The sequence below is a fragment of the Acinetobacter sp. YH16038 genome, assembly GCF_013417275.1.
Lineage (GTDB): Bacteria > Pseudomonadota > Gammaproteobacteria > Pseudomonadales > Moraxellaceae > Acinetobacter.
The window spans coordinates 1-57671 of record NZ_VPEG01000015.1; the positions used below are offsets into that span (position 1 = coordinate 1).

General features: G+C 44.4%; 46 protein-coding genes and 1 tRNA gene. 25 read left to right on the forward strand and 22 right to left on the reverse strand.

Annotated elements, in window-relative coordinates; genetic code table 11:
• From tuf to rplL, 8 genes are all read left to right on the forward strand, one after another.
• Positions 1-884, forward strand: an 884-nt coding sequence (gene tuf, locus FTV34_RS08060) for an elongation factor Tu (protein ID WP_180069893.1), incomplete at its 5' end; no start/stop codon positions are given.
• A gap of 46 nt (positions 885-930) precedes the next feature.
• Positions 931-1006, forward strand: a tRNA-Trp gene (locus FTV34_RS08065).
• 76 nt (positions 1007-1082) lie between these two features.
• Positions 1083-1523, forward strand: coding sequence for a preprotein translocase subunit SecE (gene secE / locus FTV34_RS08070; protein WP_179991968.1), 441 nt, complete (start codon positions 1083-1085; stop codon positions 1521-1523).
• Positions 1524-1530: 7 nt separating this feature from the next.
• Complete coding sequence (gene nusG, locus FTV34_RS08075) at positions 1531-2064, forward strand: transcription termination/antitermination protein NusG (protein ID WP_005232530.1); 534 nt, start codon at positions 1531-1533, stop codon at positions 2062-2064.
• A 117-nt stretch (positions 2065-2181) separates the two neighbouring features.
• A complete protein-coding gene (rplK, locus tag FTV34_RS08080) occupies positions 2182-2610 on the forward strand; it encodes a 50S ribosomal protein L11 (RefSeq protein WP_004781668.1) in 429 nt (142 codons plus the stop codon).
• Between the two features lie 3 nt (positions 2611-2613).
• Positions 2614-3309 carry a 50S ribosomal protein L1 gene (gene rplA / locus FTV34_RS08085; protein ID WP_180031088.1) on the forward strand — a complete coding sequence of 232 codons (696 nt, stop codon included), beginning with the start codon at positions 2614-2616 and terminating at the stop codon, positions 3307-3309.
• A gap of 306 nt (positions 3310-3615) precedes the next feature.
• Positions 3616-4122, forward strand: a complete 507-nt coding sequence (gene rplJ / locus FTV34_RS08090) for a 50S ribosomal protein L10 (RefSeq protein ID WP_004781671.1) — start codon at positions 3616-3618, stop codon at positions 4120-4122.
• 48 nt (positions 4123-4170) lie between these two features.
• On the forward strand, positions 4171-4539 hold the full coding sequence (gene rplL / locus FTV34_RS08095) for a 50S ribosomal protein L7/L12 (RefSeq protein WP_159123444.1): 369 nt from the start codon (positions 4171-4173) through the stop codon (positions 4537-4539).
• A 63-nt stretch (positions 4540-4602) separates the two neighbouring features.
• Here rplL and FTV34_RS08100 read toward each other — a convergent pair whose 3' ends face one another.
• The gene (locus FTV34_RS08100) at positions 4603-4854 is read right to left on the reverse strand and encodes a hypothetical protein (RefSeq protein WP_034170979.1); all 252 of its coding nucleotides are present in this window, start codon (positions 4852-4854) and stop codon (positions 4603-4605) included.
• Here FTV34_RS08100 and rpoB point away from each other — a divergent pair.
• The 3 genes from rpoB to FTV34_RS08115 all read left to right on the forward strand — a co-directional run bounded on the left by rpoB (position 4848) and on the right by FTV34_RS08115 (position 13919).
• The gene (rpoB, locus tag FTV34_RS08105) at positions 4848-8936 is read left to right on the forward strand and encodes a DNA-directed RNA polymerase subunit beta (RefSeq protein WP_180025227.1); all 4089 of its coding nucleotides are present in this window, start codon (positions 4848-4850) and stop codon (positions 8934-8936) included. The genes FTV34_RS08100 and rpoB overlap by 7 nt on opposite strands.
• Positions 8937-9093: 157 nt before the next feature.
• Positions 9094-13293 (forward strand): DNA-directed RNA polymerase subunit beta', encoded by a 4200-nt coding sequence (rpoC, locus tag FTV34_RS08110; RefSeq protein ID WP_004781676.1) that lies wholly within the window; start codon positions 9094-9096, stop codon positions 13291-13293.
• A 260-nt stretch (positions 13294-13553) separates the two neighbouring features.
• Complete coding sequence (locus FTV34_RS08115; protein WP_034170980.1) at positions 13554-13919, forward strand: DNA transfer protein p32; 366 nt, start codon at positions 13554-13556, stop codon at positions 13917-13919.
• A gap of 68 nt (positions 13920-13987) precedes the next feature.
• Here the strand turns inward: FTV34_RS08115 and FTV34_RS08120 are convergent, their stop codons facing one another.
• Positions 13988-14482 (reverse strand): DUF4442 domain-containing protein, encoded by a 495-nt coding sequence (locus FTV34_RS08120; RefSeq protein ID WP_180025228.1) that lies wholly within the window; start codon positions 14480-14482, stop codon positions 13988-13990.
• Between the two features lie 117 nt (positions 14483-14599).
• On the opposite strand from FTV34_RS08120, the gene FTV34_RS08125 reads away from it, so the two are divergent.
• The 6 genes from FTV34_RS08125 (at position 14600) to FTV34_RS08150 (ending at position 20983) form a co-directional block, all read left to right on the forward strand.
• A complete protein-coding gene (locus FTV34_RS08125) occupies positions 14600-15481 on the forward strand; it encodes an alpha/beta fold hydrolase (protein ID WP_180069894.1) in 882 nt (293 codons plus the stop codon).
• Positions 15482-15579: 98 nt separating this feature from the next.
• Positions 15580-16947: a Na+/H+ antiporter family protein gene (locus FTV34_RS08130; RefSeq protein ID WP_159123440.1), complete on the forward strand. Its 1368-nt coding sequence runs from the start codon at positions 15580-15582 to the stop codon at positions 16945-16947.
• 335 nt (positions 16948-17282) lie between these two features.
• Positions 17283-17918, forward strand: a complete 636-nt coding sequence (locus tag FTV34_RS08135; RefSeq protein ID WP_034706934.1) for an OmpW family protein — start codon at positions 17283-17285, stop codon at positions 17916-17918.
• Positions 17919-18093: 175 nt separating this feature from the next.
• Positions 18094-18438 (forward strand): lysozyme inhibitor LprI family protein, encoded by a 345-nt coding sequence (locus tag FTV34_RS08140; RefSeq protein ID WP_166134767.1) that lies wholly within the window; start codon positions 18094-18096, stop codon positions 18436-18438.
• A 154-nt stretch (positions 18439-18592) separates the two neighbouring features.
• Positions 18593-20512, forward strand: a complete 1920-nt coding sequence (gene htpG, locus FTV34_RS08145; protein ID WP_180025230.1) for a molecular chaperone HtpG — start codon at positions 18593-18595, stop codon at positions 20510-20512.
• A gap of 198 nt (positions 20513-20710) precedes the next feature.
• Positions 20711-20983 carry a hypothetical protein gene (locus FTV34_RS08150; protein WP_159123438.1) on the forward strand — a complete coding sequence of 91 codons (273 nt, stop codon included), beginning with the start codon at positions 20711-20713 and terminating at the stop codon, positions 20981-20983.
• Between the two features lie 70 nt (positions 20984-21053).
• Here FTV34_RS08150 and FTV34_RS08155 read toward each other — a convergent pair whose 3' ends face one another.
• The 4 genes from FTV34_RS08155 to FTV34_RS08170 form a co-directional block, all read right to left on the reverse strand.
• Positions 21054-22271 (reverse strand): hypothetical protein, encoded by a 1218-nt coding sequence (locus FTV34_RS08155; RefSeq protein WP_180069895.1) that lies wholly within the window; start codon positions 22269-22271, stop codon positions 21054-21056.
• Between the two features lie 94 nt (positions 22272-22365).
• Positions 22366-23778 (reverse strand): hypothetical protein, encoded by a 1413-nt coding sequence (locus tag FTV34_RS08160; RefSeq protein WP_180025232.1) that lies wholly within the window; start codon positions 23776-23778, stop codon positions 22366-22368.
• 9 nt (positions 23779-23787) lie between these two features.
• A complete protein-coding gene (locus tag FTV34_RS08165) occupies positions 23788-23967 on the reverse strand; it encodes a hypothetical protein (RefSeq protein WP_004781696.1) in 180 nt (59 codons plus the stop codon).
• A gap of 256 nt (positions 23968-24223) precedes the next feature.
• Positions 24224-24391 (reverse strand): hypothetical protein, encoded by a 168-nt coding sequence (locus FTV34_RS08170; protein ID WP_166134776.1) that lies wholly within the window; start codon positions 24389-24391, stop codon positions 24224-24226.
• A 417-nt stretch (positions 24392-24808) separates the two neighbouring features.
• Between FTV34_RS08170 and FTV34_RS08175 the strand changes: the two genes are divergently transcribed.
• Positions 24809-25009, forward strand: a complete 201-nt coding sequence (locus FTV34_RS08175; RefSeq protein WP_179991974.1) for a dodecin family protein — start codon at positions 24809-24811, stop codon at positions 25007-25009.
• Positions 25010-25065: 56 nt separating this feature from the next.
• On the opposite strand, the gene FTV34_RS08180 is transcribed toward FTV34_RS08175, so the two are convergent.
• The 4 genes from FTV34_RS08180 to ompR all read right to left on the reverse strand — a co-directional run bounded on the left by FTV34_RS08180 (position 25066) and on the right by ompR (position 30228).
• Entirely contained in the window at positions 25066-25761 is a 696-nt protein-coding gene (locus FTV34_RS08180; protein WP_159123435.1) for a DsbA family oxidoreductase, read from the reverse strand.
• A gap of 208 nt (positions 25762-25969) precedes the next feature.
• Positions 25970-27487: an acetyl-CoA hydrolase/transferase family protein gene (locus FTV34_RS08185; protein ID WP_159123434.1), complete on the reverse strand. Its 1518-nt coding sequence runs from the start codon at positions 27485-27487 to the stop codon at positions 25970-25972.
• Positions 27488-27692: 205 nt separating this feature from the next.
• Complete coding sequence (locus FTV34_RS08190) at positions 27693-29153, reverse strand: ATP-binding protein (RefSeq protein WP_180011859.1); 1461 nt, start codon at positions 29151-29153, stop codon at positions 27693-27695.
• A gap of 310 nt (positions 29154-29463) precedes the next feature.
• Entirely contained in the window at positions 29464-30228 is a 765-nt protein-coding gene (gene ompR, locus FTV34_RS08195; RefSeq protein WP_004781707.1) for a two-component system response regulator OmpR, read from the reverse strand.
• A gap of 336 nt (positions 30229-30564) precedes the next feature.
• Here ompR and FTV34_RS08200 point away from each other — a divergent pair, with 336 nt between their 5' ends.
• Positions 30565-32916 carry a Tex family protein gene (locus FTV34_RS08200; protein WP_180069896.1) on the forward strand — a complete coding sequence of 784 codons (2352 nt, stop codon included), beginning with the start codon at positions 30565-30567 and terminating at the stop codon, positions 32914-32916.
• 53 nt (positions 32917-32969) lie between these two features.
• On the opposite strand, the gene FTV34_RS08205 is transcribed toward FTV34_RS08200, so the two are convergent.
• The 6 genes from FTV34_RS08205 to FTV34_RS08230 form a co-directional block, all read right to left on the reverse strand.
• Positions 32970-33287, reverse strand: a complete 318-nt coding sequence (locus FTV34_RS08205; RefSeq protein ID WP_159123431.1) for a hypothetical protein — start codon at positions 33285-33287, stop codon at positions 32970-32972.
• Positions 33288-33348: 61 nt separating this feature from the next.
• Positions 33349-34425, reverse strand: coding sequence for a patatin-like phospholipase family protein (locus FTV34_RS08210; RefSeq protein WP_180002535.1), 1077 nt, complete (start codon positions 34423-34425; stop codon positions 33349-33351).
• 158 nt (positions 34426-34583) lie between these two features.
• Complete coding sequence (locus tag FTV34_RS08215) at positions 34584-36203, reverse strand: AarF/ABC1/UbiB kinase family protein (RefSeq protein ID WP_159123429.1); 1620 nt, start codon at positions 36201-36203, stop codon at positions 34584-34586.
• Between the two features lie 12 nt (positions 36204-36215).
• The gene (locus FTV34_RS08220) at positions 36216-36929 is read right to left on the reverse strand and encodes an SCP2 domain-containing protein (RefSeq protein WP_180069897.1); all 714 of its coding nucleotides are present in this window, start codon (positions 36927-36929) and stop codon (positions 36216-36218) included.
• A 14-nt stretch (positions 36930-36943) separates the two neighbouring features.
• Positions 36944-37888, reverse strand: a complete 945-nt coding sequence (ubiE, locus tag FTV34_RS08225; protein WP_005232491.1) for a bifunctional demethylmenaquinone methyltransferase/2-methoxy-6-polyprenyl-1,4-benzoquinol methylase UbiE — start codon at positions 37886-37888, stop codon at positions 36944-36946.
• Between the two features lie 260 nt (positions 37889-38148).
• Entirely contained in the window at positions 38149-38853 is a 705-nt protein-coding gene (locus FTV34_RS08230) for a hypothetical protein (protein ID WP_180069898.1), read from the reverse strand.
• A gap of 206 nt (positions 38854-39059) precedes the next feature.
• On the opposite strand from FTV34_RS08230, the gene FTV34_RS08235 reads away from it, so the two are divergent.
• Positions 39060-40481 (forward strand): phosphate--AMP phosphotransferase, encoded by a 1422-nt coding sequence (locus FTV34_RS08235; protein WP_180025237.1) that lies wholly within the window; start codon positions 39060-39062, stop codon positions 40479-40481.
• Between the two features lie 48 nt (positions 40482-40529).
• Here the strand turns inward: FTV34_RS08235 and FTV34_RS08240 are convergent, their stop codons facing one another.
• Positions 40530-41033, reverse strand: coding sequence for a hypothetical protein (locus FTV34_RS08240; protein WP_159123426.1), 504 nt, complete (start codon positions 41031-41033; stop codon positions 40530-40532).
• A gap of 178 nt (positions 41034-41211) precedes the next feature.
• Between FTV34_RS08240 and FTV34_RS08245 the strand changes: the two genes are divergently transcribed.
• The 5 genes from FTV34_RS08245 to pnp all read left to right on the forward strand — a co-directional run bounded on the left by FTV34_RS08245 (position 41212) and on the right by pnp (position 54387).
• Complete coding sequence (locus FTV34_RS08245) at positions 41212-44925, forward strand: exodeoxyribonuclease V subunit gamma (protein WP_180025238.1); 3714 nt, start codon at positions 41212-41214, stop codon at positions 44923-44925.
• Positions 44922-49043 (forward strand): UvrD-helicase domain-containing protein, encoded by a 4122-nt coding sequence (locus FTV34_RS08250; RefSeq protein ID WP_180025246.1) that lies wholly within the window; start codon positions 44922-44924, stop codon positions 49041-49043. Before FTV34_RS08245 ends, FTV34_RS08250 begins: the two co-directional genes overlap by 4 nt.
• Positions 49044-49114: 71 nt before the next feature.
• Positions 49115-50887 carry an exodeoxyribonuclease V subunit alpha gene (gene recD, locus FTV34_RS08255; protein ID WP_368856407.1) on the forward strand — a complete coding sequence of 591 codons (1773 nt, stop codon included), beginning with the start codon at positions 49115-49117 and terminating at the stop codon, positions 50885-50887.
• Between the two features lie 893 nt (positions 50888-51780).
• Positions 51781-52050 (forward strand): 30S ribosomal protein S15, encoded by a 270-nt coding sequence (gene rpsO, locus FTV34_RS08260; protein ID WP_004637724.1) that lies wholly within the window; start codon positions 51781-51783, stop codon positions 52048-52050.
• Between the two features lie 249 nt (positions 52051-52299).
• On the forward strand, positions 52300-54387 hold the full coding sequence (gene pnp, locus FTV34_RS08265; protein WP_171505581.1) for a polyribonucleotide nucleotidyltransferase: 2088 nt from the start codon (positions 52300-52302) through the stop codon (positions 54385-54387).
• A 161-nt stretch (positions 54388-54548) separates the two neighbouring features.
• On the opposite strand, the gene FTV34_RS08270 is transcribed toward pnp, so the two are convergent.
• From FTV34_RS08270 to FTV34_RS08290, 5 genes are all read right to left on the reverse strand, one after another.
• The gene (locus FTV34_RS08270) at positions 54549-54812 is read right to left on the reverse strand and encodes a YdcH family protein (RefSeq protein WP_180025239.1); all 264 of its coding nucleotides are present in this window, start codon (positions 54810-54812) and stop codon (positions 54549-54551) included.
• A gap of 93 nt (positions 54813-54905) precedes the next feature.
• Positions 54906-55235 carry a chaperone modulator CbpM gene (locus FTV34_RS08275; protein WP_180025240.1) on the reverse strand — a complete coding sequence of 110 codons (330 nt, stop codon included), beginning with the start codon at positions 55233-55235 and terminating at the stop codon, positions 54906-54908.
• A 520-nt stretch (positions 55236-55755) separates the two neighbouring features.
• Positions 55756-56217: a DUF2147 domain-containing protein gene (locus FTV34_RS08280; protein WP_179991984.1), complete on the reverse strand. Its 462-nt coding sequence runs from the start codon at positions 56215-56217 to the stop codon at positions 55756-55758.
• Between the two features lie 187 nt (positions 56218-56404).
• A complete protein-coding gene (locus FTV34_RS08285) occupies positions 56405-56866 on the reverse strand; it encodes a DUF2147 domain-containing protein (protein ID WP_180025242.1) in 462 nt (153 codons plus the stop codon).
• Positions 56867-57143: 277 nt separating this feature from the next.
• A complete protein-coding gene (locus FTV34_RS08290; RefSeq protein WP_180025243.1) occupies positions 57144-57593 on the reverse strand; it encodes a DUF2147 domain-containing protein in 450 nt (149 codons plus the stop codon).
• Positions 57594-57671 lie beyond the last annotated feature (78 nt).

Consider the following 57671-nt stretch of genomic DNA (forward strand, 5'->3'; position numbering starts at 1 on the left):
TCCTTGTATGTGCTGCGACTGACGGTCCAATGCCACAAACTCGTGAACACATCCTGCTTTCTCGTCAGGTAGGTGTACCTTACATCGTTGTATTCTTGAACAAATGCGACCTTGTAGACGACGAAGAACTTCTTGAATTAGTAGAAATGGAAGTTCGTGAACTTCTTTCTACTTACGACTTCCCAGGTGATGACACTCCTGTAATCCGTGGTTCAGCACTTGCTGCACTTAACGGTGAGGCTGGTCAATACGGTGAAGATGCTGTTGTAGCTCTTGTTGAAGCGCTTGACTCTTACATCCCAGAACCAGAACGTGCAATCGACCAAGCATTCCTGATGCCAATCGAAGATGTATTCTCAATTTCTGGTCGTGGTACAGTTGTAACTGGCCGTGTTGAAACTGGTGTCATCAAAGTTGGTGAAGAAGTTGAAATTGTGGGTATCAAAGATACAGTTAAAACTACTGTAACTGGCGTTGAAATGTTCCGTAAACTTCTTGACGAAGGCCGTGCTGGTGAGAACTGTGGTATCTTGCTTCGTGGTACTAAACGTGAAGACGTACAACGTGGTCAAGTACTTGCTAAACCAGGTTCTATCAAACCGCACACTAAATTCGATGCAGAAGTATACGTACTTTCTAAAGACGAAGGTGGTCGTCACACTCCATTCCTTAACGGTTACCGTCCACAGTTCTACTTCCGTACAACTGACGTAACTGGCGCGATTTCTTTGAAAGAAGGCGTTGAAATGGTTATGCCTGGTGACAACGTAGAAATGTCAGTAGAACTAATTCACCCAATCGCAATGGACCCAGGTCTACGTTTTGCGATCCGTGAGGGTGGTCGTACAGTTGGTGCTGGTGTAGTTGCTAAAGTAACTGCATAATCATAGAATAGAAAATAAGCTGGAGTTTCGGCTCCAGTTTATCTACAGGCCAGTAGTTCAATTGGTAGAGCGTCGGTCTCCAAAACCGAATGTTGGGGGTTCGAGTCCCTCCTGGCCTGCCAAGTTTTTTTCAAAAGACGCTTGATGTCGGCAAAACTGGTCATATAATAAGTCGCGAAACCTACGACGAGTACAAAAATGTCGAATGATAAATCACGCGACGCATTAAGCGAAGCGGCAATTCCTCAAAGAAATAATCCTGCTGTAGATGTAAGTTCTGGTTCTCCATTAGACATTGTTCTATGGGTTATCGCCTTGATTTTATTGGTCGGTGCTATGATGGTAAACCAATATTTACCTGCATACTGGGCGCCTGCGAATGATATTTGGGTGCGCGTTGGGGTAATTTTGGCTTGTATCGTTGTGGCATTCGGTTTATTATACGCCACCCATCAAGGCAAAGGCTTTGTTCGTCTTCTTAAGGATGCACGAATCGAGTTACGTCGAGTGACCTGGCCTACCAAACAAGAGACTGTGACCACATCTTGGCAAGTCCTTGCTGTTGTAGTAATTGCAGCCATTGTTCTATGGTGCTTTGACTATGTTTTAGGCTGGTTAATGAAGTTTATTATCGGGTAAGAGAGCTATGAAACGTTGGTACATTATTCATGCCTATTCAGGTTATGAAAAACAAGTGATGCGTTCGCTTAATGATCGAATCCAGCGTAGCGCTGTTGCCGATAGCTTTGGTGAAGTCCTTGTTCCTACCGAAGAAGTGGTAGAAATGAAGGATGGCAAGAAGCGTAAATCAGAGCGTAAGTTCTTTCCTGGCTATGTATTAGTCGAAATGGAAATGAACGATGACACTTGGCACATCGTGAAAGAGTGTCCAAAAGTGCTTGGTTTTATTGGTGGTACGGCTGAAAAACCGGCTCCAATTACGCAAAAAGAAGCTGATGCAATCCTTGCACGTGTACGCAATACTGGTGAAGCACCGCGTCCTAAGACCATGTTTGAACCAGGCGAAGAATTACTCGTAATTGACGGTCCATTTACTGACTTTAAAGGTGTGGTGGAAGAAGTGCTTTACGACAAGTCACGCTTAACGCTGACGATTAACGTATTTAACCGACCAACTCAGGTTGAACTGGAATTTCGCCAAGTCGAAAAAACAGTTTAATTTGTTCGGGTTGAAAACGCCTGATTTGCGTGCAAATCAGGCATTGTTGTTGTAACGGTATCGTTACTTGAAATCATTGGGGAGCCTAACGGCGTTTGCACCCAGAGGTAATTTGAAATGGCTAAGAAGATTGACGGCTATATCAAGCTGCAAGTTCCAGCTGGTAAAGCGAATCCATCTCCACCGATTGGTCCTGCACTAGGTCAACGTGGTGTTAACATCATGGCATTCTGTAAAGAATTCAATGCTGCTACACAAAAAGTTGAAGCTGGTCTACCAATTCCAGTCGTGATCACTGTGTACAACGACAAGTCGTTCACATTCATCATGAAAACTCCACCTGCTGCTGTTCTTCTTAAGAAAGCTGCTGGTATCCAAAAGGGTTCTTCTGTACCTAACAAAACTAAAGTTGGTAAGTTGACTCGTGCTCAATTGGAAGAAATCGCGACTACTAAAGAACCAGACTTAACTGGTGCTGATTTAGACGCGCGTGTACGTACCATCGCTGGTTCTGCACGTTCTATGGGCTTGGAAGTGGAGCTATAAGACATGGCAAAGTTAACTAAACGTCAAAAAGCCATTGCTGCTGCTGTAGAAGCACAGAAAGTTTACACTTTAGAAGAAGCTGTAGAAATTCTTACTAGCCTTCCAGCTGCGAAATTCAAAGAATCTTTGGACATCGCTGTAAACCTGGGTGTTGACCCTCGTAAATCTGATCAGGTTGTTCGTGGCGCGACTACTCTTCCTGCAGGTACTGGTAAAACTGTACGCGTAGCTGTATTTGCTCAAGGCGCTGCTGCTGAAGCTGCGAAAGAAGCTGGTGCAGACGTTGTTGGTTTCGACGATCTTGCTGAAAGCATCCAAGGCGGAAACCTTGACTTCGACGTAGTGATTGCTGCTCCTGATGCAATGCGCGTTGTTGGTAAACTGGGTACGATTCTTGGTCCACGTGGCTTAATGCCAAACCCTAAAGTTGGTACTGTAACTCCTGACGTTGCGACTGCAGTTAAAAATGCAAAAGCTGGTCAAGCGCGTTACCGTGTAGACAAAGCAGGTATTATCCACGCTGCGATCGGTCAAGTAGGTTTCTCTGCTGAAGCTGTTCGTCAAAACGTTGAAGCTCTTGTAGCTGACCTCAAGAAAGCAAAACCTGCTACTTCTAAAGGTGTTTACATTCAAAAGATCACTCTAAGCTCTACTATGGGTCCTGGTCTGATCGTTGATGTAGCAAACGTTTCTAAATAAGTTATAAACTTATACAGAATTTTAAAGCCCTGAGTAAGTTTTAAAGCACTGCTTTAAAACTTACGCAAGAAGAAACCGGTTTCGGACTACTTGCGAACTTAGGCAGACTTTGAATTGATAAATGTAAATTTATCAGCGTCAAAGACCTCAGGCGAGGGGAGTTTTATGCTTTCCTCTTAATACTCCAGCCTGCGTAGACGCGGTGGTGTGATTTGTTCATCCTCCGCGTGTGATTTCAGAGATGAATTCACGAATTGGGAGTGTGCTTGTGATCAGGCACATAAATCACCGTTAGGAGGTTTTACAATGGCTCTTCTTATTGAAGGCAAAAAACAGATCGTAGCTGAAGTAAGTGAAATTGCTTCTACTGCATTTGCCGCTGTTGTTGCTGACTACCAAGGTTTAACAGTTGAGCAATTAACTGCTCTTCGTGTTGAAGCTCGTAAACTAGGTGTTAAAACACGTATCGTGCGTAACACTCTGGCTAAACGCGCTCTTCAAGATACTCAATTCAATATCTTGAACGACAGCCTTGTTGGCCCAACAATCTTAGCTTTCTCGACTTCTGAAGACGACATGGGTGCAGCTGCACGCTTGTTCGAAGAATTCGCAAAAACTAACAAAGCATTCGAACTTAAAGCTGCTGCATTTGATGGCAAAGTTTACGAAGGTGCTGAAGTTAGCGTAATCGCGAACCTTCCGAACCAAGAAAAAGCGCTTACTATGCTTGCAAACGTTCTTCAAGCTCCTATTTCGAAATTGGGTCGCCTTATTACTGCGCTCAAAGAGAAAAACGAGTCAGAAGCTGCATAAGCTTAAATTTATTTCCACACCATTCAATTTCCATTTGGAGTTATTCTCATGGCTTTAACTAACGAAGAAATCCTAAACGCAGTTGCAGAAAAAACTGTTCTTGAACTTGTTGAACTAATCTCTGCTTTCGAAGAGAAATTCAACGTATCTGCTGCTGCTGTTGCTGTTGCTGCTGCTCCTGGCGCTGCTGCTGCTGCTGAAGAACAATCAGAATTCAACGTTGAGTTGACTTCTTTCGGTGGTAACAAAGTTGCTGTAATTAAAGCAGTTCGTGAAGCTACTGGTCTTGGCTTGAAAGAAGCTAAAGACATGGTTGAAGGCGCACCTACAGTTCTTAAAGAAGGCGTTTCTAAAGAAGAAGGCGAAGAGCTTAAGAAAAAACTTGAAGAAGCTGGTGCTACAGTTACTCTTAAGTAATTTCTTAAAGGAGCCGGTTTTTTTATAATCGGCTCCAAAAATTGGCTGATGGCTCTTGGGTCATCAGCCTTTTTGCGTTACAATAATCGGCTCGATTTTTGTTTGCATGATATAAAATTCATACAAATTAAAAATAAACATAATGAACAAACGCTTACCAATATTTTTCATTAAAAAAATATTGTTAAGCGTTTTAATACCACTAAAAATTGCAGCATTTGTAAAGAGTGGTGGCCATATCGGCCAGCGTAATTCCTTCTGAGCCCGTTCTGCAGGCGGGCTTGGTTTACACTTTCCGAGGACTCCAGATGGCATACTCATATACCGAAAAGAAACGGATCCGTAAGAATTTTGGTAAATTGCCTAGCGTCATGGATGCTCCGTACCTGCTCGCGATTCAAGTCGACTCGTACAGAACATTCTTACAAGATGGCAAATCACCAAAAAACCGCGAAGATATCGGTCTCCAAGCCGCATTTCGTTCAGTTTTTCCTATTGAAAGTTATTCTGGCAATGCTGCTTTAGAATTCGTTGAGTATAGTCTTGGTAAGCCTGAGTTTGATGTACGCGAATGTATCCTTCGTGGCTCAACTTATGCAGCACCAATGCGCGTAAAAATTCGTTTGATCCTGAAAGATCGCGAAACTAAATCAATCAAAGACGTACGTGAACAAGAAGTCTACATGGGCGAAATGCCGCTTATGACAGACAACGGTACTTTCGTCATTAACGGTACCGAGCGTGTAATCGTATCGCAATTGCACCGTTCACCGGGCGTATTTTTTGACCACGATAAAGGCAAAACTCACTCAAGCGGTAAAGTCCTTTATTCAGCTCGTATCATTCCTTACCGTGGTTCATGGTTAGACTTTGAATTCGATGCCAAAGACCTGGTCTACGTACGTATTGACCGTCGTCGTAAATTGCTTGCGACTGTGGTGCTTCGTGCGCTGGGTTATACCAACGAACAAATTCTCGACATGTTCTACGAGAAAGTACCTGTGTATCTGGACATGGGTAGCTACCAGATTGACCTTGTTCCAGAGCGCCTGCGCGGCGAAATGGCACAGTTCGACATTGCTGACAAAGACGGCAAAGTCATTGTTGAACAAGGTAAACGTATTAACGCACGTCATGTACGTCAAATGGAAGCATCTGGTCTTGAGAAGCTTTCTGTTCCTGATGAATACCTGTACGAACGTATCACTGCTGAAGACATCCCACTGAAAGATGGTGATGTGATTGCAGCCAATACTGTTCTAAGCCATGAAATTATGGTGAAAATTGCAGAAGGCGGCGTGAAACAGTTCAACATCCTGTTCACTAACGATATCGACCGTGGTCCATTCATTGCGGATACATTACGTGCTGATACCACAGTAAGCCGTGATGAAGCACTTGTAGAAATCTACAAAGTCATGCGTCCAGGTGAGCCACCAACAAAAGAAGCTGCTGAGAACCTGTTCAACAACCTGTTCTTCTCTTCTGAGCGTTATGATCTGTCTCCAGTCGGCCGTATGAAGTTCAACCGTCGTTTGGGTCGTCCTTACGAAGTGGGTACTGATCAGAAGTCACGCGAAGTTGAAGGCATTCTCTCGAATGAAGATATCACTGATGTATTAAAAACATTAGTAGAAATCCGTAACGGTAAAGGTGAAGTCGACGATATCGACCACTTGGGTAACCGTCGTGTTCGTTCTGTGGGTGAAATGACTGAGAACCAATTCCGTGTAGGTCTGGTTCGTGTAGAACGTGCTGTTAAAGAACGTTTGTCTCAAGCTGAAACTGATAATCTGTCTCCGCAAGACCTGATCAATGCGAAGCCAGTGGCTGCTGCAATCAAAGAATTCTTTGGTTCAAGCCAGTTGTCTCAGTTCATGGACCAAAACAACCCGTTATCTGAAATTACCCACAAGCGTCGTGTATCAGCACTTGGGCCTGGTGGTTTGACTCGTGAACGTGCGGGCTTCGAAGTACGTGACGTACATCAAACTCACTATGGTCGTGTATGTCCAATTGAGACTCCTGAGGGTCCAAACATTGGTTTGATCAACTCTCTGTCTGTTTACGCCAAATGTAACAACTTCGGTTTCCTGGAAACTCCATACCGTAAAGTGGTTGATGGCCGCGTAACTGATGACGTTGAATACCTGTCTGCGATTGAAGAAGTAGGTACTGTGATTGCACAGGCCGACTCTGCAGTAGATAAAGACGGCAACCTGTCTGAAGAATTCGTTTCTGTACGTCACCAAGGTGAATTCGTACGTATGCCTCCTGAAAAAGTGACGCATATGGACGTATCTGCTCAACAGGTTGTATCTGTAGCAGCATCACTGATTCCGTTCCTTGAGCACGATGACGCCAACCGTGCATTGATGGGTTCGAACATGCAACGTCAGGCTGTTCCTACGTTAATCGCTGACAAACCACTGGTTGGTACCGGTATGGAAGCGAACGTAGCACATGACTCTGGTGTATGTGTAATCGCGAAACGTGGTGGTCGTATTGAATTTGTTGACGCTTCGCGTGTTGTAATTCGTGTCAACGAAGACGAAATGGTTGCGGGCGAAGCAGGTGTAGATATCTATAACCTGATCAAATACACACGTTCTAACCAGAACACTTGTATCAACCAGAAAGTTCTTGTGAACCTGGGCGATAAAGTAGGTCGTGGCGACGTTCTGGCTGACGGTCCATCAACTGATGGTGGTGAGCTAGCATTGGGTCAAAACATGCGTGTAGCGTTCATGACTTGGAACGGTTACAACTACGAAGACTCGATCTTGTTATCTGAGCGTGTTCTTCAAGAAGACCGTTTAACGTCTATTCACATCCAGGAACTTTCATGTGTTGCACGTGATACCAAACTGGGTGCTGAAGAAATTACTGCCGATATCCCGAACGTGGGTGAAGCAGCGCTTTCTAAACTGGACGAGTCAGGTATCGTTTACATCGGTGCTGAAGTGACCGCGGGTGACATCCTGGTAGGTAAAGTAACGCCTAAAGGTGAAACTCAGTTAACTCCTGAAGAAAAACTGCTTCGTGCAATCTTCGGTGAAAAAGCGGCTGACGTAAAAGACTCTTCTTTACGTGTTCCATCGGGTACTAAAGGTACTGTGATCGACGTTCAAGTGTTTACACGTGACGGTCTTGAGAAAGACGAACGTGCTCAGGCAATTGAAAAAGCTCAGCTTGATGCTTACCGTAAAGACTTGAAAGAAGAATACAAAATCTTCGAAGAAGCAGCACGCGAACGTATTGTCCGTCTGTTGAAAGGTCAGGAATCTAACGGTGGCGGTACTACTAAACGCGGTGACAAACTGTCTGAAGAATTGTTATCTGGTTTAGAGCTGGTTGATCTGCTTGATATCCAACCAAGTGATGAAGCAATTGCTGAACGTTTAACTCAAATTCAAGTGTTCTTAAAAGAGAAGAGCCTTGAAATTGATGAGAAATTTGCTGAGAAAAAACGCAAACTTTCTACAGGTGACGAACTGACAACTGGCGTATTGAAAGTTGTTAAGGTTTACCTGGCCGTTAAACGTCGTATCCAGCCTGGTGATAAGATGGCGGGTCGTCACGGTAACAAGGGTGTAGTTTCTAACATCCTGCCTGTTGAAGACATGCCGCACGATGCCAATGGTGTACCAGTGGATATCGTACTGAACCCGCTCGGTGTACCATCACGTATGAACGTCGGTCAGATTCTGGAAACTCACTTGGGTATGGCTGCTAAAGGTCTTGGCGATCAAATCGACAAGATGCTGAAAGAACAGCGTACAGTTCTTGAACTGCGTGATTTCCTAGACAAGATTTATAATAAGGTTGGCGGTCAGCAAGAAGATCTTGACAGCCTGACTGATGAAGAAATCTTGGCATTGTCTGGTAACTTGCGTAAAGGTGTTCCTCTGGCAACTCCAGTATTTGATGGTGCTGAAGAAGGTCAGATCAAAGAATTACTTGAGCTTGCTGGCTTGTCACGTACGGGTCAAACTGTATTGTATGATGGCCGTACTGGTGAACGTTTCGACCGTCCTGTAACTGTAGGTTACATGTACATGCTGAAACTGAACCACTTGGTTGACGACAAGATGCATGCGCGTTCTACTGGTTCTTACTCTCTAGTAACGCAACAGCCGCTTGGTGGTAAAGCACAATTCGGTGGTCAGCGTTTCGGTGAGATGGAAGTCTGGGCACTGGAAGCATACGGTGCAGCATATACGCTTCAAGAAATGCTTACTGTGAAGTCGGATGACGTTGAAGGCCGTACCCGTATCTATAAGAACATTGTAGATGGTAACCATTATATGGACCCAGGTATGCCTGAATCGTTCAACGTATTGACCAAAGAGATCCGTTCTTTAGGTATCAACATTGAACTGAAAAATGGTGACTAAGAAATCTCCCCCGACCCCTCTTTAAGAAAGAGGGGAGAAAGTCCCCCTTTATAAAGGGGGATTTAGGGGGATTCTTGAGATTCCCGAATTTCAGTAAAAAACAATATTTGTGACCCAGTCGGGAAGTGAAAATCTCCTCGACACACGGAGAAAAAAATTGAAAGACTTGCTCGATATCATGCGCAAAAAGACGGATTCCGACGGTCATGCTCCTGTAGAGTTTGATCGTATCCGTATTGGTCTTGCGTCACCAGAAATGATTAAGTCGTGGTCTCATGGTGAAGTTAAAAAGCCAGAAACCATTAACTACCGTACGTTCAAACCAGAACGTGACGGTCTGTTCTGTGCCAAAATCTTTGGTCCAGTAAAAGATTACGAATGCTTGTGTGGTAAATACAAGCGTATGAAATACAAAGGCGTCATTTGTGAAAAATGTGGCGTTGAAGTAACAACTGCGAAAGTTCGTCGTGAACGTATGGGTCACATTGAGCTTGCGTCTCCAGTTGCACACATCTGGTTCCTGAAATCATTGCCTAGCCGTATCGGTCTTTTATTAGACATGACGCTACGTGATATCGAACGCGTATTGTATTTCGAATCTTACGTTGTAACTGACCCAGGTATGACTCCATTTGAGAAATACCAACTTCTTAACGATGAAGAATACTTCAATGCGTTAGAAGAACACGGTGATGAATTCACTGCGAAAATGGGTGCAGAAGCGGTTCAAGACCTGCTTAAAGATATCGATCTTGAAGCTGAAATTGCGCGTCTTCGTGAAGAAATTCCAAATACAACTTCAGAAACTAAGCTTAAAAAAGCCTCTAAACGTCTGAAATTGATGGAAGCATTCAACGATTCGAACAACAAGCCAGAATGGATGGTGATGAACGTACTTCCTGTACTTCCACCAGATCTTCGTCCGCTTGTACCACTTGAAGGTGGTCGTTTCGCGACTTCTGACCTGAACGACCTTTACCGTCGTGTGATCAACCGTAACAACCGTTTGAAACGTCTTCTTGACCTTGCGGCTCCAGATATCATCGTACGTAACGAAAAACGTATGTTGCAAGAATCTGTAGATGCATTGCTGGATAACGGTCGTCGTGGTCGTGCAATTACTGGTTCTAACAAACGTCCGCTTAAATCTTTGGCAGATATGATCAAAGGTAAACAAGGTCGTTTCCGTCAGAACTTGTTGGGTAAACGTGTCGATTACTCTGGTCGTTCGGTAATTACCGTAGGTCCAAGCCTGCGTTTACACCAATGTGGTCTTCCTAAGAAAATGGCGCTTGAGCTGTTCAAGCCATTTATCTTTGCGAAACTGCAAGCATCTGGTCAGGCTACAACCATTAAAGCTGCGAAGAAAATGGTTGAACGTGAAACTCCAGAAGTTTGGGATGTTCTTGCCTCTGTGATTCGTCAGCATCCAGTAATGTTGAACCGTGCGCCGACCCTTCACCGTCTAGGTCTTCAAGCATTTGAACCTATTCTGATTGAAGGTAAAGCGATCCGTCTTCACCCACTCGTATGTGCTGCGTTCAACGCCGACTTCGACGGTGACCAAATGGCGGTACACGTACCATTAACACTTGAAGCTCAGTTAGAAGCTCGTGCGTTAATGATGTCGACCAACAACATTCTGTCTCCAGCGAACGGTGAGCCAATCATCGTACCGTCTCAGGACGTTGTCTTGGGTCTTTACTACATCACTCGTGATGCAGTAAATGCCAAAGGTGAAGGCATGGTGTTCGCGGATACTGACGAAGTGAACCGTGCGCTTGCGACTGGTCAGGTAGATATGCACGCTCGCGTGAAAGCACGTGTACACCAAACCGTGATCAACGAAAACGGCGAACGTGAACAGCAAACGATTATCGTAGATACAACTCCTGGTCGCTGTCTGCTTTGGGAAGTTGTGCCTGAAGGTATGGACTTCCAGCAAATTAACGTTGAGATGACTAAAAAGAACATCTCTAAGTTAATCAACTCTTGCTACCGTAAACTGGGTCTGAAAGACACTGTTATCTTCGCTGACCAATTGATGTACCTTGGCTTCCGTCAAGCGACTCGTTCTGGTGTTTCTGTAGGTATGGAAGACATGGTCATTCCACCACAAAAACAAGCGATTATCGGGAAAGCCGAAGCTGAAGTTCGTGAAATTGAACAACAGTTCGAACAAGGTTTCGTAACTGCCGGCGAACGTTATAACAAAGTGGTCGATATCTGGGCGCGTACTAACGACCAGGTAGCGAAAGCGATGATGGACAACTTGTCATTCACAACTGTTAAGAACAAACAGGGTGAAGACGAGAAACAGAAATCATTCAACAGCATCTACATGATGTCTGACTCTGGTGCCCGTGGTTCCGCAGCTCAGATTCGTCAGTTGGCTGGTATGCGTGGTCTGATGGCGAAACCGGATGGTTCGATCATTGAGACACCAATTAAAGCGAACTTCCGTGAAGGTCTGACAGTACTTCAGTACTTCATTTCAACACACGGTGCGCGTAAAGGTTTGGCCGATACAGCACTGAAAACAGCGAACTCTGGTTACCTGACTCGTCGTTTGGTAGACGTTGCGCAAGACTTGGTTATCACTGAGCCGGATTGTGGTACGTTGTCTGGTCTTGTCATGACTCCGTTCATTCAAGGCGGCGACGTGATCGAGAACCTGGGTACTCGAGTACTGGGTCGTGTAGTTGCTGAAGATGTGAAACGTGCGGGTACTGAAGAAGTTATTCTGCCGCGTAACACATTGATCGATGAAAAACTTGCAAACTACCTGGAAGAGCAAGGTGTCGATGAAGTTAAAGTACGTTCAGTCGTATCTTGTGAATCTACTTTCGGTGTTTGTGCGAAATGTTACGGTCGTGACCTTGCACGCGGTCACTTGGTAAACCCAGGTGAATCTGTGGGTGTTATGGCTGCTCAGTCAATTGGTGAGCCGGGTACACAGTTAACCATGCGTACCTTCCACGTAGGTGGTGCTGCGAGCCGAACTTCTGCTGCAAACAGCGTACAAGTTCGTAATAAAGGTACTGTACGTTTCCATAACGTAAAAACTGTACAACATGCCAAAGGTCACTTGGTATCAACTTCACGTTCAGGTGAAATCGGTATTGCAGATGACTTAGGCCGTGAACGTGAACGTTACAAACTGCCATATGGTGCGTCTATCTTGCTGAAAGATGGTGAAGCTGTAGAAGCAGGCGGTATCGTAGCGACTTGGGATCCGCATACACATCCACTGGTTACAGAAGTAGCTGGTAAAGTTCGCTTCAGCCAGATTGCTGATGGTGTAACTGCAACATCGAAAACTGATGATGCAACTGGTATGACCACTGTTGAAATCTTGCCTGTAACAGCACGTCCTGCTTCTGGTAAAGATTTACGTCCAGCTGTTGTGCTTGACACAGTAGACGGCGGTGAACAGTTCTACTTCTTGCCACAAAACACCATTCTTTCTGTCCGTGATGGCGAAACAATTGGTGTGGGTGACGTAATTGGTCGTGTACCACAAGAATCTTCACGTACTCGTGATATTACCGGTGGTCTGCCACGTGTTGCTGACTTGTTCGAAGCGCGTAAACCGAAAGAACATGCAATCCTTGCAGAAGTTTCAGGTGTTGTAAGTTTCGGTAAAGAGACCAAAGGTAAAAACCGTCTGGTGATTACTCCGGATGATGGTTCTGAGATCTACGAAGAGCTGATTCCGAAATGGCGTACCATTAACGTGTTCGAAGGCGAACATGTGAACCGTGGTGAAACTATTTCTGATGGTCCACAGAACCCGCATGACATCTTACGTTTGAAAGGTGAAGTGGCGTTGACTAACTACATCGTGAACGAAGTTCAGGACGTTTACCGTCTGCAAGGTGTAAAAATCAACGACAAGCATATTGAAGTGATCGTACGTCAAATGCTGCGTAAAGTGGACATCACTGACGGTGGCGATACAAGCTTTATCAAAGGTGAACAAGTGGATTACATCCGTGTGATGCAAGAGAACCAAGCTGTTCTTGCGCAGAACAAGTTCCCTGCGAAGTTTGAACGTCAATTGATGGGTATTACCAAAGCGTCGCTTTCTACTGACTCGTTCATCTCTGCTGCATCGTTCCAGGAAACCACTCGTGTGTTAACTGAAGCGGCTGTAACAGGTAAAGAAGATGATTTACGCGGTCTGAAAGAAAACGTAGTTGTAGGTCGTCTGATCCCAGCGGGTACAGGCCTGGCTTATCACTTAGAGCGTCGTCGTCAGGAAGCAGAAGCTGCAGAATTTGAATTGCACAATGACTTCTCTGATGTAGACCAGGCGTTGAGCCAAGCATTCAGCGATGAATTTAACGGTCTGTAATTAGCCGCTAAATCATTTTAAAAAGCCACCTTCGGGTGGCTTTTTTATTTCCTAAAATTATTCATATTTATATCGCTAGAAAAGATCAGATTATCTGGTGGTTACTTGTCCTAAATATGGAGAAATCATCAATAAAACATGATCTTTCATGCGCTCTTTACAAAATAAATCATGAGGGTTTCAAGATTTAACATCTTGTTATGAATCGCTCCTTAAAATCAGGTTAATCTTAAGTCAAAGCACGAAGGAAGGCCAAGATCATGAAAAAGTTAATGAGCGTAATGGCTGTTGCAACTATCTCCACTTTTATGTTGGCAGGCTGTGAAAATATGTCTGCTAAAGATCAGCGTATTGGCGCAGCTGCGCTCGGTGGTGCAGTGGGTGGTGGTGTAGGTAACAGAGTAGGTGGTGGTGTTGGTGCAGCAGTTGGCGGTGGTGCCGGTGCAGCAGTCGGTAGTAAAGCTCAAGGTGGTTCAAACCGTAATGCGACCTATAGTGGTGTCGGTGGTGCTGTAGGTTCTGCAGTGGGTAAAAGCATCTTTGGCGGTACAGGTGGGGCTGCAATTGGTGGTGCCATCGGTGGTGGTGCTGGTGCAGCGATCGAACAGAATAACCGTCGTCGTTAATCGACAGAACTATCTTCCAGATCGATTTAAAAGCGCCTCCATGGCGCTTTTAGTTTATTCATATTTTGTTATTTAGCCTCTCGAGGCTTGCCTTTGCTCTGTTTAAGGCGGATATAAACGGTTTTTTGTACCTCAGCGATACGCACACCGGAATCATCATAAATATTAAGCTGATACTGGCGATAAACCGGACTATGGTTAGCTGCCAGTTCTTTTACTGTTTGTACTTCCTGCTTGGAAATCCGGATGTCAGCATAGACTGTTCCGCGTCCTGGCGCCAGAAACTGAATGGTAGAGCTTTTATCCCAAACAATGTATTTCGGACCAAGATGATGCATCAGCAATAACATATAAAAAGGGTCGACCATGGAATACAGGCTGCCACCAAAATGTACTCCGACAATATTCTGATTCTTGCGAGTCAGTGGCATTTTCACGCGAACGTGATAATTGGCAAAGTCCATTTCATCAATGATAATGCCCGCTCCACGATAGGGGGCATAGCGATTCAGGATAAATTTGGATAATAAAGGCAGTTGCTGAATTTTTCGTAATAGGCTCATGCGGATATTCTTTTTTCTGGTCTTGTATGCATACTAGAACAACAAAAATAAGCTGGCATTGATAAATCGTGCCTATTTCAACAATAAAAGAGTCAATCAGCGAATAAGGATACATCTATGCAAAGACATAGCCAGTGGGTAGATACCAGCGATCATCAACGTCTCTATGTGAAAACCTGGGGTGAGCCTGAGCGACCGGCTTTGGTGCTGGTTCATGGTTATCCTGACCATCAGGATGTTTGGGAAGCGGTAATTTCTCACCTCGTTCAGGATTATTTTGTGGTGACCTATGATGTGCGCGGAGCAGGAGACTCCAGCGTTCCCAAGAAAATTCGGGATTATCGTCTGGAACGTCTGTGTGCAGATTTAGAGCAAGTGGTCGATCAGGTCTTGCCAGGACGAGCTTTCCACCTTGCGGCTCATGACTGGGGGTCAATCCAGGCTTGGGAAGCGGTCACCGAACCTAAATTTAAAGGCCGGATTTTGTCTTTTAGCACCATTTCAGGTCCATGTCTGGATCATGCTGCTTTCTGGATGCGTGAACAGTTTAAACAGCATAAGATCAAGTTCTTTAAACAGATGACCAAGTCCTGGTATATCGCGGTATTCCAGTTGCCTTTTATAGCGCCTACTGCATGGAATTTTTTTAATGCAGAACGTTGGGGCAAAATGATCAGCCAGCTGGAACAGCAAGATAATCTGCCGCTAAACCAGAATATTGTCAAAGACGGCAAATATGGCGTCAATCTGTATCGGGCGAACTTTCTACCACGTTTATCTCGACCTAGACAGCGTTTTGCAATCTGTCCGGTACAGGCAATTGTGCTCAAAAAGGACCAGTTTGTTGGCCCGGATCTGATTGATGAAATGCCAAAATGGGTGGAAGATTTTTCCAGGGTAGAATTAAATGCCAATCACTGGGCGATTTTGAGTCAGCCGGAACAGGTGGCTCATCTAATCCATAATTTTATTCAGCAAAAATTAACAGCAACTACTTAATATGGAGATTGGGAACGTGACTCGGCAAGGGATAAGTGGAAGAATTTTTATCCGGATTTTCTGATAAAATAGCCGTTTTCTCTCATTCCCAATTCATTATGTTCGCAATTCTTGCTGCTATTGGAGTCATGTTTGGACTCTCATTGGCACGTGTACCTGTGGTTTTTGCCCTGGTCATTGGTGCTGTTACGGGTGGTTTGCTGGCAGGTCTTGGCCTCCAGGGAACTTTAGATGCATTTAACAATGGTCTGGGCGGCGGCGCTAAAATTGCCTTGGCTTATGGCATCTTGGGTGCTTTTGCTTTGGCCTTGGCACGTTCCGGTTTGCCTGACTTGCTGGCCTATAAAATGATTACCACCTTAAAAGGTGAGGCATCAGAAAAGGCACAGAACAAGGTTAAATATCTGATCTTCTGTACAGTGGCATTGGCTGCCGTTTTCTCACAAAACGTGATTCCGGTACACATTGCCTTTATTCCGGTTCTGATTCCACCATTATTGCTGGTATTTAACCATCTGAAGCTGGATCGCCGTTTGGTGGCCTGTCTGCTGACCTTTGGTCTGGTGGGAACATATATGCTGGTTCCAGTCGGTTTTGGTGCCATCTTCCTGAATGATATTCTGGGCCATAACATCAATACCTTTGGTAAACCTTATGGCTTTGAGATTACTTATGACCAGATTCCCGCTGCGATGGCGATTCCGGTCTCAGGTATGTTCGTGGGTTTGCTGGTGGCCATGTTTATCAGCTACCGTAAGCCGCGTCTCTATAAAGATATCCATGTGGAACAGCAGCAAAGTATCTCTGCTGAACTGGGTGTAGAACAAAAATCAGCGAAACCGCAAATTGCCAAACTGACCATCTGGATGGCAGCGATCGCGGTGATTGCAACTCTTGTGGTACAGCTCTATTCAGATTCCATGATTCTTGCCGGTCTGGTCGGTGTCGCAATCTTGAGTTGTGCCGGAATCTTTAAATGGAAAGAAGCAGATGATGTGATCATCACCGGTATGCGTATGATGGCCCTGGTTGGCTTTATCATGATTGCCGCGCAAGGTTTTGCTGCCGTGATTGAGGCAACAGGACAGGTTCCTGCGCTGGTTGAAGCGTCGGTTGACTGGATTGGTAATAGCCAGGCACTTGCCGCCTTTTTAATGTTGTTGATTGGTCTGCTGATTACTTTGGGTATCGGTTCATCATTCTCTACCATTCCGATTCTGGCGATTATTTATGTACCGCTCTGTATTCAATTTGGTTTTAGTCCTGCAGCAACTATTGCGATCATTGGGACTGCGGCTGCTTTGGGCGATGCCGGTTCTCCAGCATCAGATTCAACTTTAGGCCCAACATCCGGTCTGAATATGGATGGTCAGCATGACCATATGAAGGATAGTGTGGTTCCAACCTTCATTCATTTTAATATTCCGCTTATCATTTTTGGCTGGATTGCAGCCATGGTTCTGTAAGTCCTTTTTATAATCTGCTCTGATATAAATCGGAGCAGATTTGCCTAGATTTAAAATAAATTATAAGATGTATTTAAAATATATTTTTAAATAAAAAATTAATATAAACCTGATTATTTTACTCTGAATATTATTATATTAACCTGATTAATTTACTGGGTATTTAAAACCAATCAATATAGTCAATTTAAAATAAATATTTAATAATTACATATACTTAAGTAATAAATAAAATTTAGTTTTATAATATCTATTGCATATTAATTTAAGCCATGTTTATTATTAATTAAGAAATATTTTCTTAATAATTATTCTTCCCTTGGGGGTATTTTAAAATGTTAAAGCAAGTAGCTCTAATTGCATTAATGGGTCTTTCAGCATCTGCGATGGCAGGGCAATGGCAAGTGAAAGTGGGGGCTTCTGTATTAGCGCCTACTCAGGAAACTGACCTGATTCCTGGTGTAGTTGAAGATGCTAAAGCAAGTAGCGAACTCAATTTTACTCCTTCAGTCGAATATTTCTTCAATGACAATATTTCAGCCGAATTATTATTGGCTACCCCATTTAAACATGATGTTGAGATGGCGGGTGATGTGAAAATTGCATCATTAAAACATCTACCACCAACGATTACAGCCAAATATAATTTTAAAAATTCAAGCCGCTTTACTCCATATATCGGTGTAGGTGCTACAGTATTCATTCCATGGGATGAAGAATTTAGCCAAACTGCAAAAGACGCATTAGGTGTAGCAAAGCTTGATGCAGATGTTGCTTATGGGGTAGCTGGCCAAGTCGGCTTTAACTTCCAGCCAGCGGATGCAAAAAACTGGGGTGTCTTTGTTGATGCACGTTATGCAGACTTAGATACAGATCTGGAAGCAAAGACTGCTGATGGGACAAAAATTAATTTAGGTGAATTTGGAATCGATCCTTGGGTTTATACGATCGGTTATAGCTATAAATTCTAAGCTCCAATTTTTTGGTTCATTTTTTCCAAAAGCCTCATCCTGCATGGGGCTTTTTTTCAAAATAACAACGATTTATAACGTATTGAAATTGAGCAGATTGGCAATACTCAAATATATTAAAACGAATAAAGTAAATATTAATTGAATACGACTTAATAATAAGGAAGATCAAAGCATGAGTTTTTTGTCGAAGAGTCTTTTGATCTTCAGCACGCTGTTTATTTCACAGAGTTATGCTGCCAGTTTTAATTGTCAGAAAGCGACAACCGCGACTGAGAAAACAATTTGTGAACATCGTTTGCTGAATGATGCTGATGTCAAAATGAGTACCAGCTATAACATCTTGCGCCGTATGGTGCCGATGGGAACACGTTCGGTGATTCAACGCGATCAGGTGAAATGGCTGCAGTTTCGTGACCGTTGCCAGGAATCCATATCCTGCTTGAGTCAGGTTTATAACATGCGTCAGCAGCAGCTGGATCTGCATTTTGATCGTATCTATAAAATGGGGCCTTATTAAGTCTTGTCCATCCCATCAATTAAACTGATAAAAATGAAAGCCATAAAAATATTTTTTGCGAAAAAATTATTTTAAGGCTATTGAAAATTATTGAACTCACTCCATTCATATAGGCAACAGTTAACATCTGTATCTAAAATAATAGGAGTGATTCATGAGCGATTTAAGCGTACAAAAACACAGTTTCCAGGCTGAGGTAGCGCAGTTACTGCACCTTGTGACCCATTCGCTTTATTCAAATCCTGAAATTTTCCTGCGTGAATTAATTTCTAATGCTTCAGATGCGTGTGACAAATTACGTTTTGAAGGGATCAACCATCCTGAATATTATGAAAATGATCCTGACCTCCGCGTACGTGTCAGCCTCGATCCAGAAAATAAAACTATTACCATTTCAGATAACGGGATCGGTTTAAGCCAGCAAGAAGCCATTGAAAATTTGGGGACAATTGCCAAATCTGGTACCAAAGACTTTATGTCAAAACTGACGGGTGATCAGAAAGCTGATGCTCAGCTGATTGGCCAGTTTGGTGTCGGCTTCTACTCAGGCTTTATTGTGGCTGACAAGATTACCGTAGAATCACGCCGTGCCGGTACGGATGCCTCAGAAGGGGTGCGCTGGATCAGTGGCGGTACCGGTGAATTCGAAGTTGAACAGATCACCAAAGAAGGCCGTGGTACCGATATTATTCTGCATCTGCGTGAAGATGCGTTGGATTATCTGCAAAGCTATAAAGTCAAACAGATCATCAATAAATACTCAGATCACATTAGCCTGCCAATCCAGATGCAAAAAGAAGTCTGGCAGGAAGAAGAAGCTGCTGAAGGTGAAACACCAAAAGGCGGTCAATATGTGAAGACCGATGAGTGGGAAGCGATTAACTCGGCCAGCGCACTGTGGACTCGGAATAAATCTGAGATTACTGAAGAGCAATATACCGAATTCTATAAAAACCTGACTCATGATTTTGCTGCACCATTGGCTTGGGCGCATAACCGTGTTGAAGGTAGTACTGAATATACCCAACTGCTTTATATCCCAAGCAAAGCGCCACAGGATATTTTCACTCGTGAAGCCAAGGCCGGCATCAAGCTGTATGTGAAACGTGTGTTCATTATGGATGATGCGGATAACCTGATTCCAAACTATCTGCGCTTTGTACAGGGCGTGGTAGACAGTGCCGATCTGCCATTAAATGTGAGCCGTGAATTGCTGCAGGAAAGCCGTGATGTGAAAACCATCCGTGAAGGTAACACTCGCCGTATTCTGACCACTTTGGATAATCTGGCAAAATCTGAAGATGAAAAAGATCAGGAAAACTTCAAAACTTTCTACCGCGAATTTGGTGCGGTGCTGAAAGAAGGTTTAGGTGAAGATTTCGGTAATCGCGAACGCATCTTGAAACTGCTGCGCTATGCAACTTCGACCAATGATGAGGTGAGCACTTCATTGGCAGACTATAAAGCACGCATGAAAGAAGGCCAGAAAGCGATTTACTACATTACCGCTGAAAGCCTGAATGCTGCGAAAAACTCACCGCAACTGGAAGTATTCAAGAAAAAAGGCATTGAAGTATTGCTGATGTCAGAACGCGTCGATGAATGGGCAATGAACTTCGTGCATGAGTTTGATGGTACCCCATTGCAAAACGTATCTAAGGGTGCAGTCGACCTAGGTGATCTGCAAGATGCAGAAGAGAAAAAAGCACTGGAAGCTGCTGCTGAACAGTTCAAACCTGTGGTTGAAAAGCTGACAGATTCTTTGAAAGACAAAACCAAAGAAGTACGTGTAACGACTCGTCTGGTTGATTCACCAGCCTGTCTGGTCACAGGGGAAGGGGAGCTTTCTCCACAACTGATCCGTATGCTGAAAGATGCAGGTCAGCCTGTACCGGATGTGAAGCCGATTCTGGAGATTAACCCGGAACATCCATTGGTGAAAAAACTGGAAGGTTCTGCCCAGTTTGATGATCTGGCCAATGTGATCTTTGATCAGGCAATGATTGCAGAAGGTGGTCTACCAGAAAATCCGGCTGAGTATGTAAAACGTATTAACAGTCTATTGTTGGGTTAATTTTTATATTTCAAAAATCCCTCTACGGAGGGATTTTTTATGTTCTGAATTTAGCGCTTAAAACTTGGATTCCCCTTTAATGATTTAAAAAAGCGATAGCCAGAATAAAAAAATACCTTTAAGTTTTAAATCTGAAAAATAGATAATATTTTATATATTAATTTATAATAGCGATTATTAAGTTTAGAGAATTCTGCCATGAAAAAATCACTGATGATGAGTCTGAGTACAGTCATTCTGATGTCAATGAGCGCAGCCACAATGGCCGATACTGAGTCCAAAAAAGTGACTCGTAGCGATCGTATTAGTTTTCAGGCACCCATGAAAAAAGAAGCGCCAAAAGTAAAACGAATGCAGCGTACCGACCGCGCGGTATGGAATATGCCACAGATGGAACAGCCTTCTTTGCAGCAAAAACGTATGATTCGTAGTGATCGAATTGCCTTTACAACGGTTGAGCACCGCCAATAAAAACTTATTGGATTCAGACATTAAAAAGCCCATATTTTATGGGCTTTTATAGTTTCGGATTTGTTCAAATTTAGAAAATGGCCTCAAGACGTACCATTGCACCCAGATAATGGCTTCGGTCCAGTCGGTCATCATTCAGATAGTTCAGGTCGCCTTGCACAAAGAACCATTCACGTAAGAAAGGCTGTCTCCAGGACACATAAGGTCCCCAGCGATTTAAGCGTAAATCTTTATCATCCAGATAGCCGCCCGTATAGATGCCATAGTTAAAGCGGTTGCCCTGGAAAAATTGATGCTGTCTGAAGGTATAGTTGTCCCAGGTCAAATCGTCTTCCTGCTCATCTGCATAGGTTAAACTTAACTGATTGGAAAAAAAGGCCTCATTGGGACGAGCATGGATCAGTTCCAGGTTGGTCCGCAAATAATTTTCACTCTGCAATCCATAGCGATAAATCTGTTCGGCATGAAAAGAGAAGTCATTCTGCATCGCCCAGTCTTTGCTGATTTTGGCCCGTACATAGATATCATCCCCAGAACGTACCCCCAGATCCAGATCGCTATCGAAAGGTAGGCCATTTGAAAATTCTGACCAGCGTAGTGCAAACGAGCTGTTGTTTTCACGGGTACGGCGAATATCCAGATTTTTATCCCGGGCATTGCCAGGATTTTCATTGGTAATTGCGACATTACTATCCAGTTCGTTATCCAGGCTGTCATCACCAAAGACCAGACTTAACTTTTGTTCCAAGGTTGGAAGCTTGATTTTTCCTCGAATCCTCGGCTTGATTTCATAGTTTTCATATTTGTCCCAGCTATTATCCAGGATGATTCGCAAAGTCGCAGTTGCTGGCTCATCCGGGTTGGTCTGGCCAAACCAGTTATCAATCTTATGTGCGGTGCGGTCTGTCCATTCACGGATTCTTTTCTGCTTTTTGTCAGCCCAAGATTTATCTTCTGTTTCTTCGGTGGTGGGCACCATCGCTTCGTCTGACTGTTCAGGTAAAATCGTAGGCGTGGCATCGATCAAGCGTGGAATCTGATCTAAAATACCTGTACCTGTACCTGTACCTGTACCTGTACCTGTACCTGTACCTGTACCTGTACCTGTACCTGTACCTGTACCTGTACCTGTACCTGTACCTGTACCTGTACCTGTACCTGTACCTGTACCTGTAGGCTGTTCTGTTTCTGCAGGTTCTGTAGGAGATGCTTCTGCCCAAACTGGGCTACTACTTAATCCCACGCCAAGTGATAGCAATAAGATTCGAGTAATTTGGTTTATTCGCATGAGTTGATTCTTGCTCTTATCGTATTTTATTTACTGCGCTAGTTTTCTAAAAAATAAGGAAAAAAAGCAAGGATAAACTACATAACTACATCAATTATTTAATGATTTGTGCCTGAATTGCCATATAAAGATCTAAAACCCGTACCGGCTGTGACAATCCTAAAACAATTTGATGAATTTTTTGCCAATTCAAATCCTTATCACGTTTGAGCATTAAATAAGGATAAGCGATTTCCTGATTGGACAATGCCAGGCGACGTTCTCCATGAATCACCCGAATTTTCTGATGTTCCTGTAGCAATAAAATTGGAGTAGAAAAATCAGCGGGCGCTTCCTCAAAATTGATAAATTTCTTTTGATGAATACACCGAGCCGGAATATAGGCATAGCTTTCCTCAGGCATCCAGACCGTTTCGGCTTGTTGCAGATATATTTCACTGAAAAGATCTATCTGATCAAGACAGGCACCTAAAGCTGCCCATGATATGGATTTTATCTCTATACAACGCCGTCCACGTTGCGTGCCCCAGTGCTGGATACAGGAATTGGCCTGCAAGAGGCTCGGTGCGCCTAAGAGCATCAGATATTTCAGACCTTGCCCTTGCTGATCGGTCTGCATGGAGAGATAAACAGGACGTGCCTGCCAGTGCTCTTCCTCGGCATAATATAGCGCTATTTCCAGATCGGCCGGTTGGGAGACAGTCGGTTGTAATTCTAGGGCACAGAGACGCCGTATAGTCGCTCCAGCATGTTCTAAGGGATGCAGCAGGGCAGAGAATTTACCTAGCTGTATAGATTCAGGAAAATTAATATTTTCATCTATTATCAAAATAGAGGATGAACTATCCGTGTTGTCTATTTCTATAGACAGCTCAGCTGTTTTAGCTTCTTCTGTTTCGCTAGTTGCTCTGTCTAAATCAGGTTTAATTGTTTTAGACAATTGAGGTGCAGTGATCTTGGTCTGGATCTGCAAACTGCCCTGATGATAACGCGCGATTTCCAGGGTAAGCGTATCGAATTCGGCATCCTGAACAGATAAAGCCGGAATATCCAGTTGGGGATCGAGAGGAAAATATGCGCCTTGTTGCTGTAAAAGCCAGTGATGGCAATTTGCTAATTCATCCCATTCACTATGTAAAAAATCAGATTGCTCTACAGGACCCAGCCAGATTTGCCAGCCTTGTTGTGGCTGATGCAAAAAGGCCCAGCCTGTTTCTCTATGCGCAGTCAGTGCCTGTTGCAACTGGACAGTATCCTTGAAATAACCGCGATAACGGTGATGAAACTGGGTGCTTGCTGCAAACTGATGCGCTGCCATCTCCGGCTGAACACGGGATTTAAAACTTAAAATCTGATTTTTAAAAACAGGTTCATCACAGAGATGAAAAATATCCTGGAGTCTTTTTTTGGTTCGGGCGGCTTCATATAAACTGAGGGATTTATGTTCTAATTGCTGCCCCAATTCATTTAATTCTTTAATTAATTTTGCTTTTTCTAAAGCATTCATTTTAGCTCTCTAGATATATTTGAGTGCTTTATCCAGTGACTTGGCCATGATCATATTGACTGCAAGTTCTACCAGTTTATATTCGGTAGAGTTGGGATCTGGATAACGCTCAGCCATTTCAATCAAAAAATCCACAGAAATTGCCTGCGGAGAAATTTTTCCCTGTATTAATGCTTGAAGCTGGTTCATAACAAGAAAGTCTGAAATCCATAAAAGATCAGGTTCTGATTATAAGCATCTGATTGAAAAAATACTTGATTATTTTGAGTATTTTTTAAGCGAATTTGGTAGTTGTTTTTGAATAAAAAGTGAACGAAATCAAAATAAAATAAAAAATAATGAGGTTTTTAATGCTCTTTAAATAGAAGAACAAGTTAAATTTTCGAAGCCCTGAAATAAAAACAGGCTGAATAATTCAGCCTGCTGGGAGATTTTGCTTAAAGACTTAAGCCGCTTTTTCAGTTTCTGCAGTTGCAGTATCTGTAGCTACAGTTTTAACTGGAGCTTTGCTCACAGGGAAATCTGGAAGATAAACCACTTGAGCCATTTGTGCTGAAGCTTGTAGAGAAAAAGCCATCACAGTTGCTGCGCATAAAAATTTAACAGTTTTCATAACATGACCTTTTGATATCTGGATGTTCAAGAGCTTGAACAAGGAAAAAATTAGTCTTAAATCACGTGAAAAATAATATCAAATGGCAATTAATAAAAAATGATCAAATCGGCAAGAAAAGCAACTAAATTTAGATAAAATACTCTATAAAACAATATATTAGAATATTTGCTCTAGATGGTTTTGGATTGTTTTTTATACATTTTTTAGATGTTTTAGAAGCTTTTAAGCAAACATTTATTTGTTGATTATTTAAAACTAGAGATCCAGATTTAAATTTTTTTTAAAGCAGTAAGGGCAGATCAGTATTTGTTCATTCCCTGTAAGTTTTTGCTATTACTTGTTTGCTAGGAGCTGTAGAGAAATTTAAATCGACTAAGATGAATGCTTCTATCTTCACAGAGTGAGTGTTGAATCATGGCAATTGCAAAAGTGGTAGAAGTCAATTCAAGCAGTAGTAAAAGCTTTGAGGATGCAATTCAAAGTGGCATCGCGAAAGTCACAGAAACGATTAAAAATGTTCAAGGTGCCTGGATCAATGAACAGAAAGTCGTGATTAATGACAATAAAATTACCGAATATCGTGTCAATCTAAAGATCAGTTTTCTGGTTGAATAATTCACATCATTCATCAAAAAATCCCCATCTTAAATGGGGATTTTTTGATTTAGTTTTTACTCAGGCTTTGCTGGAACATCACAAGCATCTGTAGAACACTGATCAGCTGCTGGCTGTTGTTGTGGTTCCTCTAAAGCTTTTTCAAGAACTTGTAGAAAGACTTCTTTCGGCTGGGCACCTGCCAAAGCAATGCGTTGATCAAATACAAAGAACGGAACACCGGTAACTTTGAGCTGGTCACGTGCTACTTCCTGGTCAAACTTAACAAAATCCGCAAATTCATCCGAGTCGAGTAAATCATCTACTTCAACCGGGTTCAGGCCAATACGCGCCGCGACATCTTCCAACGTTTCACGTTCACCAATTGGCAGGCCTTGCGTCATATAGCTGTAGAAAAAAGCTTCCTGAGCTTCATTGCCCAAGCCTTTGCTTTGTGCCAGGTGAATGATGCGATGCGCATTCAAGGTATTGCCAGAGTTGGCACCTTCCCAGTTAAATTCAATGCCTTCCTGTTTGGCCATGGCTGCGATATTGCGCTGCATGTCTTCAACTTCTGCCACTGAACGGCCATATTTTTGTGCCAAACGCTCAGAGTTGGAAACTTCCTGACGGACTGGCGCTTCAGGATCTAGCTGAAAACTATGCCAATGGACTTCAAGTTCAATTCCGCTTTCCTTTGCAGCAGCTTCCAGCCGTTTTTTACCAATATAGCAAAAAGGGCAGACCACATCTGACCAAATATCTACGCGCATGTCATGTCTCTAATCTTTGTCTTGTTAGAAGTATGAGGGTGAAGAACTGGAATTTAAAGCCCTGCATCCAGACTAAGTGCAGTTTTTTAATCATTCAAAATATTTAAGAAGTTAAGCTGATCAGATTCTTATGGATAGATTTGTCTTTGTTTATTTATTATTTTTCCCATAAAAAAACGCCCCGTGGGGCGTTTTCTGAAGCGGTCAATTAAGCAGTTTTGACTGCAGCTTCTACTGCAAGCATATGACCATTTTCTTCAAAGTTAGAGTGCCAAGACAATGCTTCACGAAGCAGGTGAGGTGTATGGCCACCTTTTGCACATGCACGGTCGAAGTAGTCATTCAATGCATCTCGGTACATTGGGTGGGCACAGTTGTCGATGATCGCACGTGCACGCTCACGCGGAGCCAAACCACGAAGATCTGCAAGACCTTGTTCAGTCACAAGGATATCAACATCGTGTTCTGCATGGTCGATATGTGAAGCAAACGGCACTACAGAAGAGATGTCGCCACCTTTCGCGATTGATTTGGTTACGAAGATCGCCAAGTGGGCATTACGCGCGAAGTCACCTGAACCACCAATACCGTTCATCATTTTGGTACCACATACGTGAGTTGAGTTCACGTTACCGTAAATATCAAACTCAAGTGCAGTGTTGATGCCGATAATACCTAAACGGCGTACCAGTTCAGGATGGTTTGAAATTTCCTGTGGACGTAATACAAGTTTGTCTTTGTAGTGCTCAAGGTTGTTAAATACTTTTTCGCCATATTTAGCAGAAAGTGTAATAGAAGAACCTGAAGCAAACTTCATTTTACCGGCATCGATCAATTCAAACGTACAGTCTTGCAGTACTTCTGAGTACATGATCAAGTCTTCGAAGTTTGAATCTTTCAGACCCGTCAATACGGCGTTTGCAATGGAACCGATCCCTGCTTGAAGAGGGCCAAGGTTTTTCGGTAAACGCTCTTCAGCTACTTCTTTTTCAAAGAAAGCGATCAAGTGGTTAGCAATTGATTGAGTCTCATCATCTGGTGCAGTTACAGTTGATGGAGAGTCATGCAATTCATTGTTGAATACGATACCCACGATTTTTGAAGGATCAATATTGATTGCATGTGTACCGATACGCTCATCCACTTGAGTCAATGGAATTGCTTGACGTGTTGGACGGTAAGTCGGGATGTAGATGTCGTGCAAGCCTTCAAATGCAGGACTTAAATTCGTGTTGATTTCAACAATCACTTTCTCAGCAAAAATTGCAAAACTTGCAGAGTTACCTACAGAAGTTGTTGGAATGATGCCGCCATCTTCAGTGATCGCAACCGCTTCAATTACCGCCACATCAGGTTTTTTCAACTGCTGGTTACGCATCTGTTCAACGGTTTCAGACAAATGCTGATCGATGAACATCACTTCACCTTTGTTGATCGCTTTACGTAAAGTGCTATCTACCTGGAATGGTAAACGACGTGCCAATACGCCTGCTTCAGTGAGTTGCTTGTCCAAATCGTTACCGAGTGATGCACCTGTGATCAACGTGATTTTCAGTGGATTTGCTTTTGCGCGTTGTACCAAAGCTAAAGGAACCGCCTTCGCTTCACCAGCGCGAGTAAAGCCACTCATACCCACAGTCATACCATCTTCGATGAATTCAGCAGCTTGTTCAGGGCTGATGACTTTGTTGTGTAGGGAGGCTAAACGGATACGATCTAAAGACATTTCAACTCTCATAAATTCTTAAATAATGATACGGATTGTACCGATCAAAAAATGTATTTTGCATAGGTGTTAGGCTAAGGTCTAATTTTTTAGCTAAATGTAGGTATAATGAAAAATGATGTTTTTTAAATGATTGAATTATTAAAAATTAAAATGAATTATATAGAAATACTAAAAAGTCGTTTGTTGCTTTTATGATCACTTACTAGAAGTGATCAGTGAGCGTTTGACGAATTTTATCTAAGGTGGTTGGGGCAGCGGGTGCCTCGGAATCTGCTGTTTTCAGGGGTAAGGCGATAATGGCTTCCAGACCGCCTTCAGGCCGATTCTGGATATGCAGCTCACCTGAGTGAATATCAACAATACGCTTGACAATTGCCAGACCCAGACCACTGCCTTGTACGGTACGCGCAGAATTTCCACGAACAAAGGGTTGCATCAGTGCTTCAATCTGGTCTTCTGGAATCCCTTCACCATGATCGGCCACACTGATCATCAGTTTATGGTCCTGCACATAGGCAGCCAGCTCGATCGGTTCCGCACCATAGCGTTTTGAGTTGTTGATCAGGTTACCAATCAGGCGTTTCAGCGACATGCTGCGTACCTCAACCAGCGGTATCTCTTGAGGTGTAAAGCGAATATCAAGTGGCTTAAACTGCTTGACCAGTTCCTGCAACAGCACATTGACATTGGTTTCTTGCAGCTCTTCATCGGAACCATCCCGCATATAGGAAATGAACTGGTTCAGAATGGCATCCATATCCTCGACGTCATAAATCAGGCCTTCCTTGAGAAAGTCTTCATCCGGCATCATTTCTGCGCTAAGACGGATACGGGTCAACGGTGTACGCAGGTCATGTGAAATCCCCGCGAGCATGATTCGACGATCACGCTCGGTTTGATCCAAGGTATAAATCATCTGGTTAAAGGCATGATTCACCTGACGGATTTCCAGCGGACCATGATTGGTATCCAGATAAGGAGCGGAACCATTTTTACTATAGCTGTTTGCTGCATTCTGCAAGCGGCGTAAAGGGCGGTTTAGCTGACGCACCAGGGTCAGGATAATAATGCCAGCAATGAGTGGCGTGCCAAGCAGCCAGCCTAGAATCAGTTCAGGACTATAGTTGGCATAGGTTTTAAGAGGCTCACGTACCCAGTTGCCATTCATTTCTGGAGTTTGAATCCAGATGCGTGGACTTGGCTTGAACTGGAAATAAACGGTTGCCTGTTCGATTCTTAATTCTTTGGCCAGTTTGGTTTCAATCTGGTTAGTAAAGAATTCGGCAATGACCTTGTCTTTTACATTCGGATATTCAGCCGGATTGGTGACATATTCGATTCCGATCCGGTTTTTGAGCCAGGTATCAATATCGACTTCCTGTTCTTTATGATAAAGACGCAGGTCCGAATTGTTGAGAATTTCCAGCTCCATGGCCAGATAACGCGCGTGTTGCTGAATTTCAGGTAAATAAAGTGTGCGCCAGAAAAACCAGATTGACATGAACAGGCTGAAACAGACCACAAAGACCACCAGTACAGTGGTTCGCATTGCTGCAGAGCGCGGCTTGATCTTGTCCAGAAAGCGTTCCCAAGGGGTGCGTTTTTTTTCTGAGTAGCTGACAAAATCGGTAAATTTTTGTGGGTCGATGGGGTCGAGTTTCACTGAGCAATCCTGTGCTATGACTTCAGCAAATTATTATGAGTTGATTAAAAGGCCTTATCACACCGGAGTCAAACCATCTGTAATTTAGATATAGGTTAAAACCTTCGGTTCGACCTACTTTTGTTTCGGCAAAAATAGGCAAAACCATTTTCATTCGCAAAACTCGTCAAATTGCGGCAAGTAATCAATTTATCGCAGAAACATTAGAGATGAATACCTCCTGCCTCAAACAGTTGCGAATGAATTTGTCACGTAATTAAAAACTAAATTGATAGACGGACGAATATTTTACTTTCTTCTAATAAGAAAATTATTCAGCACCATCTGGAACAAACACATAACCGACACCCCAAACGGTTTGAATATAACGCGCACGGGCAGGGTTTTCTTCAATCAAACGACGTAAGCGTGATACCTGAACGTCAATTGAACGTTCCATCGCACCCCATTCACGGCCACGTGCCAGATTCATCAGCTTGTCACGCGTTAAAGGTTCACGTGGGTGTTGTACCAGCGCTTTTAATACTGCAAATTCACCGGTAGTTAAGGTCACCACCTGTCCTTCACGAGTCAGAGTACGTGTCGACAGATCCAGTGACCAGGGGCCAAAGGATACCACTTCCATTTGCTGGCTAGGAGCGCCTGGAACTTCACGGACTTGACGACGCAAAACTGCACGGATACGTGCCAGCAATTCATTTGGATTAAATGGTTTAGGCAGGTAATCATCTGCACCGGCTTCCAGACCTGCAATACGATCTGAATCGCTGCCACGTGCGGTGAGCATAATGATTGGAATATCAATATTCGACTGGCGTAGGCGACGACAGATGCTGAGGCCGTCTTCTACAGGCAACATAAAATCGAGCACAATCAGAGAAAACAGTTCCCGCTGTAATAGTCGATCCATCTGGGTAGCATCGTGCGCAGTTTTAACGACGAAGCCTTTATCTTCAAGGAAACGTTGTAACAGGGTACGCAGACGCACATCATCATCGACAACCAGGATGCGCTCGACCCGGTCGGTTTCGGTATGTACAGCATCGGGTTTTTCAGCAGGTACCACTAAACTCATGAGGTGCTCCTTTATTCTTTATTGTCGTCATAAACAAAAAATGAAATATGCTTTGAGTATACGATTCATTACTATTAATTGACTATGCTCTAAAGCATCAAATATTGCAGTTAAAATCAAGACATAGATACCAAATATATACATCTATATGCGAAAAAAATCGTCTCGGAACAAGAATAAAATGCAAAGTTCATGCAAACTTTAGTGGAAAAACTGGAAAACGATCGTATACGGTTATCTGAAGCTTATATAAATTAATAAAAACAATGGTGGATTTTATAGACCTGGTCTTTATAATCATGCCATTTAGTACTTATCCTTGTGGGATCAAACACGATGACTGACTTAGTTCAGCAGTTGGCAAAAGAACTTGCCGTACGTCCAAATCAAGTAGAAGCTGCCATCAAACTGATTGATGAGGGTGCCAGCGTTCCTTTCATTGCACGTTACCGTAAAGAAGTAACGCAGGGCTTAGACGATACGCAACTACGCCAGCTCGATACACGTTTATCGTATTTGCGTGATTTGTATGAACGCCGTGAAAAGGTGATCGAATCACTAAAAGAACAAAATAAATTATCTGATGATTTATTGGCACGGGTGAATGCGGCAGAAACTAAAAATGCCCTAGAAGAAATTTACGCACCATACCGTCCAAAACGTACCAGCAAATCGTTTAAAGCCAAAGAAGCCGGTTTAGGTCCGATTGCAGAAAAAATCTTTACTGAAGCCGTGGATCCAGCAGAAGCTTTAGCGGGCTTTAGCCATGAAGATTATCCAGATCAGGAAAGCCAGCTCGATGCGATCAAGCACATCCTGATTGATGACTGGGCACAGAATATTGCGTTGACCACTGAACTTAAAGCAATGTTTGCTAAAACTGCTGTGCTGAAAAGTCTGGTCGCTAGCGAAGAGAAAAAAGAAGTTGGTAAAAAATTCCGTGATTACTTCGATTTCTCTGAAAATCTGAACAAGGTACCTTCGCATCGCTTATTGGCAATGCTACGTGGCCGTCAGGAAAATGTACTGGGCCTTAAAGTAGATGGCGAAGATGATGCACCATTGGCACGTATTGAAACTGAATACAACCTGGATACCATTCAGCCGCAATCCCGTCAGGATTTCTTAAAGCAAACTGCGAAACTGTTCTGGCTTGGTAAAGTTCGTCCAACGATCGAACATTCATTATTGACTGAAAAACGTCTGGCTGCTGAAGCTGAAGCAATGCAGGTCTTTGCTGAAAACCTGCGTCATCTACTGCTTTCTGCGCCTGCAGGCGCACGTACGACACTGGGCGTAGATCCTGGTATCCGTACTGGCGTAAAACTGGCAGTGGTGAATGAATCAGGTGATGTATTGGCACATAGCACCATTTACCCATTTGCACCGAAAGATGATAAAGAAGGTTCACTGGCTGAATTGGCACGTCTTTGCCGCGAATTCAATGTTGACCTGATTGCAATCGGGAATGGTACGGCAAGCCGTGAAACTGAAGCGTTGGTTGCTGAAATGATGGCTGCAAATAGCGACCTGAAATTGACTCGTGTTTCTGTTTCAGAAGCGGGTGCTTCTGTTTATTCAGCATCTGAACTGGCTTCTCAGGAATTGCCTGAACTGGATGTATCGATCCGTGGTGCAGTATCAATTGCACGCCGTCTGCAAGATCCATTAGCAGAACTGGTGAAAATCGATCCTAAGTCCATTGGTGTAGGTCAGTACCAGCATGATGTAAACCAGACCGGTCTGGCAAAAACTCTTGAAGCAGTCGTTGAAGACTGTGTGAACTCGGTCGGTGTGGATGTGAATACTGCATCTGCTGCGATTTTGGGTTATATCGCAGGTCTGAACAAATCAATCGCGCAGCAAATCGTGGACTTCCGTAAGGAAAATGGCCGTTTTGACAACCGTCAGGACCTGAAAAAAGTGCCACGTCTAGGTGAACGTACTTTTGAACAGGCAGCGGGTTTCTTGCGTATCCAGCAAGGTTCAGAACCACTAGATGCGTCTGCAGTTCACCCTGAGTCTTATCCACTGGTATCTAAAATTGTTGAAGCGAAAGCAACCACTGTAAAAGATATTATTGGTAATACTGAAATCATTCGTCAAGTGAATGCAGAAGAGTTTGTCGATGATAAATTCGGGCTGCCAACCGTTCAGGACGTTTTGGCTGAACTGGAAAAACCTGGCCGTGACCCGCGTCCAGAATTCCGTACCGCAAAATTCCGTGATGATATTACTAAAGTGGCTCAATTGACTGAAGGCATGCAACTGGAAGGTGTAGTGACCAACGTCACTAACTTCGGTGCTTTCGTGGATGTTGGTGTACATCAGGATGGTTTGGTACATATTTCTGAATTGGCGAATGAATTTGTGGCTGATCCGCATAAAGTGGTGAAACCAGGTCAAATCGTACAAGTTCGTGTACTGAACGTCGATGTTGAACGTAACCGTGTCAATCTGTCGATGCGTCCTGAAGGTTCCGAAGCGCCAGCGAAAGCACCACGTCAACCACGCCGTGACAATGAGCAACGCGGTGAGCGCAAGCCACAAGGTAAACGTCCACAGCATGCGCGTCCGCAAGGTGACCGCCCGCATGGCAAAAAACCTCAAGCGACTAAACCACAAGAAAATAAAATTGGTGGTTTAGGGGCATTGTTATTGCAAGCAGGGATTAAAGGTTCGAAATAATCTTTAGGCTCTAAACGAAAAACCTCCCTTTTGGGAGGTTTTTTATTGAATCTTTATGAGTTCACGATTGGAACAATCCAGCTGGTAATAATCAATAAAATACCCAGATGTCCCAGTTTACGTGTCACATAAACCAGTTTAGACGGTGGTTGTTCTAGCTGTTTAGCATACTCTTCCATGGTGATGCCTTGTTTGCCTTTACTGGTATATAAAAACACACCCAAATCCAGACAGATCAGAATGGTGCCAATATCTGCCACCAGTTCCATCAGCTCAAATTGCTGGGTATACAGCGACATGCTAACGCTATAAATTAGATAAAGTCCAAAGGCTATACATGCATATTGCAGGATCACTAAAAATTTCTGCATAAATCTCAACAGTTCAAAAAATTAAGGCAATTATACAAACAATTCGTACAGGCTGTGCCCATTACAGGCTTTGCATCACATCGGCAAAATTCTGCTTCTCGACCAGTTCCAGAAATTCATCTCCCAGGCGCTGACTTTCAGCAATACATTGCTTCCAGAGCTGAATCCGCTGAGCTTGATCCAAACCTTTTAAAGTGAAGTCTTTACGATCCGGTAAACGACCCAAAGGCAAACTTTGCAAATATTCCTGAGAGGGTGAAATTAGCAAAGTTCGTGCCTGATTTTCCGGGCTTGCCGTGCGTTTAAACAGTTTATCGAACCAGCCGGGAGTAATGCTGTCAGTAAAATGCGGATACAGCACGATGCCTTTGCTCTGGAAAGGCAGGTCAATATGATAGTCAATCAGACCGCCATCGCGATAATAACCTTGCGGTGCATCCGGAATATTATTGACTGCTGCCATCACGCCCGGAATAGAGGCAGAAGCCATCAGCCAGGACAAAACACTTTGCTCAGTCAAGGCGTGATAATGTGTAGTAAATCCATCATCGGCAATTTTAAACTGTTCACCGGTATTCGGCTGGCTGATCACACGTTGCATAAAATGGCGACTATGTTTGCGCGCCACAGCGGTAGTTCCGACAATGCCGGCCACAGAGGCGAGTAGGGGGAGCGCCTTGTCACTCTGGAAAATGTGCTGGGCTTTAATCGATAATACCGTCAGATGATAATCTGGATGATTCACTAAATCGGTTTCTTTGCCTTGTACCAGATCCAGCAGCATGCCACGACAAACGTCACTGACCTCCTTACGGGTCATTTTCTTGTGAAAGTATAGATGGGTATACAAGTCGGCAAGACGTTCAGTACCTGCTTTGGCTCCCCATGCTGCGACACTGGCAAAACGCCAGCTGCCAATGGATGAACCGACTAGCGTTCTACGCTGAGGGGCACGGGGGAAAAACTCGCCAAAAATGGCCTGATCCAGTCCCTGAATGCCAATACCCTTGGGGCCACCTGCAGCACCCGGCACAATATCGACCTGTTCGGGTTGCAAACCTTCTTTCAGAATCAGCTCACGAGCCTGATGCCCAGCGCGGATTTTCAGAGCAGGCGCATGTTTTTGTAAAATCTGCATAAAGGTTCAACCCATATTTGACCAATGAGGACATATTTTAAGCATCTGGTCACAAAGCCCAATGGCAAGATATACCCTAAGGTGACTTTGCAGTCATAGGGAAGGAGAAAAATAAAAAAACCTGAACAATGTCAGGTCTTTTAAGCAGGTTATTTCAGTTATTTTGCAATCCGCCAGACTGCGAGTACGCTTGCCAGTACGATCAAAATCACTGACACAAACCATGGTGAAATGATCGCAATTGAAAGCAGGATAGCCATGATGCTGCCAAAAATCCAGCTACGCTTTTGCTGATGTTCCATTTGCAGGCGCATGCTTTGCAATTCATTGAGCTGCTTGGCATGCCAGGCGGACTGGTTTTTCAGACCGTTCAGGCTGTCGATCATCAGGGTCGGTAAATCCTGCGCGCCCAAAAGCAGATCCGGGATTTTTTGTCCGAGTTCCTTGATATTCTTTTGCGGATTCATCTGGGCTTTGACCCAATCGGTGAGGATGGGTTTCGCCAGACTCCAGATATCCAGTTCAGGATACAAGTCTGTTCCCAGACCTTCTACATGAACCAGCGTTTTCAGTAACAACATCAGTTGTGGCGGGATTTCCAGATGGAAACGACGGGCGATGTCCATGACCTGAATCAGAATCCCGGCAAAATCCAGTTCATGCATCGGCTTGGAGACCATTGGACCCACGGTGCGACGCATTTCGCGTGCTAGCGCGTCCTGATCGGTACCCGGTGGAATCCAGCCGGCCTGATGCACAATCTGAATCAGCTGCATGAAGTCGCTGTTCATGACCGCCAACAGCATACGTGCTACGGTCATCTGGTCATGCTTAGACAGCTCTCCCATAATCGCGCAGTCCAGCGCAATAAAGCGCGGATTGGCCGGATTGATAGTTTCGACAAAGACATTGCCTGGATGCATGTCCGCATGGAAGAAGTTGTCGCGGAAGACCTGAGTAAAGAAGATAGTTAAACCTTTACGTGCCAGATCAGCACGGTCCATACCCAGTTCATCAAAGGTGGCAATATCTGAAATCGGAACACCGGTAATCCGTTCTGCTACTAGCACGTCCTTACTGTCCATGTAAACTTCAGGCACATACATCATGCTGGAGCCAGTGAAGTAATGACGCATACGGCGGGTATTGTCCGCTTCCAGCGTCAGGTCCAGCTCATTCAGAATGATCTGGCGATAGTCCTGAATAATTTCAGACAAATGCAGGGCACGCGCTGCCTCCAGACGCTTCTCCAGAAAATCACCCAGCCAGCTTAGAATTTCAAAATCCTGCAAGATCTGCTGTCGAATATTCGGACGGGTCACTTTGACGACCACTTCACGGCCATCATGCAGGGCTGCGGTATGCACCTGTGCAATCGAGGCGGCTGCCAGTGGCTGAACATCAAATCGGGCGAACAGGGTATTTACATCCGCTTTTAAGGATTCCTGAATACGCATCTTGGCGACATCATTATCAAAGGGTTTGACCTGATCCTGTAACAGAACCAGTTGTTGCAGCACTTCAGGTGGAATCAGGTCACGACGGGTCGAAAGTAACTGACCCAGCTTGATTGCCAGTGGTCCCATTTCTTCCAATGCCAGTTTCAGCTTGAGCGGGTTTTTACGCTCACGGCTGGACCAGGCTGCCGGATGCATACGGATCAAAGATAAAATATGTCGGGCTTTCTCAGGAAGTTCTTCCGCAGGAAACAACGTGTCGAGTCTATAGTGCGCGGCGATGCGCCAAAGTTCGAGTAAACGTGAAACATGCGGAATCATAAAGCGGTGTACCTAGTATTGAGAAGGAATATGAGGTGTAGCAGGAGTAAATGGCTGATCAGTAGAATCGTCAGATTCAATCTGTGCCTGAAGCTGACGGATTTTGGCTTCGACGCGATCCAAATTCTGGTTCAGGATACGGGTATCCTGATTCAGGTCATCCATTTGCCAGCGCGGGGCAAAGAGACCACTATCTTCTTTCAGGGCATCTTCAGCGAAAAATAACTGGCTTTGCAACGTACGCTTCAAATATTTTGGCGCAAGTTGCAATTTGCCGATTTCATGTGCCAGCGCAGGGCCAATCCAGGGACTTAAATGCGCCGCCAGATCAGGTTCAGCCTGCTGCATAATACGCTGGATTTCTTGCAGAATTTTATAGTCACCTTGCAGCGGAATATTGCCGACTTCATCAGCAAGCAGCAGCTTAAGCAGCTCTACGACATTATTCACCTGTAGCGTCGCCGTTGCTTCAGGAATTTGAGTACTATTGGCTTCATAAGGGCGCTGTTCAAAAATCGAAGATTCTTCAGTATGACCGGTTGGCGTTGTTTCCAGACGAACCTTGCCCTCATCAAAGAAGACATCGACGGACAGCTGCGGTGAAGTAATGACCACCCGCAGCATTTTGCCAGCCAAAGTATTGAGCTGAATGCGGGTAATCGCATCCAGATCAATCATATGATGAATCAGGCGTTCAACAGCACCGAGGGCGAGAAGTGACCACATATCGGGTACGACCCTTAAAGCTTGAAGCCACGGTGAACGGCAACGATACCACCGGTCAGGTTGTGGTAATCACAGTTCTGGAAGCCAGCATTTTCCATCATGCCTTTTAAAGTACGCTGGTCTGGATGCATACGGATTGATTCAGCCAGGTATTTATAGCTTTCTGAATCATTCGCCACGATTTTACCCATGATTGGTAAAGCGGTGAATGAATACAGGTCATACAGTTTTGAGAATGGCTCGAAGACTGGTTTAGAGAATTCCAGAATCAGTAAACGACCGCCTGGCTTAAGTACGCGATACATCGCAGCCAGTGCTGCATCTTTATCGGTGACGTTACGCAGACCAAAAGAAATCGTTACCAGATCAAAGCTGTTATCGGCAAATGGTTCTAATGTTTCCGCATTCGCCAGAACGAAATCAACATTGGTACAGCCGGCATCAATCAGACGGTCACGGCCAACATTCAGCATGGATTCGTTAATATCAGACAGTACTACATGACCGGTAGGGCCCACTTCACGGCTAAATACTTTGGCCAGGTCGCCTGTACCGCCCGCAATATCCAGCACATGCTGGCCACGGCGCACGCCTGACATATTAATCGCAAAACGTTTCCACAGACGGTGAATGCCGAATGACATCAGGTCATTCATGATATCGTATTTGCTGGCCACCGAATGGAATACTTCAGCCACTTTCTGGGCTTTTTCGTCACTGCTCACAGTCTTGTAGCCGAAGTGCGTGGTTGGACCGACGTTACCGGTATTGGCACCGCGTGGCAGGTTATATTTAGGGACAGTTCCAGTCACAGGCGTATCGGTCAGGCGTTGTTCTAGAGATTGTTGCTGACCTTGTGGAGCGCCTTGCGGAAGCGGAGTGGTTAAGAATGGGCTCACTTTGTCTGTCTGTTGTGCCGACTCGGGTGTAGGGGTAGGCGTTTGATTTTCATTCGACATTGGAGTCACTCCTAACATATCAATCGGGTTAATCTTGCATTGCCTGCATAATGACAGATTCTTGAATGTTATTCAGCAATCATGATGCAATTGTTATGAATAATATACAGAAAAATAGGAATATGGGCGGAAATCTTCACTGCCAGTGATCGAATAATTCATATGATTTATCACTGGCGATGGCCTGCCCTAAAAACCTGAAAATATCAGGATCAGGCAGGACTGCAAGCCTTCCTCATCATGGATGGGAAAGGAATCTATTATTGGAATGGTGTTGGATCACCTGAATGCACCTTCTCAATAATGCCGCGTTCAATTGCAGTAAAGTCATGCACGAATTTTTCTGCCGATTTTAACGGTTTCATGGCCTGGAAACCGTCCTGCATAAACTCATACATCACCTGAAAATGATATTTATTGGCTGCGCCTTTACACATCTTGAAGGCGGTATAAACCACAAAGGAACGCATATATTTATCCAGGCTAACACCCAGCTGATCCAGCAATGCCAGCTGTTTCAAGCGCGCCTCACCCTGATCCAGTTTCAGATAGGTCACACGCATCATTTCATCGGTCAATGGTGCGTTGGCAGGATAATCCTCTAAAAGCTGGATTGCGACCTGTTCATCCAGCTGTACCGCCAGAATCGCCAGTTCGACACCTGAGGTTCCGGTTTTCAGGGCATTTTCCGGAATCATTTTTTCTGCCTTGTGCGCATATTTCATCAGTCGGGCAATCTGCTCGGCCAGTGCGTCGAAGTCCGGGCCACCGTAGAGCCGGTTCAGGAAATATTCGGCCATCAGCTGGTTATTTTTTTCAGAAAAATGCTGATGATGGCTACGCTGCATCCGTGCCTTTTGCCATGCCTGCACATCCTGTAAACGGCTTAAAATTTCAGGCTGAGTGTGATACTTCAGCTGATAATACTGTTCTAAGAGTTCATCTAATCGGGCAAGTTTGGACATGTATTTTCAAATATGATTTTTCGATCTCAGAATCTTAGAGGGTGTGGCGCAATCTCGCTATGACAAATTGAACAATGATTCCTTATTTGAATGTCAATTTGCTGTTTAAACAGACAATCTAATCGTGTGAAAAACGTTGCTAATGCTATTTTTGCGTTCAGACTCCTCGCTATACTGCCCACAAGAATAAAAGATGAGGGATCTCCATGCGTACAGAAGAACAAATTTTCCAGTTAATGGATGAAGACGAGCTATCCCTTGTATTGATCAATGCCCAGTATGATCTGAGAAAAACCCAAGGTCAGAAAAATGGCAAAAGCCTGATTGTTCTGGTCAATGGAATCGAGCTGGCAGGTAAGGGCGAAGCAGTCAAACAGTTACGTGAATGGGTAGATCCCCGTTATTTGCAGGTGAAGGCCGATCAGCCGCAAGTATTAGGAGAAAAACAGACCTTCTGGCAACCTTATACACGGTTTATTCCTGCCCAAGGCCAGATCATGGTCTTGTTTGGTAACTGGTACAGCGATCTGCTCAGAACCACCATGCAGACTGGTGCCATTGATGATGCCCAGTTTGATGCCTATCTGGAAGATATGCGTGTCTTTGAGCAGGATCTAAAAAATAACTATGTTGATGTGGTCAAGGTCTGGTTCGACTTGCCTTGGAAAACGCTACAAAAACGCCTGGATCAGATGGATCCGAGTGAAATGCAGTGGCACAAACTGCATGGCCTGGACTGGCGCGACAAAAAAAAGTACGACACCGTGCAGCGTTTGCGAGAGCGGTTTACTAAAGACGACGACTGGCTGATCATTGATGGAGAAGATGAAAAACGGCGTGACCAGCAGTTTGCGCAGCATATTTTGCAGGCGCTAAGACATTGCCCGAATCATCCGGTTCGAGCCAAAGGACGATGGAAGCAAGCCAAAATTCCAGAATTATTGCAGCATCCTTCGCAAGAGCTTGCCAAGACAGAGGACTATAAGGCGGAACTGAAAAAACTGTCTCCTCAGGTGGCCAAGGCGCTGCGCTCAGACCCACGCAATGTGATTTTGCTGTTTGAAGGGATGGATGCAGCAGGCAAAGGCGGAGCGATCAAGCGGATTGTGAAAAAGCTGGATCCCCGTGAATATGAAATCCAGACCATCGGTGCGCCCGAAAAATATGAACTGAATCGTCCTTATTTATGGCGTTTCTGGAACAAGCTGCAAACTGATGATGATATCTGTATTTTTGACCGTTCCTGGTATGGTCGGGTGCTGGTAGAACGGGTAGAGGGTTTTGCCAGTCCGGCAGAATGGCAGCGGGCCTATGATGAAATTAACCGTTTTGAACAGAGCCTGATTAACCATCAAACCGTAATTATTAAATTCTGGCTGGCGATTTCCCAAGAAGAGCAGGCCGCCCGTTTCAAGGCGCGTGAAGACACCCCACATAAGCGCTTTAAAATCACTGATGAAGACTGGCGTAATCGGGAACGTTGGGATGATTATTTAGAAGCAGCAGCCGACATGTTTGAACGTACGTCGACAGAACAGGCACCGTGGCACATTATTGCCACTGATGATAAAAACACCGCTCGGGTCGAAATTTTAAAAACAATTTTAAAGCAGCTTCAGGCAGATTAATCTGCCTGAGTTTTGAAAAGTTTGGGGATAAAAAATGGGGCGGGAAATTTATTTGCCTTGAGCAATCTGTTTTTGCTGAATATTTTTTGCTGTGCGATAGCAATCTTCCACATGCGCTTCAGCAATTTTTTTCATGACAAAATAACCGAGGCTCGCGGCTACCAGTTGACCACCGAGTGGAATGAATTTTGTGACTTGCTTTGTGATCACTTTCGCTGCAACATTGTTCAAAGATTTTTTGACTGCTGTACGTGCTACCACCAGACCGGAAAACTCGATTCCGCGTTTACGCAGTTCATTCCAGTGCACCTGTTTGGTTGCAGGATCAAACACACTGATCTGTTCAGGGGCTAGACCAAAGCGGGCATTGATCTCCGGGATCAGTTGCGACAGAATGCCGACATCAATGACCACGTCCAGAAATGGCACCGGAATCACAGCTGCTCCGGCAGAATAATAGGCACGTTTTTTGGTTAGCTCTAAGCACTCGTTGCGAATTCTGTCTAAATCTAAACTTGGATCGATACGATCTGGAATTTTGTCTAATTTCATGGGCATTACCTAAAGCTAGATGTTGTTTTTTTCTGTTCAAACATCAATAAGATGCTTTTTTCAAAGAACTTTTTTGACTGAAGTATGAGTTTTAAAGTGACATAGACAGTTCGGTAAGTATAGTAAATAATCTTTATCATTTTGTAGTACTGCTCCATCTCATTTTTCAGGGGAAACGATGGCAATTCATGTTATTCAGAGTCAACGCATTGATGTGCTTTTGGATAGTATGCTGCGTATCGTTAATCAGAGCGCAAAAAATCCCTTGGCTGTGTTACAGCCGCGGCATTTTATTGTGCCATCTCCTGCAGTCGAGGCCTGGCTGACCCAAAAAATTGCCGAGAAAAAGGGCATCAGTGCCAATACCCAGTTTCATCATCGGATCCGTGCCTTTCAGTGGACTTCCTATCAGTGGGTGCTGAATAATCCCAAAGAAGTCGAACAGGTTCGTGAAGCCAATATTCCCCGAATTATTATTAAATGGCGGGTATTTCAGGCATTACGTAAATGCATTTTGCCTGAGCAGATTCCATTAGAGATCGATCATCCACTGTATTCGATTATCAAACGGATTTATGACAGCGCAGATCGTCTGGAACAGGGCATAGAGAAGCAGCTGAAAAAACAAAGCATGCTGTACTGGGTATCCGAACAGGTCTCGCGCCTGTTTAGCCATTATATGGATTATCGTGGTTATTGCGCGCGGAATTGCCCACCACAGGAATGTCGTTGTCCCACTAACTGGCTGGCGTCCTGGGGGCAGGATATTGCGCTCGATGTTGAGCATATGATCTATATTCCTAAAGATGAAAATGGCCATGAAATTCCGGTGGCAGACTTCGTCAAGATTCAGGCACGCGAACTGGAAGCCTGGCAGCGCTGGTTGTGGCAGCATGTCTTTCAGGATGATTATGCCAAGATTCTGGACATCGAACAGATGTACTGGGAACGTCTGGAAAATGAAGATACTCAGGTACAGGCTTTAAAACGTTTGCCAGAACAGGTCGTGGTCTTTACCTTGCTAGAATTGCCACCGAGTCAGCTGGATTTCTTGCGCCGTCTCGGTCAATACATCGATATTTATATTTTCCACTTTAACCCGTCACAGGAATACTGGGCCGATAGTGTCGATCCAGACTGGAAAGCACGTTATGACCTTGGCGTGCAGGAACGTTTCATCAAGAAATTTGAAAAATCTCAGGGACGTTTGCCGACTGATACCGAAATCCAGCATTTCTTTGCAGCCTTTCAGTTGAACTTTAATGCCGAAGACCGAGAATCGCGTCATCCCTTGCTGACCCGCTTTGGCAAGCAGGCACGTGATCATTTCTCGTTATTGTCCAAACTGTCTTCAGGTGAAGAAGGTCTCTGGGCCGATGCTTTCGTGGATGAATATCAGGATAAGTTACTGGCCAAAATCCAGTCGGATATTTTGTACCTGCTGGAACCGGAAAAACACCAGTATCCGCTCAAACCCGACGATGATTCGGTACAGATTCATGTCTGTCATTCCTCACTGCGCCAGCTGGAAGTCTTAAAAGAACAGATGATTCACTGGCTGGCCCAAGGCACGGAAGATGCCCCACGTCAGCCGAGCGATATTCTGGTGCTGGCCCCGAACCTGAAAGAGCTGGAGCCGGCGATCCGGAGTGTCTTTGCACCACCACCGCGAGAACGGGAAGGCCATAGCCAGCGTCTGCAAAAAGACAACCTATATCTGCCAATCCAGATTGCCGGGGTGTCCCGACTCGATGTCAGCAATGCCTGGCGCGCGGTACTGGGCCGGATTCAGCTGGTGCATCGACGTTTCAGTATCGAAGATTTTGCCGACTGGCTCAGCCTGAATGCGACCCAGCAACTATATGCGCTGGACTACGCGCAAGTTGAGCGCATGTTGCAGTTACTGGGCGAAGCGGGCTTTAAACGCGGTCTGGATCAGCAGCATTTACAGCAAAGCCTGACTGCAGGCGATGAAGATTACCGCTTCAGTTTTAAATTTGCATTGGATCGGCTGGCACTCGGGCTTGCAGTTCCGGAACATGCCCTGTTTCAGGATACCTTAAGCTATGCTCGGGTCTTGAGTAGTGATTTCCCTCTCATCTCGACTTTAATCCAGATTTATCAGGATCTGGTACAGCGCCGTGACTGGCTGATTTTGCATGAACAGGAACAACGTACCCCGGTAAAAACTTGGCTGGAATATCTGCGTGAAGACTTGAATGAGTTCCGTGAAGCCGGCGTCGAGTCCTTAAAGACGGTCGCAGAAATCATTGACAAGCAGATGCGGATGCTGACGTTGGCCGATTATCACGATCAGGATGATCCGCAGGCCAGCCAGGAGCTGGTCGCCTTAAGTCTGCCATTGCCTTATGTACTGGAAGAAATTCAGAATACGTTGGAGATGCAGCTGGATCAGGCCGAGCCGACCGGACAAATTACCTTTAGTCAAATCGGCCAGATCCGTCCGTTGCCGTATAAGCTGGTGGTGATGCTGAATCTGGATACCGGTAAATTTCCGAGCCGGAATCAGCAGGTGCCATTTGACCTGATGAACAGTCTGAAGCCGCAACTGGGCGATCGTTCCCGTCTGGATGATGACCAAGGCGCTTTTCTGGATGCATTGCTACTGGCACAGAACAATTTATGGCTGTTCTATAATGGCTTTGATGTTGATGATGGTGAAGCGCGTGATCCATCCACTTCATTGCAGGAACTGATCCAGCATATTGCCTTGATTTGCCAGTCAGACCAGCCCGATGCTGAAGTCGATGAAACGGTTGAGATGAATGGTTTGAGCGTGGCCAAGCATATCCGTCAGCTCTATCATGTGCATCCACTACAGCCGTTCGATCCGATCGGTTACGTCGAATCTCATACTCCACGTTATCAGACCCAGTGGTTTGCTGTAGCAGAATATATTCGCAGTGCAGAGGGCAAGCGCAGCAGCTGGATCAATGCTCATTATCCGGCCTTGATGCAGAAAGAAATCCGGGTGCTGAAAGGGGATGAGTGGATTCGTGACATGATTTTCCCAGCACGTCTATTCCTGAAAAGTATCGGTGTTTCCAGTGTGAGATATGCCGATCTGCCAAGTTCACGAGAACCCTTATTGCTGAATAAACTGGAACAGTATCAGGTCCGTGATTTCCTATTACAACAAGATCAAGAGATTGAGCCACAGCTGATGTTGGACCGCTTACCGGTCGGAAAAACTCAGGAAGCGACCTGGCTCAGCAGTCAGCAGGAACAACAATCGCTAAAAGAACGTTTATTGCAGCTGAATAAAGAGCTGACACCTGTAACGCAGCAAACCTGGCAATATAATCCTGAATTGCTGATTCATATTACCTTGCCGCAAGTGCCGCACAGCAGTTACTGGCTGAGTATGCAGTCTTCCTCCGCTTCGGAAAAACGTCGGGCACAGGTCTGGCTGGAATATTTGCTCTGGCTGGCCTATCTGAACAATGATGAACTGTCTCCGCAGCTGGAACGGATTGTCATTTTTAGTAATAAAACCCTGAAGTTCTCCGGGCTGCGTTCTAGTCAGGCACGTCATCATTTACAGGCTTGGTTGAAAGCCTGGGAAATCGGACAGACCCAGCCGCTGGTATTGCCTGCCGAATTGCTGATGAAAAAGGCCTGGGAATGGACCGAAAATGAACAGGGACAGATCACCATTGCCGAGATGCAGGAACTGCTAAAAGCCTGGAACAACAGCTATGAAAGTGCCAAGCCTTTGGCCAGCGATGAATCCAGCCAGTTGCATCAGGACTGGCAGTTTATTTTGCAGGATCAGGACCCGGATCTGGCCTTGCAACGCTGTTGCCATGACTTTGCCCATGCGCTATATGCGCCGATTCATGAACATCTGGAATGGATAAAAGAACAATGACCATGTTACCGAACCAGAGCAGTAAAAAGATTTCAACCAATCCGATTCAGGACATGCGCTTTAGCGGCCTGCACTGGATTGAAGCTTCGGCGGGGACGGGTAAGACCTATACCTTATCCAGTTTGATGGTGCGGATTTTTCTGGATCAGTATTATCCGCATCAGGTGATTGCCACAACCTTTACCCGTAAAGCCACAGCTGAACTGAAAAACCGGGTACGTCTCAGAGTCGAGGAAACGCTAGCCTTCATTCAGCGTCATCAGGAGCTGAATTCGGTCGAAATCACCGCCAAAATCCAGACTGAATCGGATCCACTATTTCAGCAGGTGTTGAAAGATTATGGCTCACGCATGGACTATGCCCGGCGCCGTTTACGTCTGGTACTGAACCAGCTAGATGAGCTGTTTGTCGGGACACTGGACAGCTTTAGCCAGAAATTATTACGTGAATTTGCCTTTGAAAGCGGCAAGATTGAACGGGCCGAACTGACTGAAGATCAGGACCTATATATCCAGCAGCTGATTCATGATGTGCTACGAGAATGGATCCAGCAGCAGCCGCAGTATATGGTCAATCATCTATATCTGCAAAACCTGTTGAAACCAGTAGAACACTATACTGGACTAGTTCGTGATGCTCTAAATTTCCGTGTGCAATACTTTCAGAAGGTAGAAAAAGTCGAATGGGATCTAGCTGAACTAGAGCACTGCATTCAGCGCCTGTTCGATGTACATGAACATGAAATTGAGATCATTCGGGAGTATTGCCAGAATTCTCCCAAGTATTTTCATAAGAGTTTTTTCACCAGATTAAGTGATGTCTGTGAAAACTTTATGACCTGGATGGCGGCACTGAAAACCAAAGGTGTGATGAGCTTTTTTGATCCAGAACTGCATGCGATCTTATTGAATCTGTGTTATTTGCGCCGCAAGAAAACCGATTTTCAGCCGACGACACAAGTGTTTAACAAAAGCTGTCCGGAAGCAGAGCAGCAGAAGATTCTGCAACATAGCCTGATTCAGGCCATTGATGGATTGTGCGAATTCAAAGAAAAGATGGATGCACAGCTGAAGCAGCTGACCACCTATCTGGAATATCATATTATTCGTAGTGTGCAGAACCGTCTGCCACAAACCCTGCAAAAACAGGGTGAAACCACATTTTCCCAACAAATCCGTACTCTGGCTGAAGCTTTACAGGGACAGCAAGGTCAGCGTTTTGCCCAGTTTGTACAGGCACGTTATCCACTCATTCTGGTCGATGAATTTCAGGATACCAATCAGGATCAGGATGATCTGCTGGCTAAAATCTGGCGTGATCCGAATCGGGTCAAAGCTGGCTGTATGATCATGGTGGGCGATCCGAAACAGGCGATTTACGGTTTCCGTGGCGGCGACATGCTGACCTATAACAAGGCGCGTGCCGATGTGCTGCAAAAGCAGGGCCGTGAATATACTCTGATCCAGAACCATCGCTCGGTAAAACCTCTGGTCGAGGTGGTGGACGCGTTGTTTCAACGCCAGATGGATTTTGGTGAACAGGTGCATTACACCCTGATTCAGGCGGGGAGCCGGCCACATCCGGATTTAATCGATAAAACGCTGAGCAATCCGCATCCACTGCGCTGGATTCAACTCGGTGAACAGGATGTTGAAGCGGATCAGGTGGTCTGGAAAATCCGCCAGTTATTGAATCAGTCTGAACAGCAGCAACTGTATTTCCAGCAGGGTGACAACGTTCAGCACTTAAAAGCGGATGATATTGCAGTTCTCAGTTTTGGCCATTATGCGCTGGAACAGGTCAAGCAGCGTCTGCAACGCATGGGGATTCCCTGTTATAAGGAATCTAAGCAGAGCGTCTTTGCCAGTCCGGTGGCTCAGGATGTTGCAGCTGTTCTGACCGCGATCATGGAGCCTTTTAACGAAGCCAAAGTCAAACGTGCTTTATTGACCCGTTTATTGGGCTTTAACCTGAAAAAGTTAATCGAACTGCAAGAGCAGAGCGAAGGTCTGAGCCGTTATATTGCAGACTTTGATGCTATCCGGGAAATGTGGTTTGAAAAAGGGTTTCTGACGGCCTGGAATTATGCCTTAAACCTGTTTCAGGTCTGGACCAATCTGGTTGCAAGCCAGAGCCTGGACAATGAACGGGTGGTGGTGAATTTACGTCACCTAACCGAGATCCTGTGTCAGCAAAGTGAATATTATCAGGGTGCTCAAAAGCTGTATCACTGGTATTTGCGTCAGTTGCAATCACCTTCAGGCAAGGATAACGAAAAAGAGCGAAAACTCTCTGGCGATCATGGGGTACAGCTCTTAACCATCCATGCTTCCAAAGGTCTGGAATTTAAAGTGGTGTTCCTGTTAGGTGCCGATGCACCTTTTGATGTGAATAAAGGAAATCTGAACTTTTCCCTGTCAGCCGCGGAAAATGTACTGGAACAATCCCGGGTGATTGCAGTTAATCATAAGGACTTGCATGAGCAGGCGATTTTGCAAAATGCGGCCCGTAATGCCGCAGAAAATCACCGGCTTTGGTATGTGGCACTGACCCGGGCCAGTCACCGGGTTTATGCCATGCTGCAAGATCAGAGCGGACAGGCGGATTCAGGCCTGGCATTCTGGCGTGGACAAGGTGAGGCGGCCTTTCAGCATGCCCTAAGTCTGCTGGAACAACCTCTGGCTTCTGAGCCGCCTAGAATTGTGGCAAAACAGACAGAAGCACCGTTACAGATGCAGGCTCATCCTTTACCGGAGCGACAGTTCTATCCGCGGACTAAAACCAGTTTTACTGCACTGTCACAGCATCTCCCGCATCAGGCAATATTGCAGGATGATCTGGTCATTGCTTCTGAACGTCCGGACAGTGCCGCAGATGAAATGAATCTGCTGGAACTGGAACAGCAGGTAGCCAGCCAACCACTGGACTGGATCAAGCTGAATTTTCCTAAAGGCACGGTGGCCGGAACCTTCCTGCACAGTATTTTTGAGCATATCGATTTTCAGGATCGCAGCTACTGGAATCTGGAAATCCGTCGTCGTTTTAAAAATACGGCGCCACAAATCTGGCAGGAACTGAAAGAGAAATTTCATCAGGCCTTTCATATTCGTCCATTGTTACAGCAGGCATTTACCCCGAGCTATCAGACGGCCTGTGTGAATTTACAGACCCTGTTCAGTCAGGTGGCCCGTCAAGGTCAAATGCAGCCGGAAAAATTGCAGCAGAGTATGCAAAAAGTACTCTCCAGCCTGAATTATAAAATCCTGACCGGAATTCGCCTGCATAATCAGAGTGAAGCTTATCGTCAGGAATGGCAGCAATTTTTCCGTTCCGCTCAAACATTCGATCACTCTGAATGGTTGAACTTCTTAGGGCAGTTTCAGCGCTATTTTACAGAACTGGATGATGAACCTTTTATCCAGTTTTTCGAACAGGAAATAGCGCAGATGACGCCTGCTGAGACAGCAGCGCAACTGGATGTAGAAGCCGTTTTTCAGCAGGCATTCGATCATTTCATTGATGAGATGACTGAGGATCTTCTACTCAATCGGGTTCATGACTGGCTCAAAGAAATTCTGGCTGCACCCCTACAGGAAGACTTCAGCCTGGAACAGTTGCAGCAAGGTGCGTATCTGTCCGAGTTTCCGTTTTATCTGTCTTTAACCGATGCACCGTTACAGATTCGTCAGATCCAGCAACTGTTTGCCGAGCATGATATTCTCATGCCTGATTTTAATGAGGCAAAATCGGCACGCTATCTGACCGGTTCTATCGATTTGGTTTATTTTGATGGCCAGCGTTATCATATTGCCGATTATAAAAGCAATTTTCTCGGGCCGGATCAGCAGCATTACACGGCCGAGGCCATCCAGCAGAATATGACCCACTCCAGTTACTGGCTGCAAGCGGCCTTATATCTGGTGGCATTGCATCGTTATCTAAGCGTGAACATGCAGGGATATGACATGCAGCAGCATCTGGGTGGGGCGACTTATCTGTATTTGCGCGGTATGAATGGTCAGGCTGAACAAGGCGCTTATCACTGGCAGCCTGGTCTGGAATTTATTCTGAAACTGGATGAAATTCTGGGCTATTTTGAGCAGAAAAAATCAGCATAATTTTGATGATTTATAAAATTTTAAGAGTTTAAACAGAAGATTATCCTGTGGATAACTTTGAGGATAACTGTGTGGAAAATGAGCAAATTCACGTGTCTCAGCAATCAGCCCATTTAATGGCCTGGATTGACTATCTATGTCAGCCACCGTTCAGTTCGGCGACCTTTGATGCTGCCGCAAAATTGCTGATTCAGCAGCTCCTTGAAGCGATGCAGGAGGGCAATAGTTGTATTCCGGCTAGTGCCGAGCAAAAAGCTCTATTGCATCATTTGGTATTGGATCGTAGCCAGCAGGCTCAAGGCATTGCACCTTTTATTTTTGAAAACCAGCAGTTGTATTTATACCGCTACTGGCAGCTGGAGCAGGCAGTCGCTACAGAGATCGCCCGGATCAAGTCTCAAGCCATCATGCCGGTTGATTTAAATGAGCGTGATCGTAATCTCCTGACAGATCCACAGCAAAAGCAAGCGCTGGAAATGGTCGCCAAGCAGGGGCTGAATATTATTACCGGTGGACCAGGAACTGGTAAAACCTACACCTTGGCACATATGATTGCTGTACTGCATGAAGCCTTGCCTAATATCCGGATTGCGATGGCCGCTCCGACGGGTAAAGCTGCACAGCGGATGCAAGAAGCCTTGCAAAAAGCTTTATATAGTGAAAAGTTACAAGCTTTTGAACTGGAGGCTTTAAAGCAGGTTCAACCCGTTACTTTGCACCGCTTACTGGGCTTGGGGCGGTTGGGACGCCCACGGTTTCATGCCAAGCAGCCTTTACCCTATGATGTGATCGTGGTTGATGAAGCATCCATGTTGGACTTAAGCCTGTCGCAGATGCTTCTTGCTGCAGTGCCAGATTCAGCCCGCTTAATTTTATTAGGCGATGCAGACCAGCTGGCCTCGGTGGATGTCGGCACTGTACTGGCAGATTTACAGCAGACTTCTGTTCTGGCAGATAATCGGGTCAATTTAATCACGACACGCCGTTTTGCTTCAGGCGCCCGGATTGGTGCGATGGCGCACTTTATCCAGCAGGAACATGTTCCAGCATCGGTTTTAAACCAGTTTGAACAGCAAGTGGTTGCTGCGAGTGAGCTGCAAGCAATTGCACTGGATCAGGTAGAGATTGACCAGCTGCAACTGCAATATTTGCCAGAAATAAACCCAACTACAGGTCTACAGTTAGACCCATATTATGATCAACTGATGTATGGCTATCAGGGTTATGCAGACGCGATCAAGCTGGCTCAGGATCAGGCTGGTTTCGAGCAATATGTGCAGCAGGCAATTCAGTACTTTGATGATTACCGGATTCTCACCGCAATTCGGCATGGTGATCTGGGTTTGAATAAAATCAATCAGCAGATTGAACAGCGTTTTCTGGCCAGTGTAGGCAAGTTAAAACAGGGCGACTGGTATACCGGTCGACCAGTGATGATGACTTATAACGATTATCAGCTGGGTCTGTCCAATGGTGATATTGGCATCTGTTTCTGGAGAGAACAAGAAGGACAGTCACAATTTGAAGTGTATTTCCCGAGCTTAGAAAAATGGGTGCTGGCGACCCGCTTACCGAAAAGTATCGAAACGGCATTTGCTTTGACGATTCATAAATCGCAAGGTTCAGAATTTACTCATACGGCTGTAGTACTCGATCAACAGGCCAAAAATTTGCTGAGTAAGGAACTGATTTATACAGCGATTACCCGGGCCAAAAAAGTTGTGAGCTTACTGGTAGATCGCGACGCGTTTACACAAGCGCTATGCGTCAGAACCACACGAAAGAGTGGCTTAAGCGAAAAAATACTTGAACAATGCAACAATCTATTGGCAAAAAATAAATAACTGTTGTAGGTAAATGCTTACATGGATTCAGGAAATTGGCGCATGGAGCTTTTACTCGGTTTTTGAGAAGATTGGTCACACAAAAGAACTCAACACGGAAAGTTGGGTATAAATCGCATAATAAGAACAAGAATGTCACCAGACAGCGAACTTACAGTGAAGTAAGTGAAAGAGGAAACTTACAGCCGCTAAGCCTTGTAGTTTTGGGAGAGACTACAAGGCTTTTTTATATCTGCCGTTAATGGAATTTTGCCGTAATCTTATAGTTCAATTAAGTTGGCAGAATAAGTAAATTTAAGTAAATAGTGTAATTAAAAGATATATAAGTGTAATATTTTGCAAATTTCGATGACAATTTTGTACGCAATGGCTTACAGCGAGTGAGGATAAATGCCTCTATGAGCATTTCGACAATATGGCAAAATCTACCACACAAGGAAGTTATTTTTAGTCAGGAAGATTTGAAAATAATAAAGCGTAAAACGCACTAAAAAAACAATAAATAAAAAATGATAATAGAAGAAACTACAGCGCGAAAAAGCCCGAGTTTACTCGGGCTTTTTTTTATCATTTATTTCTAAGCGCGACCAGAAATATTTTAAATATAAAAAGATCAGTTAATTTCTGCAGTTATCTAAACAGCTCCTCATAAGCCAGATCAGGTCTAATTCCTGAAATTATGTGTAAATTGAACCATATGGGATTTCTTCATATCAGTAAATAAGCAAAGACATCTGGCAGCCGACACCCTCAAAATTCATGATCTATTTTTGCAATCTGACGCAATTTCCCTTAAAATATGCAACTTGCTGTAGTGATGCACGGCAGTCAATGTATTGAATTCTCATTACTTTGATTTTTATCAAGATATATAAGCATCTCGGAGAAATCGAATGGCTTTAACAAACGCAGATCGCGCAGAGATCATTGCTAAATTTGCTCGCGCTGAAAACGACACTGGTTCACCAGAAGTTCAAGTAGCTCTTTTAACTGCTCAAATCAATGACTTACAAGGTCACTTCAAAGAGCACAAACACGACCACCATAGCCGTCGCGGTCTGATCCGTATGGTTAACCAACGTCGTAAGCTTCTTGACTACCTAAATGGTAAAGACCACGGTCGTTATGTTGCATTGATCGGTGCTTTAGGTTTACGTCGTTAATTCGATTTAAACTTTATTTTCGGGTTTATTGCATGCCTTATGCTTTATTGCTGAAAACTAAAATCGGTTTAGCCTTTGGCTAGATCAGGGGAAGGGGCGAATGTTCGCTCCTTCTTTGTGTTTAAAAATAGTGTTTATTTCTGGTGAGGTCGGCTTCTAAGCTTTGTCATTTACCCGTCCATTTGGATGTGAATGCCAAACCTTAGGGGTCTCCACTAGAATAAAATCAGGAAAAAATAAAACATGTCGATGTTTAATATTGTTCGTAAAGAATTCCAATTTGGTCAACATCAGGTTGTCCTAGAAACAGGTCGTGTTGCGCGTCAAGCCAATACTGTATTGATTACTATGGGCGGCGTAACTGTATTGGTTGCTGTTGTTGCTCAACCAACTGCTAAAGCAGGTCAAGACTTTTTCCCACTGACTGTTAACTATCAAGAAAAACAATACGCAGCTGGCCGTATTCCTGGTGGTTACGGTAAACGTGAAGGCCGTGCATCTGAAGCTGAAACGCTGATTTCACGTCTGATCGACCGTCCAATTCGTCCATTGTTCCCAGAAGGTTACTATAACGAAATCCAGGTGACTGCGACTGTTGTATCTTCTGACAAGACTATGGAAGCTGACATTGCAGCAATGCTGGGTACTTCTGCAGCACTTGCGATTGCAGGTACACCATTCCGTGGTCCAATCGGTGCGGCACGTGTGGGTCTGATCAACGGTGAATACGTTCTAAACCCAAGCTTTGAACAATTGAAAGAAAGTGATCTTGATCTTGTCGTTGCAGGTACGGAATCTGCAGTACTGATGGTTGAATCAGAAGCGAAAGAACTTTCAGAAGACCAAATGCTGGGTGCAGTATTGTTCGGTCATGATGAAATGCAAATCGCGATCCAAGCAATCAAAGAATTCGCGACCGCAGCTGGTGCGAAAGAATCAACTTGGGTGGCTCCTGAGAAAAACGAAGACCTTCGTGCAAAACTGAAAGAAGCATTCGAAGCGAAAATCTCTGAAGCATATACCATTGCGGTGAAACAAGACCGTTATGCAGCACTTGATGCACTTCAAGCAGAAGCGCTAGCTCAGTTCGTTCCAGAAGGTGACGAAACTGGTCTTGCTGATGACGTAAACGAATTATTTGAAGATCTTAAATACCGTACCGTACGTGACAACATCCTGTCTGGTAAACCGCGTATTGACGGTCGTGATACTAAAACTGTTCGTGCCCTTGATGTACAGGTTGGCGTATTAGACCGTGCTCACGGTTCTGCATTATTCACACGTGGTGAAACTCAGGCATTGGTCACTACTACTCTGGGTAATACTCGTGATGCGTTGATGGTAGATACCTTGGCTGGTACTAAAACTGACAACTTCATGCTTCACTACAACTTCCCTGCATATTCTGTAGGTGAAACAGGTCGTGAGTCTGGTCCTAAACGTCGTGAAATCGGTCATGGCCGTCTGGCTCGTCGTGGTGTTCAAGCCGTGCTTCCAGCAGCTGACCGCTTCCCGTACGTGATCCGTATCGTATCTGACATCACTGAATCTAATGGTTCATCTTCAATGGCGTCTGTATGTGGTGCTTCTCTATCATTGATGGATGCCGGTGTTCCACTTAAAGCACCAGTTGCGGGTATCGCAATGGGTCTAGTGAAAGAAGGTGAACGTTTCGCAGTTCTTTCTGACATCTTGGGTGACGAAGACCATCTTGGTGATATGGACTTTAAAGTAGCGGGTTCTGCTAACGGTATTACTGCACTACAAATGGACATCAAGATCGAAGGTATTACTGAAGAGATCATGGAAGTTGCATTGAACCAGGCTTATGCAGGTCGTATGCACATCCTGAACGCGATGAATCAAGTAATTTCACGTGCTCGTCCAGAAATTTCTATGCACGCGCCGACTTTCCAAGTGATCAACATCAACCCTGACAAGATCCGTGACGTGATTGGTAAAGGTGGTGCAACGATTCGTCAAATCACTGAAGAAACTAAAGCTGCGATTGACATCGAAGATAACGGTACAGTACGCGTATTTGGTGAAACTAAAGCTGCTGCACAGGCTGCGATTGCAAAAATCCAGGCACTGACTGCTGAAGTTGAGCCAGGCACAATCTACACAGGTAAAGTGATTCGTATCGTTGAATTCGGTGCATTCGTGAACATCCTGCCAGGTACTGACGGTCTGCTTCATATTTCTCAAATCTCTAACGAACGTATTGCCAACGTGGCTGACGTATTGAAAGAAGGTCAGGAAGTGAAAGTACAAGTTGCTGACGTTGACAACCGTGGTCGTATTAAATTGACCATGAAAGACATCGAACAAGCATAATTCGATTACTTTTAAGTCTGAAAAAGCCTGCATCATGCGGGCTTTTTTATTTGGACAGATTCTTTATTTAAGAACCGAAATCATTTAATAATCACATTGTAGATAAAACGGATGATTAAACCTTATATTGAAACATTCTTGGTTGAGAAAGCTGTTCTCATTTAGGTAAGCGGATCGGCTTCAGAGTTTTTCAGCATGCGATAAATCTCGTCTTTCAGTTTTAGTTTTTTGCGTTTAATCGCATCGATATCATCATTGATATGATTGACTGGATCGAGTTCAAGCTGACTAATCTGTTTGTCCAATTTACTATGTTCCTCAAACAGTCGGGCAAAGTACGGATTTTCCTCACGTAATTGCACAATTAAATCACGGTATTCTGGGAACATATATTTGATCTTTTTATTGCAGTCTTTGGTTTTCATAGGGATATTTATCACTCAAAAAATAAAAGAAAAAAGCAAAATATGCCCTAGTCCGCATTGATCTAACTCATGCAGACCGGACATTAAAGGGCATTACTTGAAATGCAGATGTTTCACCTCACGACGTAATTCCTGCACTTCATCAATGAGATCCAGCATCATGGCAACGGCACTAAAGGAAGCATCAAAATCACGCTGCAAACGGTAAGCCCGTTGTGCTCGAGTAATATCTTCCCCGAGGAAGGTACCAGGATGCGTTTTAGAACGGTTCGGCAAAATTCCATGTTCAATGAGTTGCATCACCCATTCCGGACTTTGGCCACATGCTTCAGAAAAGTGGAACAAATCAAAGGTACGATCATCTATGATTTCAGAGGGGATATAACCGTTGGAAAAGTTTTCTCTATATTGAATTGTAGTCATAGCTCTACTCCTTAAACAGCCAGGCTTGAGACATTCAGAAAGGAAGGTCGTCCTGAAGTAGGGGAATGCCATAATATTTTATGGCCGCTGCGCTGTGCCCTAACGGTATGGGATGCTAGTTGAACCAGCACCCTGCCTAGAAGAGGAACTCCTATCCTGTGGAAATCCTGCTTGAACCTGAACAGCTCAGTCTGAGCAGGGAAACAAAGATCTAGGCGGGCATCTGTTTTTATAGTTTTATCTGTCATTTGCAAACCATCCGCTGTTTGCAACACACATTTACCCATGCCTATCAATTGAGGAATACTTGTTGCATGGATACTCCGTTCCAGAGGTTCCAGAGTCCGTAGCAGATTGAATTGCAGCTGAAGATAGATCATTGTGTGAATAAAAAATAACCGTCTTCAATTCATTATTATGAGTTTGGGCTAAGGGAAACAGTTTTTATTTGTACTTAATTGTTTCAAATCATAACCATTAAGAAAGCCCCTGAAACAGGGGCATGGAAAACTGACAAAAATTAGTATTTTATCCAGGTAACACTGCGTCCGATAACCGAAACGCCTACGTAACCACGCAGGGTCAGGCGTTTGCCATTGGCGCTTAAACGTGCTTTACCTTTGTAAACTTTACCGCTGATTGGATCAAGTATCTTGCCATCATGGAATTCGTGAGGTTTTTTGGGGTCTGCCTTAAAATCCCAGATAAATGGCAAGCCAATAAATGGTTTATTCTTAAGCTGTCCTGGACATTTGCTACAGATTCCCAGTTTTTCTGCACCTGGCAGGCTACGGGTTTCTACGATAATTCCCTCATAGCTGCCATCTGGTTTTTTACGGATTTCGACATCAGCACGAGAATAACCGGATTGATCATCGATAGTCTTCCATTTCCCCAGTAGTGGATCTTCAGAAGCAAAGCTTAAACCTGCTGCTGTTGCCAATGTGATCCCCATCATTAAGCGACTTAAAATTTTCTTCATAACATGCCTGTTGATCAATGATTATTCGTATTAGATTTATTACTCTAATTTATTCATAAAATGTAACAAAATCAATAGCACAAAGTGTGATGAGATTGGCATAAGATTAATAGATTCATGTGAATTATCACATGACCTAAAATAAAAAAGCTCCTAAGGAGCTTTTCTTAATAATCTGAATTCGAAACTAGTTTTTAATCCAGGTCATATTGCGTCCGACCGGTGCACCTTCAGCACGACTATGAATGGTAAGATGCCTGCCATTATTTTTCAGGCGGGCACGGGCCTGATAAAGCTGTCCAGAAACCGGGTCGAGCAGAGTGCCGTTAATAAATTCATTGCTATGCTCGGGATGACTACTCAGTCCCTTAAGCATCGTCAGTCCAATGAGCGGCTGATCCTTCAATGCGCCTTTGCATAGGGTGCAAGTCTGCTGTCGAGCTGCCCCTGGAATCTCACGAACATGCACAATTTTGGCAATATAGTGATTCTGAGCATCCTTACTAATCACCACATCTGCCAGGGAATAACCAGTACGGTCATCAATGGTTTTCCAGTGGCCAAGTAATGGGTCACTGTTGGCGAAAGCAGATAGACTGATGGTGCTTGCTGCTGTAAGAATGATAGAACAAAGCAGTTTGAATCTCATTGCCACATTACCCCATGCTATTGAAAATATATTTAACTTCTTAAAGGCATAAAAAAATTATGGGATTAATATAGCGTGAAAAATCCACTAAATACCAGTCAATAATCACATTAAATTAAGAAAAATGAATATGAGTTAAAAATTACGTTCATTCAGCATGATGAGAATGAGTAAGTATTTACGTGATAAGGAATGGGATAAAGATAATGATTTTAAGCTGTCCAAGCCTTTGATCTGGCCAGACAGCTTGCAGATGAGAATTTATAAAAAATGAGATTTATTCGACTTTCACCCAGGATACTGTTCGTCCGAGCATGGGTGTACCTACATAGCCACGAAGCGTCAGCACATTACCTCGGGAATTCAGCGTTGCCTTACTTTTATAGATATTGCCGGTTAGTGGATCGAGAATTGAACCATTAACGAATTCATTTTTCTTTTCTGGATTTGGTTTTAGACCTGATAAGACAGATAGACCCAGAATAGGCACGTCTTTCAGTGCGCCTTTACATTTAGAACAGTGGGTATGTGCAGGACGATTTGGAATGGCATGGATACGAACAACTTTACCCTGATAAGTACCATTATTGAGTTTACTGATTTCAACATCAGCACGCGCATAGCCCGTTTTGTCATCAATGGCTTTCCATGTCCCCGTGATTTCGGCTGCATAGCTGAAGCTCTGCGCAGCACATAACATCACACCCATTAAATATCGAAATTTCATTTAAAATCTTCCACTTATTTTTTTTGATTTTTTTACTTTGAAAATACCGTTGATCTTCTGATTCTATCGGTGTGCAAA

Bases quoted from the DNA above. Each gene is read 5' to 3' on its own strand.
- rplJ (WP_004781671.1), top strand. From the start codon at position 3,616: ATGGCTCTTCTTATTGAAGGCAAAAAACAGATCGTAGCTGAAGTAAGT.
- FTV34_RS08185 (WP_159123434.1), bottom strand. From the start codon at position 27,487: ATGTCTTTAGATCGTATCCGTTTAGCCTCCCTACACAACAAAGTCATC.
- FTV34_RS08240 (WP_159123426.1), bottom strand. From the start codon at position 41,033: ATGAAATTAGACAAAATTCCAGATCGTATCGATCCAAGTTTAGATTTA.
- htpG (WP_180025230.1), top strand. From the start codon at position 18,593: ATGAGCGATTTAAGCGTACAAAAACACAGTTTCCAGGCTGAGGTAGCG.
- FTV34_RS08100 (WP_034170979.1), bottom strand. From the start codon at position 4,854: ATGCCATCTGGAGTCCTCGGAAAGTGTAAACCAAGCCCGCCTGCAGAA.
- FTV34_RS08115 (WP_034170980.1), top strand. From the start codon at position 13,554: ATGAAAAAGTTAATGAGCGTAATGGCTGTTGCAACTATCTCCACTTTT.
- FTV34_RS08150 (WP_159123438.1), top strand. From the start codon at position 20,711: ATGAAAAAATCACTGATGATGAGTCTGAGTACAGTCATTCTGATGTCA.
- FTV34_RS08140 (WP_166134767.1), top strand. From the start codon at position 18,094: ATGAGTTTTTTGTCGAAGAGTCTTTTGATCTTCAGCACGCTGTTTATT.
- FTV34_RS08160 (WP_180025232.1), bottom strand. From the start codon at position 23,778: ATGAATGCTTTAGAAAAAGCAAAATTAATTAAAGAATTAAATGAATTG.
- FTV34_RS08275 (WP_180025240.1), bottom strand. From the start codon at position 55,235: ATGACTACAATTCAATATAGAGAAAACTTTTCCAACGGTTATATCCCC.
- FTV34_RS08180 (WP_159123435.1), bottom strand. From the start codon at position 25,761: ATGCGCGTAGATATTTGGTCAGATGTGGTCTGCCCTTTTTGCTATATT.
- FTV34_RS08200 (WP_180069896.1), top strand. From the start codon at position 30,565: ATGACTGACTTAGTTCAGCAGTTGGCAAAAGAACTTGCCGTACGTCCA.
- FTV34_RS08270 (WP_180025239.1), bottom strand. From the start codon at position 54,812: ATGAAAACCAAAGACTGCAATAAAAAGATCAAATATATGTTCCCAGAA.
- secE (WP_179991968.1), top strand. From the start codon at position 1,083: ATGTCGAATGATAAATCACGCGACGCATTAAGCGAAGCGGCAATTCCT.
- FTV34_RS08215 (WP_159123429.1), bottom strand. From the start codon at position 36,203: ATGATTCCGCATGTTTCACGTTTACTCGAACTTTGGCGCATCGCCGCG.
- FTV34_RS08175 (WP_179991974.1), top strand. From the start codon at position 24,809: ATGGCAATTGCAAAAGTGGTAGAAGTCAATTCAAGCAGTAGTAAAAGC.
- ompR (WP_004781707.1), bottom strand. From the start codon at position 30,228: ATGAGTTTAGTGGTACCTGCTGAAAAACCCGATGCTGTACATACCGAA.
- rpsO (WP_004637724.1), top strand. From the start codon at position 51,781: ATGGCTTTAACAAACGCAGATCGCGCAGAGATCATTGCTAAATTTGCT.
- FTV34_RS08220 (WP_180069897.1), bottom strand. From the start codon at position 36,929: ATGTGGTCACTTCTCGCCCTCGGTGCTGTTGAACGCCTGATTCATCAT.
- FTV34_RS08125 (WP_180069894.1), top strand. From the start codon at position 14,600: ATGCAAAGACATAGCCAGTGGGTAGATACCAGCGATCATCAACGTCTC.
- rplA (WP_180031088.1), top strand. From the start codon at position 2,614: ATGGCAAAGTTAACTAAACGTCAAAAAGCCATTGCTGCTGCTGTAGAA.
- FTV34_RS08165 (WP_004781696.1), bottom strand. From the start codon at position 23,967: ATGAACCAGCTTCAAGCATTAATACAGGGAAAAATTTCTCCGCAGGCA.
- FTV34_RS08290 (WP_180025243.1), bottom strand. From the start codon at position 57,593: ATGAAATTTCGATATTTAATGGGTGTGATGTTATGTGCTGCGCAGAGC.
- FTV34_RS08285 (WP_180025242.1), bottom strand. From the start codon at position 56,866: ATGAGATTCAAACTGCTTTGTTCTATCATTCTTACAGCAGCAAGCACC.
- FTV34_RS08155 (WP_180069895.1), bottom strand. From the start codon at position 22,271: ATGCGAATAAACCAAATTACTCGAATCTTATTGCTATCACTTGGCGTG.
- rpoB (WP_180025227.1), top strand. From the start codon at position 4,848: ATGGCATACTCATATACCGAAAAGAAACGGATCCGTAAGAATTTTGGT.
- FTV34_RS08120 (WP_180025228.1), bottom strand. From the start codon at position 14,482: ATGAGCCTATTACGAAAAATTCAGCAACTGCCTTTATTATCCAAATTT.
- FTV34_RS08210 (WP_180002535.1), bottom strand. From the start codon at position 34,425: ATGCAGATTTTACAAAAACATGCGCCTGCTCTGAAAATCCGCGCTGGG.
- FTV34_RS08135 (WP_034706934.1), top strand. From the start codon at position 17,283: ATGTTAAAGCAAGTAGCTCTAATTGCATTAATGGGTCTTTCAGCATCT.
- pnp (WP_171505581.1), top strand. From the start codon at position 52,300: ATGTTTAATATTGTTCGTAAAGAATTCCAATTTGGTCAACATCAGGTT.
- ubiE (WP_005232491.1), bottom strand. From the start codon at position 37,888: ATGTCGAATGAAAATCAAACGCCTACCCCTACACCCGAGTCGGCACAA.
- FTV34_RS08280 (WP_179991984.1), bottom strand. From the start codon at position 56,217: ATGAAGAAAATTTTAAGTCGCTTAATGATGGGGATCACATTGGCAACA.
- FTV34_RS08235 (WP_180025237.1), top strand. From the start codon at position 39,060: ATGCGTACAGAAGAACAAATTTTCCAGTTAATGGATGAAGACGAGCTA.
- FTV34_RS08130 (WP_159123440.1), top strand. From the start codon at position 15,580: ATGTTCGCAATTCTTGCTGCTATTGGAGTCATGTTTGGACTCTCATTG.
- FTV34_RS08230 (WP_180069898.1), bottom strand. From the start codon at position 38,853: ATGTCCAAACTTGCCCGATTAGATGAACTCTTAGAACAGTATTATCAG.
- rplK (WP_004781668.1), top strand. From the start codon at position 2,182: ATGGCTAAGAAGATTGACGGCTATATCAAGCTGCAAGTTCCAGCTGGT.
- FTV34_RS08170 (WP_166134776.1), bottom strand. From the start codon at position 24,391: ATGAAAACTGTTAAATTTTTATGCGCAGCAACTGTGATGGCTTTTTCT.
- FTV34_RS08250 (WP_180025246.1), top strand. From the start codon at position 44,922: ATGACCATGTTACCGAACCAGAGCAGTAAAAAGATTTCAACCAATCCG.
- FTV34_RS08245 (WP_180025238.1), top strand. From the start codon at position 41,212: ATGGCAATTCATGTTATTCAGAGTCAACGCATTGATGTGCTTTTGGAT.
- nusG (WP_005232530.1), top strand. From the start codon at position 1,531: ATGAAACGTTGGTACATTATTCATGCCTATTCAGGTTATGAAAAACAA.
- FTV34_RS08205 (WP_159123431.1), bottom strand. From the start codon at position 33,287: ATGCAGAAATTTTTAGTGATCCTGCAATATGCATGTATAGCCTTTGGA.
- rplL (WP_159123444.1), top strand. From the start codon at position 4,171: ATGGCTTTAACTAACGAAGAAATCCTAAACGCAGTTGCAGAAAAAACT.